Origin of the sequence: Streptacidiphilus sp. MAP12-16 (genome assembly GCF_041262165.1) — a bacterium.
Lineage (GTDB): Bacteria > Actinomycetota > Actinomycetes > Streptomycetales > Streptomycetaceae > Streptacidiphilus.
Map to the genome: position 1 here is coordinate 1 of NZ_JBGCBY010000041.1, position 57,325 is coordinate 57,325.

Below are 57,325 nucleotides of genomic sequence, written 5' to 3' on the forward strand. Positions count from 1 at the left end.
ACGTCGCCCAAGCCCGCCGCCTCGGCCACCGCATGGAACACAAGATCAACGACATCTACTCCCACGTCGCCGACAGCATCGAGCAGACCCTCCTCGCCCACCTCGAAGCCCGCTGGACCCGGGCGCTCACCAACGCCAACAGCGCCAACTGCACAGGCACCCGCCGCGACGGACCCGCTGACGACGAGGGCACCAACTCGGCACTCGAAACCGCCTGATCTACTCCCACCACCGCTCGGGGCCGCATTCCTGGCAAGGCCCCGAGCGGTGGCCATCGGCTCGGCCGCCTCCACCGGCCCACCCACGAACCCGCGATAACCTGCACGCACCGTGCTTGCCCGCCATAAACTCAGGCCCCGCGCAATGACGCACGGTCAGCTACGGGGGTCCGGAATGAGCCAAAGCATGTTGCGCGTCGGCGGCCGACTCACGCCCCTGGGGCGCGCGGTCCACTGGGTCACGCAGTACTTCGACGCCACAGCCAACCAAACCGGCAAGAACCCGTACGCCTATCCAGCCTACGACGACCTGCACACCGGCAGCTCCCCAGATCAGCTCACCGACGGCGACCTCCTCGCTCCCACGCTACTGAACGCCGCCCCGTCCATCACCGCGTTCTACACACTGCAGGCACTGCGCCCGACCCTGGAGGCCGCGCTGGCTGCCATCCCACCCGACCTCACCCTCCAGGACGCTGTCCGGACCGGACGCCACCACGAGCTGGTGGGCGAACTCTTCCGCTGCCTGGACGAGCAGAAGACCCCCGGCGTCCAGCTCACCACCCTGACCAAGGTCCTCCACCGCAAGCGCCCGCTCCTGATCCCTCTGCACGACCGGCACGTACGCGCTTGCTACGTGAACGACGGCCCCACCTACCCGATGCGACGGACTGCCGGACGCACCTGGGCCCACTACACCGCAACCCTCGCCGCCAGCATCGCCGACGACCTCGACCGCCAGGCGGAACAGTGGGCCGTCCTGAGATCCTGCGTCCCCGATATCGGCCTCCTGCGCATCCTGGACGTCGTTGCCTGGAATACCGCCCGGCAAGAGCTTGCATGAACACGCGGAGGCTCAGAGCCCACCCGTGGCGCTGGGGCAGCGTCCTGCTCGTCACCGCGTTGTTCCTCGCGGTCGGGGCCTTCATCGCGGTGCGCATCGTGAACACTGTCCTGGGTCCGAGTCGTGAACTCGACCCGTTCCACGTCGCCGGGTATCAGAGAATCGCGGTCCGGGACGGCTCCTATCCAGGGACCAAGACCGCTATAGGTACCTACCTGGGTCCAGGTGTCCAAGGAAACCCAAGCTCGCTCGTCTCGGGCCCAGGGCTCGAGTTCACCCACTTTGGAACGCCGGTCGGCGTCAACCCCCTGCCCACGGACGCGTTTCTGACTGTCGCCATGGGCAAGGTGAGTGGGACCAACTGCGGGCTCCTCGTCGACGAGTTCCGCAGGACTTCCGGCGCCGACCCCGGCTGGGGGCTCTCGGCCGAGCAGGCCAGGAAATTGCGTTCAGGCAGTCTTGAGATCATCCAGCTCGACGTGGTCTGCGGCAGCGGGTGATCAACGGTCTCCCGGCTCGTGACCGGGACGGCCGCGGCGAAGCCGCTCGCGACGCCGGTCTGGTCGCGATGGGTGGACGCGTGCGGCTGATGACGGATCGGTCGCGGGTGCGCGGGAGAGCGAGCGCGGTGGGTCGGACTTGCACCTGGCTCGGTCGGTTCGTGGCCTACGACCCCCGCGAGAAGCTCTGGGACCCGCCGATGCGGCTGCTGTTCCAGCACCGCGTCGGCGGGTTGCGGCCTTGACCGCCTATGTCAGCCGCATCCTGGACCCCTGCGGCGTTTCACCCGGGACACTGCGGTGCACCCGCCTGGCCGACCTGTTGAATACACTCGACCCCAAACTCGTGGCCGCAGCCCTCGGCATGGGCCCCGAAGGCGCCATGATCTACCTTGCCGACCATGTCGAGGCTGGACGCCTCCCCGACCAGCGTGAACGGAGACACTGAGGTGCGACACCTGGCACCCGGGTTCGCCCTTGGAGCACTGCACCGCGGCAAGCAGATCGAGCAGTTCCTCGGCGAAGTCGACCGCGACGGCCGCCGGGGTCTTCGCTGGATCGCTATCAGTCCAGACCGCACGGGTGTCACGATCTATCTGAGCGAAGTCGAAGACGCAGGCACCGACACCTTCTACGACGTCTCCGAGTTTCCGCCCCTGGATCCCGATGACGGGACCTGGGGCAAGGAGATCGCCACCGTATTGACTCCGGAGGAGGCTCTCATCCGGGCCTGCAGCGAGCCCGGCGTGAATCCCGACCGCTGGGTCAACGAGGGCGTCATTTGCGACGAGTACCGCGATTTCCGGATCGCCAGTAGGAACGAGCACCCGGCGACCCCATGAGGTCCAGATTTCACCCCAGCAGCGGCGTGCCCACCAGCCTTCGTCTAGTTCGAGACTGAAGGTCCGGACCGCACCGGGATCCGGGTTATCAACTCTTGGTGGGCGGCGCGCGTCAGCTACAGCATGGCGGTCACGTTCATTGCCGCACTCACTGGGAGCATCGTCCGCGTCAACCCACTGATCACGATGGTGCTGGAGGTCGTGTTTGTCGCCTCCGCCGTGCTCCTGATTGCCGTGATCAACCGTGTCACCGCAGCGCAGGCTAGGCAATTGGCAGTCTGAGCCGCACCCAGGGCCAGTAGACCCCGCAGGCACACAATCGCCTCGGTCTGAGCCCCAGCTCTCGGAGGCGCCTCGTACCGGCCTGGTGCGGGGCGCCTCCCGGGCAGCGGCTACTTGTACCAGTACAGGACGCCCCCGTGGTGGGAGCAGGTCCCGGAGAAGGTCTTGGAGTACGAGTAGGTGCCGTCCTTGCACTTCGCCATGGCGCCCTTGGGGTGGGGCGAAGAGGCCTTGCAGATCCCCACGGTGTGGTGGGCGCAGTGCGCGGTCGCGGCGGTGGCCGGCGTGGCGGTGGCCACGGCGGGGGCGACGAACGCCGCGGTGAGAGTGAGGGCCGCGGCTGCGGCCCTGAGGCTGATGGTGTTCAGCATGTGTGTCCCTGAGGGTGTGGCGGGGTGGGTTGATCTTGGGTCGCCAGCGTGGCAGAGGCAGGTGACTGTGTGTCGGAACGTTGCCATGCCGTTACGCAGAGTCCGGGAGTGCGCTCCTTTCCGACACGCGCCCCCGGACCGCCGTGCATCTTCTGGGCGTTGCGGTCGGCGAGGGCCAACATGCCGCCCCGGACTCACTCACCCGTGGCACTTGAGCTTGACCAGAATGGCGTCTGCCGCGAGCGCGTCGAGGTAGCCGGCCGCGTCGCTGGCATAGCGTTGGCCGTCTGCCAGGTGAGAGCACGCCTGCGGGCTGTCGCAGGCACCGTGAACGGGATAGCCGTCTTCGATCCACCAACCGTCGAGCGTGAGCAGATCACGCCCCGCCGCCGAGCGGACGGTGGAAGAGTCGAGCAGCCCTCGAGGCCCACCGGCACACATCCCCGGCACGCTCGGAAGGAGCTCACCGTCATCGCGGGGCCAGTCATGGACCAGCCGCGGATCGTTCTCGTGCCCGCAGAGGACCGAGAAGCCACCACCGTCGCTGCCGCCACGGATCGTCCACGAGTCCCAGATCTCGCGCCACTCGAACCCGGACCACATCTCGAACGGTGCCATCGCTTCCGCAAGCGCTACCCCGAGATCTGCCCGGACTGCTGCCAGCAGACATACCGTGACTCTGATCCCCGCCATCCCCTTCCTGTCCTCGCGTCGAACTGCCAAGCGCACAACGTAGCGGGCTGCTTCCCCGACACCGCAGGAGCCTGCGGATCCTCGGGCCGCAGTGTGTACCAGAATCCATCGCTCCGTCAGCCACGTGCCACCATCGAGCCCGGAGACCGTCACAGTAGTCCGGCGGATCTTCCGTGAGCTGTCCGGCGCGGTCGCCGAAGCCGTGACCGCGTGCGACTTCGAGGACGCGCTCTTCGACCTCGGAGGCCACATGCGCCAACGTGCCTGAGTGCAGTTGCTGCACGGCTGCCCCGTCCCTCTGGTTCGCGGCGCGCATACCGGCGCAGGATCGGTACCGATTGGCCGAAGCGACGTCCCCCGTGACTCGTCCGAGTGACCCCATGCCACAGCGGTACCAACACCCGATCCACGCCACTACGGTGGCGTCGACACGCTGATCGACGTGAGGAACCCCAGGTGGCCTACCTTCCCCGCTGCACCGGCCTGACGACCACCGTGCTGCTCCTGGCCGCGCTGACCAGCTGCACCACGCACACGACGGCGTCGAGTGACGCGGCCAAGGCAAGTCCCAGGACCAGCTCAAGCACGTCGGTCGACCAAGCACCGCTCGCACCACTGGCCTACGGTCCGGGACCGCAGTCCACGTACACCGTCCAGGCACAGCCCGCCGCCGGGTCGTGCCACTACGGCAACGACCACGGCCAGCCGCTACCGGACACCAAATGCACCCCCGGAGCCCTGTCGCCCGCGGTGACGCAGGCGACGGTGGGCACCACGATCTGCCGCTCCGGCGGCTACACCGGCACCATCCGGCCGCCGGTGGGGATCACCAACAAGGAGAAGGCCGCTAACGCCCAGTCCTACGGGTACACCGGTGCCCTGCACGACGCCGAGTACGACCACCTGATCAGCCTGCAGCTGGGCGGCGACCCGAACGACCCACGGAACCTGTGGGTAGAACCCCCCTCGCCCGGCCACCAGGCAGGGGCTGGACCGAACAACCCCAAAGACGCAGTCGAGACCCGGCTGCACACCGCGATCTGCAAGAACCAGGTCACCCTGACCGCCGCCCAGCAAGCCATCGCCACCGACTGGGAAACAGCCGAGCAACGCCTCGGGCTGAAACCCGACCCCTCGGACACCTCCGGACCAGCCGATTGACCGCGCTGGTGTTGGCGAGTCTGATCCACCGAGTACGGCAATGTCGCAGCACCCAGACGCGGTAGGTGAATAACGTCATCTGGCGGCGGCTTTCCGTGCGGTTCCCAAGTCGCGCCGATAGCTGGTCGTCCAGCCTGTTGGCTGCAGAACCTGGGGTTCTACTTCAACCCTCGGTAGTCGACGCCGCGCCGGCGTAGGCGTACACCCATCCAGCTGAGGTGTCCGTGGCGGGAGCCGCCGCGTAGACCGACCAGGCCGAGTCGCAGGGACCTGCGAGCAGGCCGGGGAGACGACCCGCGTGCACGGACGCGTGCGGATGGTGTTCCGTCTGGCCCGAGGTGGACGATGCGGGTTCGGCCCTCGAAGGGGCCTCCGACCACCTTGATGCCGACGGTGTTGTTGGCGACTTCACCAGCGAGCCAGCGTTTGATGGTCTTCATGTGCTCGGAATCCTCAACCCCCATGTCAGAACGCGCTGAGTGCGCGGCGGGCGACAGCTAGGCGGATGCCATGCTCGGTCCTCTGATTGCCGATCGTCCCGATGAGGCCCCGCCGGGTCTGACCTCGCTGCGCATGATTCGGGAGGCGCAGTGAGAGGCCAAAGCGGCGAAGCCGGAAGGAAATTGGCGTCGCTGACCTGGCCTCAGACGGTGGCGTCTCGCCGAGTGGGACCTGGCGCACGACACAGCGTCTGCTGGCTGAGTATCATCTCGACGGCACGCTACGGCCTGTAGTCGAAGGTGCTCCAGTTCACTCCGAGCAGTGTCTCCCCGTGCTGGCAGCCGAGGGCGCCGAAGCCGTAGGAGGCTGAGTACTCTTCGGGGATGGTTCCCTTGGGGAAGGAGAGCGAGACCTCGAGCGTCTTGGTCCCGTAGGCGGGGATGGTCCCGATGTTCGTGTCACCGGACTTCCACATCCAGGCACCGAATTGGCCGTTGCGCTGCCAGCTCAGGTGCATCAGATGCCATGCGCCCTTGTCCATGCGCCACCACACGGTGGGAGCTGAGCCGTGTCGAGTTCCGACCCACGGTTGGAGCCCGAAGTTGACGACCGTGTTGTTCAGAGTCGCGCCTGCCGGTTGCGGATGCGCATGTAGGCGTCCAGCTTCTGGCCGGGATGCCGTGCCATCAGGGGAACGCTGGGCCCCAGGTAGGTCGTGGCGAGGGTGTTGCCGTTGCAGTTGAAGATCGGGGTGCTGGCGGGCATCCGTGTCGCCGCCACGGCATCAGCGGCGCTTGGCAGCAGTCCGAGGAGCCCGGTTGCGACTACGAGTCCTGCGGAGCGGCGGATGGACGTTCTCAAAGGTCCCCCTGGGGTTGTTGATCGCTGGGCGTGCATCCTAGCCCCACTCGGACCCAGGCCGATCAGACCGATCAGAACGCCCTCGGCGGCGAGGGCCACAGCCCCGCACGGCGTCCACGAGCGCATGGCGCTGTGGGTCTGCTGGTAGCAAATGTTCGCGCAATGACTGCTCGATGGCCGGTGGCGATGGACGGCAATGACCGTCTCGCCCTTCGCCGCGCGCAGCCGTGCGAGCTGCGCAGCCAGTTCCTCAGGCCAGTGCTGGTGTTCGAGGGACTGCTCCGGTCCAGGAGAGCGAGCCCGCCGATCGGGGTTGGCGCGGCGGCTGGTCCGGCCGGTTTGACCGGTTGCTCGGTCATGGCAACCGCGCGCCAGCCGACGAGCGCCCCTTGCGGACCTGGGTACCGTTCTGGATGTGACCTCAACCTCCTCCGCAATCAGCCCTGCTCACATAGGCATGTGGCGACCCTCTCCTGCGGCGCGCATCCTGGGAGCAGCCTTCAGCCTCTTCTTTGCCGCGGTAGCCGTAGTGGCGATCGCCGGGGCGATAGCCCATGCGGATATCTCCATGATCTGGGACGCTCTCCTCTTCAGTGCCATCGCTGCCGCCGTCGGCTGCTATGTGGGGCGGGCGGCGATCAGGGTCACGCCTGATGCCGTGATCATCTCTAACCCGTTCCGCACGCGGACCATCGCCTTTTCCTCCATCGCCGCTGTCTCGCCCGGCTACTACGGCGTGACGATCACCACCCGAGACGGGGCGGCGTACACAGCGATGGCCATCCAAAAGACCAACCTGTCACGCTGGCAGGGACGGCGCACCCGGGCCGACGAGGTGACAGACGCTGTTTGCAGCGCGGCCGGACTCCGAGCACCCAGCGGGCACCGGAGCCAGGCCGACCACTGACCGCATTGCGACGGCAACGTCAGCGACTCTCATGGTCAATCGCGGGTCTCACCGTCAACCACCACCAGTCGCCGAACTGAGGCGGGCTGTCTGTCTGCTGTGGAGGCACCGCCAAGGCGGCCGACGGTCGCGTACCGGGTCCACTTGGATGGCTCGCAGGTGCTGGCACGACGGCATCTGTGGCGGCGTCTCCAGATCCGCCGCTGCAGAGGTTTCGCCTTCCAGCGCCTACCATCTGCGTGTGGACGTCATTCGGATCAGGTGCACGCGCCGCGCTGCTGGACCTCAGAGCGCACGGGGCAGGGCTGTGGACCGCTCCTGTAATGATGACGATCCTCGGTGCCGACTCTGGTTGGAAGGTGCTGTCCCGCCGCGTGTGTAGTGGGCGGGACAGCACCTGGTGGGGGCCGTCTGCTGCCGGGTGTGGCAGAAGACGGCGTATGGGTTTGTGTTGCTAGTTGAAGTTGGCCGGGTTGATGGTTGTGGTGTCGCCGGCGGCTTCTGCGTCGGTTAGGGGTAGTGCGGTGTTGTAGATGTGGACGTCGCTGATCTGGCCGGGGAATTGGCCGGTGCTGCCTGGGTCGCCGGTGGTGGTGTTGTCCTTGTCGGTTCCTCCGATGAGGAGGGGGCCGCCGGTGGCGGTCCAGGGGGTGGGGTCGGTGCCGGTGCCGGCGAGTTGTCCGTTGACGTACAGGCTCATGGTGTTGGTGGTGGCGTCGAAGGTTGCGACCAGGTGGGTCCAGGTGCCTCCGGGGGCGGGCACGTTGTATCCGGCGTTGTAGTAGGTGGTTGGGGTGGCGGCGTCGTTGCTGGGGGCGACGAGGGTCCAGCCGTGGAGGGCGACGGAGTATTGGAGGTAGAAGGCGCACCGGGTGCTGGTGGCGTCGCGTTGGCACAGGGCGGTGTGGTACTTGGTGGTGTCGTAGCCGGAGTTCAGTTTGACCCAGGCGGAGACGGTGTAGCTGCCGGTGGTGACGGCGGGCGTGGGGGTGGCGGCGTAGCCGGTGGTGCCGTCCAGGTTGAGGACGGTGCCGCGGGTGGCGTCGGTGGACCAGGAGGCGCCGGTGCTGGTGAGTGTGGCGGGCAGGGTGCCGGTGGAGTCTTTTGCGGTGGTGCCGGCCGCGTCGGTGAGGGTCCACCAGTTGGTTGCGGTGTTGCTGATGGCGCCCAGGTTGACGGGGTTGGTGCCGATGGCGGGGGTGGTGCCGATGGCGCTGTCGTAGACGTGGACATCGGAGATGGAGCCGTTGAAGCCGCTGGTGGGGTTGTCAGTGGTGCTGCCGTCGGCGGACAGTGCGGTCATCGCCCCGATGTTCAGGACGTGGTTGGCGTCGTACTGGGGGGTGAGGTTGTTGTTGGTGCCTGCTTTGCGGCCGTTGACGTACAGCGTCATCGTGCCGGTGGGTGCGTCATAGACACCGACCAGGTGGGTCCAGGTGCTGAGGGCGGCTGTGTTGGTGTCGGGTGCGTGGATGGTGTTGGCGCTGGTGTCCGAGCTGGTGTCGCTGTCGGTGGTGGTGAAGTCCCAGGCGTTGAGGGAGCCGTTGTAGCCGAGTTGGAAGGCTTGGTGGTTGTTGGTGCCTTGGCCGACGGCCCACTGGTCGTGGCCGCCGTTGGTGGTGGTGAGGTTGACCCAGGCGGAGACGGTGTAGCTCTTGGTGGTGTCTAGGGCGGGTCCGCTGGTGGCGGCGTAGCCGGTGGTGGTGGCGTCGGTGCCGGTGTTGGTGAACGTCAGGATGTTGTTGCTGGTGTTCTTCGAGGCCTGCGCGGTGTCGGCTTGGGCGAGGGCCGGGTCGGGTTTGCCCCAGACGGCGGTGTTGCTGAGGGTGAGGTTGAGCTGGTTGGTGTCGCTGCCGCTGGTGCCCAGGCTGCCGGAGTCGGCAGGTGCGCCGCCTCCTTCGGTCAGGGCCCACCAGTGGGTGGGCAGGGTGGTGGGGTCCTGCAGGCTCAGGGAGCCGGGGGCGGTGCGCCCGCCGGGGTATTCGACCAGTCGGCCGTGGGTGTCGACGGCGTACAGGTCGGGGATGCCGTCGGGGCCGCCGGAGGGGCTGTTGATGTCTCCGGGGGAGGCGATGCTCGGGTAGGCAGAGGTGGGCACTGCTGCGATCGGTGTCTGGGTGGCCGCGGGCAGTGGGGCGGTGTTGCCGGCGTTCCAGTTCTGGGCGTTGCCTGCGTTGCAGTCGTAGAGCTGCAGTTGGGTGCCGTTGGTGATGGAGGAGGCGGGGTCGTCCAGGCAGCGTCCGGAGACGGGGTTGATCAGGGAGCCGTTGGGGCCGGGCGTCCACTGCTGGTTGGCGCCGCCGTTGCAGGTGTACAGGTCGATGGGGGTGTAGTTGGCCTTGCCGGCGTAGTAGGCGTCCAGGCACATGCCCATGGCGCGCACGGTGCCGTCGGTGCCCAGGACCCAGTTCTGCGCGTTGGTTCCGTTGCAGGTGTGGATCTGGACCTTGTTGCCGGGTGTGGTCAGGCTCAGGTTGTCGTCCACGCACAGGTGGGTGCTGCCGTTGCTGAGTGCGGAGGTCAGCGGGTTTGTGCCGGTGGGCGCGTGGAGCAGGGTGGGGAGTTGGGTGCTGGCGTCCAGGGTGATCGGGTAGGTGTAGACGGTGCCGTAGGTGTCGCGGACCCACAGGGTGGGGGTGCCGCTGACGGTGCCGGGAGTGATGAGGGTGTCGGGGGACCAGTCGCCGTCACCGAGCAGCACCGGGTTGCTCAGGACGCCGCCGGAGGCGCCGGTGTAGAGCCACAGTTGGCCGTTCTCCACGGTGATCAGGTCGGCGATTCCCGGGGTGTGCACGGCGCCGGGTGCGGCGATCTGGGTGACGTTGTTCCAGTCCGTGCTGTCGTAGTTCGGGCTTCCCGCGCCGGTACCGCAGCGGGCGGTCGGGGGTGCGTAAGCTCCGGTCAGGCATCCGGGCTTGGTGACGTGGACGTTGCGTTGGGTGGTGAAGCCGGGGGTGGCCCCGGTGGGGCTGGGGTCGCCGGGGGAGGTGCCGTCGAGGTTGTTCTTGACCAGGTACATCTGGTGCGGCAGGGCTTTGATGTTGAGGGCGAACAGGTCGTCGATCTGCTGGCCGAACTGGTTGCCCTTGTGGGCGATCAGGTAGTCGTTCCAGCTGCCGGTGCCGCCTGCGGGGGTGTCGGTGTGTGCGGCCAGGAGTACGGGCCCGGTGTAGTCCTTGGTGGCGTAGCTGCCCAGGGGTTTGGTGCTCTGGGCGGGGTCGGTGTTGCCGGGGATCAGGGTGAGGTCGCCGGTGGAGGTGGTGGCGACCAGGTCGGGGATGTGGTCGCCGGTCACGTCGCCGGGGGTGACCTGGGTGGTGGGGTTCCAGGGGGCGGTGTAGGTGTAGCTGGCGGGGGCCTGGGAGGCGTTGCCGGCCTTGTCGACGGCTACGACGTACAGGGTGTGCACGCCCCAGCCAGTGACGGGGACCTTGGTCAGGGTGGCGCTCGCGGTGGGATCGCCGTTGGCGTCGGTGCCGGTAGTGCTGACCGCGACGGTGGTGCCGTTGTTGGCATCGGGCGGGCTGTCCAGGCGCCAGCGGAAGTGGTCGATGCCGCTGGCCTGGCAGGGGTCCAGGGTGCAGGTGTTGTTGGGGAGCGGGTCGGTGGCGTTCACGCTGAACGTGGTGTTCACGCCGGTGCCCGCGTACACGATGGGGTTGGCGACGCCGGTGCCCACCGGGGGGAAGGAGGGGTTGGTGGTGACCACCGGAGAGGTGGGCGGGGTGGCGTCGACGGTGAAGTGGCAGTTGGAGTAGGAGTTGCCGTAGAGGACGCCGTCGTAGCCCTGGACGCTGAAGCCGTAGCGGTGCCCGTCCTGGATCTGGAACCCGATGGGTTCGGCGACGGGTGTCCCGGACGCCTGGGGGTTCGCGTAGTCCCATTTGACCGTGGCCGGGTTGCCGGAGGTGTCCTTGGTCATGTCGTCCCAGATGTGGAACTCGGCCGTGACGTTGGTGCCCGACACCTGGGAGGAGACGGTGGTGTTCAGCTTGATGTTGCTGCTGGACCCGTTCATTGAGGTGGCCCCGAGCCAGCCGCTGGCCGCGTCGTTGCACGCCGCGCCGTTACTGGTGGCCAGCGGGCCGGGAGTGACGGTGGGGTAGGTGACCGACGGCGGGATGTCGAAGTAGGTGGTCAGCGTGATCGAGCTCGAGAAGCGCAGGTAGTTGACGCTGTTGGACTCGTCACCGAACAGGCCCACGGTCCAGGACCCGATGCCGGCTGCGGCGATCTTCTGGGCCTGGGTGGTGACAGTGAATACGGCGTCGTGGTTGCTGCAGAGACTGTTCGGGGGGTTGGCGGCGCTGGGGATGGTGGTGCTCGCCGCGGCGTATCCGGCGCTGTCGCCGGGCTGGTTGTTCCAGTCGGTGGTGGGGCCGATCGACCCGGTTGTGTGCAGGGTGATCGGCTGGTTCTGGTTGCAGTTCCAGCTGTCCGCGTAGGTGGCCGGGGCGGTGACGGTGGCCTTGGAGATGACCATGCTGGAGTTGAGGTTGCTGGTGTTCAGTGCATAGAAGGAGCGTTCCTTGCCGCTGCCGCAGGCGCCGCCGTTTCCCTGGTAGCCCACGCCTTCGCCGTGGAGCTGGGGCTTGTTGTATTGGGGGGAGCTGGAGCAGTTGTTGTAGGTGCTGGAGTAGACCTCGTCGTAGGCGTTGGACGGACTGGACGCGGGGTTGACGTACGGGTCGAGATACAAGGGGTAGGTGGTGCTGGGGGAGGTGAGCACCGCGGCGTCCGGTGTCAGGGTGATGCCGCTGGCGGTGGTGGTCATTGCGATCGGGTCCACCTGGGCGCCGGTTCCTGGCCCGTCGGGCGAGGACGCCGTGGCCCCTGTGCCGGCATCAGGAGTGCTGCTGGCCGAGGGAGTCGCGCTCGCAGTGGCGAGGGCTGCCGCGCGCATCTGCGCGGACTGCGCGGACGGGCTCGCCGACGCACCGGCCGACACGGATGCGGATGCGGATGTCGATGCCGAGGGGCTGGGGGCGGGGGAGCTGGTGGCGGTGCTGCTGGAGTCCCACATCACCGGGGTCGGGCTGGTGTAGGCGAGGGTTCCGTCGGCGCGCGTGGCGGCCATGCCGCCCGAAGCGGTGGCCGCCAGGGTCAGGCCGCTGGTGGACGCGGCCAGGGTGAGCTGCTTCAATTGCGGGTTGGCTGCCGCGGTGGCGTCGTGGATGATCAGGACATCGCTGAAGCCGCCCTGGTCTGTGACGGATACGGACAAGTCCACGCCGGGCAGGACAGACTGGTACACGGCGGTGTCGCCGCTGACCGTCGGTGTGGGCAGGGTGAACGGCATGGTCAGCGCCATGCTGTGTCCGGCCGGGTCGGTCAAGGTGGCCAGCGGGCCGCCCCCGCCCCCGGACAGCTTGATTGCGCTCGCGCTGGCCTTGGGCGCCAGCGTCCCGTTGCTGTTCGCCGTGAGTGTCGCGTCCAGTGCGCTCCATACGCCGTTCTGCTGCACCCGCACCGGAAGCGGATTGAGCTGGGAGGTGAGAGTGCCGTCCGGCTGCGCGGTGATGAGCTGTGTCGCGGTGGTGAGGGAGTCCACGGTGACGGGCTTGCCGGTGGAGACGGCCTGCAGCAGCGCGGTCTGCTCCGCGTTGGTGCTGGTGATTGCGGGCGGTGTGGGTGCGGTGACCGGGGCGGGCGCGGGAGGCGCTGTGTCGGCGAGCGCTGGGGTGGCGGTGCCGCCCAGCAGCAGGGCGCCGAGCGCGGGTATCAACGTCCAGCGCGACAGCGGCTGTTGCCGCCGGGCACGAGGACTGGACAAATGAGGCACAGGATTCCCTTTGCTTGACGCGAAGACTGAGCGATGTGACGTCCGACACATCCGGCGATGATTCGGGTGTGACGCACGGTTACGCGGTGTCCGGTTTGCCATCCCGTGATGCCGTTCGCCCCCGCACAAAAAGGACACAACTGACGCACAATCAGGAAAAGTCCAGGTCACAGCGCCGGGACAGGGTATGGCGCTGACACGACCTCATCAATAGCCTCCCGTTGGATCACACGCCTGTGCGATCGCGATTGTCGCGTTCCGTTAGGGGCGTGTGTTCCACAAAGGGGCCTGAAGTGACTGGTCGGCGGCGCTGGTTCGCGAGCGTGCAGCATCGGGTGTGGGGTCGTGCGCTCACTTGCGCGACGGCGGCCACGGCTGTTGTGGCGCTGGGCGTGCCGATGGCGGTAGCCCAAGGGGTGGGCCCGTACCACTTCACGGGCACGGTCTGGAACCCGAAGGCCCTGCCGGCAACCCCGGCCGTTGGCGGCCACGCGCTGGCCACGCCTAAGCCGCCATCGCACCCGAAGGGCTACAAGGCCCTGGGCCACTACCAGATAGCCGCGCCCGCATGGCCCGCGGCCGGGACCACCACCGTCGCCCTCACCCGCACCGTCACCACAGGCACAGCAGCGGGGCCCCCCACGGCCTCAGCCTCCGCCTCCGCGCGTGCTGGCCTGCAGCCACGTGCGGCCGCAGGGACCCGCGGCAGCGGTTCCCCTTCTACGTCCGGGGCGGCGGGCGCCTCATCCGCCGCGTCTCCTTCGGCCGCGGCCGCGGCCACGGGGTCGCAGGTTGTGCCTGCGGCAGGTCCGGTCAAGGCCGGGGGACTGCCGGTCTGGGTGGCCCCGGCCGCGTCCCCTGGGCGCGGTGCCCGCGTCACGGGTTCTGCCGGCGTGGCCGCCGCGTCGGGTCCGGCTCAAGTGAAGGTCCAGGTCGCTTCGCATGCGCAGACCGTGGCGGCGGGCGGTGACGGGCTGCTGGTCGGCCTGACCCGCGCTGACGGACAGGGCACGACAGGATCAGTACAGGTCGTGTTGGACTACGCAGCGCTCGCCAAGGCCTTCGGCGGCGGCTTCGGATCCCGACTGGTGCTGTTCCAGGTCCCGGCTTGCGCGTTGACGACCCCTCAACTTGCCGCGTGCCGCACACGCACCCCGATCCAGTTCTCCAACCGTGCGGGCGCGGACCAGCTCACCGCGACCGTGACCCTCGCACCAGCGGCGACTTCCTCCGGGGGAGCGCGGTCGCGGACCGCGGGTGCGGCGATGCCGTCGATGGCGATGGCGCCCGCGACGGCGGTGATGGCGACCTCGGGCACTTCGGGCTCGCAGGGCAACTACGCGGCGACCTCGCTCAATCCGTCCGGGACCTGGCAGACCTCCGGCACCGGCGCCTACACCTATGCCTATCCGATTGACCTGCCCGCCGCGGTGGGCGGCAACGCCCCATCGGTGGCGCTGTCCTACGACTCGCAGTCGGTGGACGGGGAGACCTCGGCCCGCAACTCCCAGTCCTCGTGGCTGGGCGACGGCTGGTCATACGCACCGGGCTTCGTCGAGCAGTCCTACCGCTCCTGCGGCTCGCTGCTGGATTCCAGCGGCAACCGGATCCTGAAGGGGTCGGGGGACCAGTGCTGGGCGGGCGACAATGCCACGGTCTCCTTCGGCTCGCACTCCGGGGTCCTGGTGCCCACCGCCACCGATACGACGGTGCCAGGTGAGGTCAAGGCGTGGAAGTTGCAGGGCGATGACGGCACCGTGGTCCAGGAGCTGTCGGGTGCGGCCAACGGCCTGCAGGACGGCATCTACTACCGGATCTTGACCACCGACGGCTCGGCGGCCTACTTCGGCTCGGACCACGCGCCCGCCGGTGTCGGCAACTTGGCGCTGGCCCAGTCCGGGACACCGTCGGACGCCTCGACGAACTCGGCGTGGGGTGTGCCGGTGCTGCACCCCGTGGCCGGTGACCCGTGCTACGACTCCTCCAAGGGCACGGCCTCGCAGTGCGCCAAGCCGCAGGGCTGGCGCTGGAACCTGGATTTCACCGTCTCCCCGACCGGCTTCGTCCAGCGTTACGACTACGCCACCGAGACCAACTACTACGACCTCGGCGGCGGCCAGGTCGCGGCGAGCAACGGCTCGGGCACGCTGACCGCGTACACCCGCGGCGGCACCCTGACCCAGATCTCCTACGGCTACCAGCTGGCCGACGAGCTGGCCGGGCGCACCCCGGCGGCGCAGGTGGTCTTCGCCTCCAAGCAGCGCTGCCAGACGAGTTCCACCTTCACGGACTGCTCGGTCGGGAACCTGAACCAGAACACCGCCCCCAACTGGCCCGACGTCCCCTACGACCTGAACTGCCCCTCCACCGACAGCACCACCCTGCCGCCGGGCTCCACCACGGTCCCCCCGAACGTGTGCATCACCGCCTCGCCCTCCTTCTGGACCACCACCCGCCTGGACTCGATCACCACCAACGTGCACGTCATCGACCCGGTCACCAAGGCCGACAAGGGCCTGCTGCCGGTGGACTCCTACCAGCTCGGGCAGGTGTTCTCCGACGCGGGCGGCACCACCGACCCGGTGACAGGCACCACGGTGGACCCCAAGGACGCCGGCTCGCTGCAGGCGGTGATGTGGCTGCAGTCGATCCAGCACACCGGCTCCGACACCTACGGCAACGGCAACAGCCCGCTCACCCTGAACCAGGTCTCCTTCACCGGCACCGAGATCGACAACCGGGTCAACGACGTCTCCCCGTCCGCACCACCCCTCTACCACCCCAGGATCTCCTCGATCCAGACGGAGACCGGCGAGTCGATCTCCGTGAACTACAACCTCAACCCCTGCCATGGATTGAGCCTGTCCTTCGCCGCCGCGGACTCCAACACCCACTCCTGCTTCCCGGTGTACTGGGCACCCCCCGGCGCCTCGCTACCGATCCAGGACTGGTTCAACAAGACCACCGTGCACTCCGTCGTGGTGGCCGACCTGACCAACGCCCACCAGTACACCCCCAACGGCAAGATCGCCGCCGGCTCGGAGACCCAAGTCTCCACCTACGCCTACGGCACCCCGGCCTGGCACCGCGACGACTCAGCCCTGACCGACGACCAGTACCGCACCTGGGACCAGTTCCGCGGCTACAGCACCGTCACCGTGCAGACCGGCGCCGCCCCCGAGCCGGTCACCCAGCAGACCACCACCTACCTGCAGGGCATGGACGGCGACTACAAGGCCGACGGCACCAAGCGCGCCATCACGATCAGCGACAGCGTCGGCGACCAGGTCACCGACTCTAACTGGCTGGCCGGCACCGCCCTGGAGACCGACTCCTACACTGCCGCCGGCAGCGGCACGATCAACGCCAAGTCCGTCTCCGGCCCCTTCCAGGTCACCACCACCGCCGATACCGCGCAAAGCCCCTGGACCGACTGGACCCAAGCCGACAACCCCGGCCAAACCCAGCCCACCCTGTCGACCCTGCCGGACCTGGTCGCCCACCGCACCCAGAACCTCACCACCCGCAGCTACGCGCTCCTGGCCGGCGGCACGACCTGGCGCCAGACCAAGACCGTCACCAGCTACGACACCCAAGGCCGGGTGACCACCGTCGACGCACTCGGCGACGTCAGCGACCCGACCCAGGAGAAGTGCACCACCACCAGCTACGCCGCACCCTCGGGCTTGAACCCGATGATGCTGTCCTACCCGGACCAGGTCACCACCGTGCACGGCGGCTGCGCCGCGCCGACCTCGTCCACGCTGCTTTCGGACAAGCAGGTCTACTACGACGGCGACGGCACGCTGACCAACCTGGGCACCTTCGGGCAGCTCGACCAAGGCAGCGCCTTCACTCCGGCAGCAGGTCAGGTCTCGGCGACCCGGATCGCCACCTCCTACAGCGGCAGCACCGAGAACTGGCAGACCACCGCTGCCATGACTTACGACGGCGGTGGCAGGGTCACCAAGACCCTGGACACCAACGGCCTGGCCACGACCACCGCCTTCAGCCCCGCGTGGAACACCGGGGGCGGGAACACCAACCCGACCGGCATGGCCTCCACCAACCCCCAGGGCTGGACCACCTCCTCGACCCTGGACGCCCTGCGGAGCGTTGCCACCGAGAACGTGGACGCCAACGGCCGCGTCACCGACATCACCTACGACGCACTCGGTCGGCGCACCGCGGTGTGGCTGCCCGGGCGTTCCAACTCCGGTGGCCAGAGCGCGGACGAGACGTTCGCCTACTCCATCAACCCCGGTGCGGTACCCGCCCCCGGCGGCACCATCACCTCCCCTGGCGCCCCCAGCGCGGTGACCACCAACACCCTGCGCGACGACGGCACCTACGCCACCTCCATCAGCATCTACGACGGGATGCTGCAGCCGCGCCAGACCCAGTCCACCGCGGTCGGCGACCAGAACTCCGGGCGCCTGATCGCAGACACCTTCTACGACTCCCACGGCTGGCCGCTTTCCACCTACGCCACCTACTCGGAGCCCAACAATCCGCCGTCCACCACCCTGTGGGCGGCCAACGAGACCGACATCCCCTCTGAGCAGGTCACCCAGTACGACGGCCAAGGCCGCAGCACGGCCTCGCAGCTGTACCACCAGGCCATCGAGCAGTGGCAGTCCACCACCACCTACCCCGGCGCGGACGAAACCGACGCCACCTCCCCGGCCGGCGGCACCACCACCGCCAGCTTCACCAACGCCCTGGGCCAGACCACCGCCACCACGGTCAAGAACACAGCCAGCCTGGTCAAGCTCACCGGTGGTCAGATCATCCCCTCGGGCACGTCGCTGACCTCCGGCAGCGTGCGCCTGGCGATGCAGGCCGACGGCAACCTCGTGCTGTCCAGTCTGGCTACGAGCAAGCCCGTGTGGTCAACCAGTACCTCGGGCAACGCGGGCGCCTGGGCCCAGTACGGCACGGACGGCAACCTCGCCGTCTACACCACCGCCGGCACCCGGCTGTGGACCAGCGGCCTCGCAGCCGCCACCGGCTCGGTGCTGCAACTGCAGAACGACGCCAACCTGGTCATCTACAACAGCAGCGGCGCAGTGGCCTGGGCCAGCAACACCTGGCACACCGCCAGTGAGGCCGATGCCACCACCCGCTACACCTACACCCCGGCCGGCCAGGTCTCCACCATCAAGGACACCGCCGGGAACCAGTGGTCCTACCAGTACAACCTGCTCGGACAGAAGACCTCCCAGAGCGATCCCAACACCGGCACCACCACCTTTGACCAGTACGACAACCTGGGCAACCTGCAGCAGACCACCGATCCGCGCGGCCAGAAACTGTCCTACTCCTACGACTGGGACAACCGGGTCACCGCCACCTACGCCGCCGCCTGGTCCGCCACGCCGGACCCGACAACTGAGCTGTCCTCGGCGGTGTTCGACACCCTCGCCAAGGGCTACCCCACCTCGTCCACCAGCTACGTCGGCGGCGCCACCGGGAAGGCCTACACGCAGGCGGTCACCGGCTACAACACCGCCTACCAGCCCACCGGCACCACGCTGGCCGTCCCCACCACCGACGGGTTCACCCAGCCGGCGCTGCCCACCGGGCTGACCGCGCCCACCGGGCAGACCCTCTTCGCCACTACCCCCACCTACACGCCCACCATCGGGCTGCTGTACACCACCACCTACCAGAACGACGGCGGCCTGCCCGGCGAGCAGATCACCTACGGATACAACCAGCAGGGCGGCCTCAACGGCTTCGGCGGCCTGATCACCCCGACCAACCTGCCCTCCTACGTCGACAACACCGTCCACGACCCGTTCGGCCGCGTCCTGCAGACCAACTACGGGCCCAGCGGCAAGGAACTGGCCACCTACGACCAGTACGACGCCACCACCGGGCGCGTCTCCCAGACCTCCAGCATGCTGCAGCCCTCCACCACCGCACTGGACGTCACCAACTACCGCTACAACCAGGTCGGCGAGATCACCGCGATCGACGACCTGCAGAACAACACCACCCACGACACCCAGTGCTTCACCTACGACTCCTTCCAACGCCTGACCCAGGCCTGGAGTGACACCGCCGGCATCACCACCCCCACCGTCACCCCGGTCGGCGGCGTCGGCGGCTGCAACACCAGCACCCCGACCACCACCGCCACCGCCCCGATCACCACCACCACCGTCGGCGGACCCGCCGCCTACTGGCAGACCTACAACTACGACCTGCTCGGCGACCGCACCAGCATGGTCAAGCACGACACCAGCGGCAACGCCCTCAACAACACCACCCAGTCCACCGCCTACACCGGCACCGACGGCACCACCGCATCCACCCTGCCCAACCAGGCCGGGGCGAGCACCGTCAGCAACCCGACCACCGGCACCGCGACCCTGACTCCCAGCTACACCGAGAGCAACGGGAAGAACGCCGGGAACACCACCAGCCGCGCCGCCACCAGCACCGGCCCCCTGAGTACCAACTTCACCCTCGCGGGCGGCGGCAAGCTCTGCGTCGACGACGCAACCAGCTCCACCACCCCCGGCAACAAGGTCCAGGTCTACACCTGCAACGGATCCGGCGCGCAGAACTGGAACATCGCCAGCGACGGCACCATCCGCACCCTGGGCGTGTGCCTGGACACCGCGGGCGGCGCCACCACCGCAGGAACCGCCGTGGTCATCAACACCTGCAACACGGCCACCGCGACCCAGAAGTGGAAGGCCACCTCCAGCGGAACCCTGGTCAACACCGGCAACACCACCCTGTGTCTCACCGACCCCGCCGCCAACGCCACCAAGGGCACCCAGCTCACCATTGCCACCTGCGGCACCACCGGAGGCACCTGGACCACCCCGGCCACCGGCAACGGCGCCACCACCCCAGGCCAGGCCCAGACCCTGACCTACGACGCCAGAGGCCGCACCGCCACAGTCACCAGCCCCACCAGCAGCAACAGTCAGACCAGCCGCTACACCTACGACGCCAGCGGCAACCTGCTCGAGCAAGCCAGCAGCACCAACGGCACCGACACCACCCGCATCCTGTACCTCTTCGGCGGCGCAGAGCAGATCACCCTCAACGTCGCCAGCAGATCCAGCACCGCCCTACGCAACTACACCGGCCCCGACGGCACCACCATCACCCGCACCAGCAGCGGCACGGTCACCTACCAAATCGCCAACGCCCAAGGCACCGCCGAAACCGCCGTCAACGCCAGCACCCTGGCCGTCACCCACCGCTACTACGACCCCTACGGCAACCCCCGCGGCGCATCCCCCTCCACCTGGATCAGCGCAGACGAAAACCACGGCTTCCTCGGCCAACCCCAAGACACCACCAGCGGCCTGAACCTCCTCGGCGCCCGCAACTACGACCCCGTCCAAGGACGCTTCCTCACCCCCGACCCCCTCTTCCAAGCCGGCGACCCCAACCAGATGGGCGGCTACACCTACGCCGCAGACAACCCGGCCTCAGGCAGCGACCCCAACGGTCTGCAGTACAACGGCGGCGACGGCGGCGGCACCGTAACCACACCCGTCCAAGACCCCACCCCCACACCCGTCTACCACCCCGACAACACGGTGTTGATCGGAGTCGGCGACGTAGCCTCGCAGACGCTCGACAGCCTGACAGGGAACGGCAAGGACCACACCTGGTACATCGCGTGGAACAGCTGGTCGTCAAATCACTTGGGCTCTACCGATCCCGGCATTCAGGCAGGTACAGACCTCGGGATTGGGATTCTCGCCATCGTATTCAGTGACGGAGAGTCAGCCGGGGTGGCTGCCGATAAGGGCTTGTCAATCGCCGGCAGGGCAATCCGTGCAGCCAAGCGACTCCTGACCGGTGATGGGGAAGTAGTCGCCGCCGACAGCAGCGCGGCAACCAAGGCGGCAGACTCTGCAGCGAACGCGGCAAAGACACCCCCGGCGTCCGACGCAGCATCGCCCACTGACGCCAATACCGCCGTATCCAAGCCTTCAAGCCCGGGCAGCGGAGCAAACATTCCCAGTAATGACATTGACGGGACTCCGATAAAGACGAAGTCGCCGGGGCAGGTATTCCGAGGGGACACTCGGGCCCCGGGCGATATCGCAAAGGCCGGCGGCTTCGAGCCCAAGGCTGGACGTCACAGCTTGCGTGACTATGTTGGGACGAAGGGTAAGAGTGCGGGCGTTGTGAGTACTTCGTCGAAGATCTCGTCGGCTGCGGCGTACACGATGCCGAGGGGATGGATTTACGATATACGGAATCCTGGCGTGGGCATCGATATAAATCCCACATTGAGTTCGGGAAGTTGGTTTAAGGATCGTATCCTTGGCCTTGGCGCCCCATATCCCGAAGAAGCTGAGGTGGCTTACCCGGAAACGATCAGTTGGTCCAAGGTCTACAGGTACAAGTACTATGAGGGCATGGTGTCAGCAGGCGATTGGACTCTCAATCCGGATTTCGGAGGGTAGGCAACGTGGATCAAGTCGTAGTCACCGTGCTTGAGGCTGCGGATAGGCGGCAAGATTGGATCCTTACCTTTCTTGAAGATAAGGATCTCATCACGATCTCAGCTGAGCGCCCGAGTGGTCTCACTTACTCCGGTACTGGGGACGACTACTTCACCGCGCTTCAGGATTTGCGTCTCTCTCTTGATGCAGAAGGTCTCAGATTGCTCTGCGCCGGTGCACGGGTCGACGCATATCCGTCGCCTATGATGTTCGACATGTTTCGAGGATTGACTGTATATATTCACCGCATGAATCGTCAGGCGAGTCGCAAGGCGCAACTATTTTCCCCGGCGAAGGCGTCGAAAATAGCGACCGTGGGGGCCCAGAATGCGTTTCATGATAGATGGCTAGCGGGGAGGAAGATAATTTCAATTTCGGGCTTGATTCGAGGCTGCGTGCGCGAGGGCTGGTATCGCTGGAAGTTGCGTTGAGCGGATCTGTGCCTGTATCCGCGGCGCTCGCCGCCGCGCAAAAGGCAGCTAGCCCTTCAGTTGTAGATCCACTGCGCCGCAGTAGTTCGACGATCCGTCAGTTCGGGTAGGTGGCTGGTATGCGGGCACCGTATCTGGATGTGCCGCCCGGGGTGACGGATGAGGAGCGGGCGGCGGAGCTGTCGGATCGGCTGGAGGAGTTCCTGCTGGACGTCGGCACGTTCTTCCCACGGGCGGATTTACGACATCGCGCGCAGGGGTGCCTGCGCGGGCTGCTGGCACCCCTGTCGAGGAAGAACGGCTGGCAGTTGGCCGAGTACGCAGGCGACGCAGGACCGTGGAACCAGCAGCACCTGCTGGCGCGGGCGGTGTGGGACCAGGACGCGCTGCGTGACTTCACCCGCCGCTACGCGGTGGCGGGTCTGGACGACGGCGGGCGCGGCCCCGGCCCGGGCGGCAGCGGGGTGCTGGTGGTGGACGAGACCGGCGTGGGCAAGAAGGGCCGGGCCTCTGCCGGGGCGGCGCGGCAGTTCTGCGGCGCGCTGGGCGGAGTCTTCCCGTGCCAGGTCGCCGTGGTGGCCGCCTGGGCCACCAGCGCCGGACAGGCACTGGTGGACCGCGCCCTGTACCTGCCCCGGGAGTGGATCCAGGACCGGGAACGCTGCCGCGCCGCGGGCGTGCCCGACGAGATCGGTTTCGCGACCAAGCCGCGACTGGCCGAGCAGATGATCGACCGGATCCTGCCCGACCTGCCCATGGGCCGGGTGTGGGCGGCAGCCGACGAGGTCTACGGACGCGACGGTGCATTCCGCGCCTTCCTGGAGGAGCGCCGCATCCCCTACGCGGTCGTCGTCCCGGCCCGCCAGAGCGTGCTCCCGCGCCCCGGCTGGCGGCACGTCGGCCGCCTGGTCGAGCGCTACGCGGCCGAGGAGGACTGGCTCGAACTGCCCGACGACGAGCCGGACGTGGGCCCGGCGGCGCTGTGGCAGTGGTGGGTGCGCCGCATCCCCGACCCGGACGACGAGGCCGGCGCCGGGTCCTGGGCCCGCTGGGTCATCGCACGCCGTCGCCCCGCAGACCCGGCCGAGCGTGACTACTTCCTCGCCTGGGGTCCGGAGCAGACCGAGGTCGAGGACCTGGTGCGTGTCCCCTCGGCCCGCTGGAGCGTGGAAGAGGCGATCAAGCTCGCCAAGTCCGCCTGCGGCATGGCCGACTACGAAGTGCGCTCCTGGCGCGGCTGGCACCGGCACGTCACCCTGGCCCAGCTCGCCGCCGCGTTCCTTGCAGTCCAGGCGGCCGAGGCTGCCCGCGACGGCCAGGCCCCGGGACCGGGAACGCCGTCGGCGCCGTCGGCCCAGAGAGGGGGCCCTCGCCCACCCCACCAGCACCGCGGGCACCGACCCGATCCCAGTGACCGCCTATGAGGCCGCTCGGATCCTCTTCATCCTCGCGCCCCAGCCCGGTCCGGCCGAGCGCATCCGCCGCGGTCTCTGCGGGTGCCGATTAATCATCCGGCCTGGTCACGCGGCATGTTGGTACTCGTGAAGTGTTCCGCCGAGTCGGTCTCGTCGGTGGACTTCCAGGTGTCTGGTCTGGGGTGGCACGGCGATCGGATCGGGCAGAGTGCGGAGCGGGGCGGCCTGGCCCAGGCTCCGATGGGGCCGGTGCCGGTTGTAGAAGGTCTCGAACTCGCGGAGTGCGTGCAGGAGATGGGCCTGGTTCCAGATCAGGGTTCGGTCCAGGAGTTCGTGCCGACAGGTCTGGATCCAGCGTTCCATGATCGAGTTCATGCGCGGGATCCGGATGCCGGTGGTCACGACGGTCAATCCGGTGTCGGTCATCAGGGCGTCGAAGGCCGCTGTGAACTTCGAGTCGCGGTCGCGGATCAGGTATCGGGCCTTGGTGCCCGCGTCGTCGAGGTCCATGAGGAGGTTGCGTCCGAGCTGGACGATCCACTGGGCGGTCGGGTGCTCGGTGGCGCCCAGGATCCGGACGCGGCGCGACGAGTGCTCGATGGCGGCGAAGACGTACAGGCGTGCCCCGGTCAGGGTGCGGACCTCGAAGAGGTCGCAGGCGAGGAGGGCATCGGCTTGGCCGCGCAGGAACTCGGCCCAGGTCGTGCTGGCGCGCTCGGGGGCGGGTGGGATGCCGTGTTCCTTGAGGATTTCCCAGACGGTGGAGGCGGCGACCTTGATCCCGAGCGCGGCGAGTTCGCCGTGGATGCGGCGGTATCCCCAGGTGGGGTTCTCCCTGGCCAGGCGCAGGAGCAGGTTCCGGATCGAGTGGACAGTTGGTGGACGGCCGCGCCGCTTCGGCACGCAGGCTGCAGCATGGTGGCGCCGGAGCAGGTTGCGGTGCCAGCGCAGGATCGTATCCGGGCGCACCAGCAGCAGGAGCCGGCGGAGCTGGTCCATCGGGAGATGGTGAAGCAGTGGGTCTCGGCCGGGAGCCGGTTCGGGCTGGTGCGCGGCCGCCGGGACTTCTCCTTCAGCCCGTCCAGGCCGTCGGCCTCGTGCTTGGCCTTCCACGTGTAGACCGTCTGGCGGGACACCCCGTAGCGCACGGCCACCTCGCTGACCGGCGAGCCGTCGAGCACCTCAAGAGCCGCCCGGTACCGCTGCTCGACCAGCCAAGCCGGGCGCTGCCCAGCAGCGTCGTCCCCCTCAGTCACAGCGACCAATGATCAAGGGCCCACGCGGCATCGTCAAGGATGTACCGAGACAACTGTCAATGAACTGCCGAGACTCTCATGTCGCCTATGTCTTGAGGCCACACATGACACGCTCGGCAGTCAGGCCGCCCCCATGTGCGTACCGCATACCACCGGCATACCGCAGGGATCACCCAACGTCACGAACCGTCACTGAAACGAAAAGGTCAGTAACTGGATCGCTGTCGCACTGCTGGCCGCAGGCTCGCCTGAACAGGCCGTAAGACCGTGCCAGGGAGGTAGGTACGGAAGCTGGAAACCCACCTCCGCAGCTGCCAGTGCGGCACCAGCGGCTGCAGCTGGCATCCCGAGCATCGGGAGTGCCGTGGGGCGATCGTTCTGGTGTAGCAGTCTGCGGGGTCGAGGCTGTCGGGATTGTCGGACGCGTCGCCGTAGCAGTTGTCCCGCTTGATCCCGTGGGCTGTCAGGACTGCCACGACCTCGTCCAGGTGCTGCCCGGTGAAGTTGGGCATGCGGTAGCTGACGGGCCGAGGGTCCGGACTCGGGGAAGGCGAGTGCACAGGCAGCGCGACAGCGCGCCCGCGGGTTCCTACGGGTCAGGCCGCCTGGCTGTAGTAGTCGAATACCCGCTCGCGCTCCTGCTCCCACGTCCAGCCCTCACCCCGATTGAACGGGTACTCGCCCGCGAGGTCGAAGAACCTCTGTGACGGCTTGCCGTAGCGGACGGGGGCGTTGACAACAATCGCGGACAGCATCGGAGCTCCCTTCGCCGCTTCCTGCCGGCACAGGTCCCCGAGCAGCAGACTGAGTGTGCTGCCACGCCAGTGCACCGGGTGACCGAGATCCTGCAGGAGCAGCGCGACCTGCTTGTAGGTGTAGAGCTCGTTCCCGGTCTGCGCCCGCACGGTCAGCACGGTGGTCAGCGCTGCGAGCGCCTCGCGGTACTCGGGGGTGCCAGGTTGCAGGGCCATGTGGAAGCTCCAGATGTCGGGAGGTGAGGGCGCGCCCAAACATAGCCATCCATGTCGCTGTGACGCCACGGCGTTTGACGACCGGTCCGCCCATGTCCCCGGGGACGCCTCCGCCACCGTGGGGGGCACTCCCGGGTCACCGCGCTCCGGAGGGGGCAGTCGCTCCCGCCACTCCGGTCAGTGTGCGAGTAGAGAGTCCACGCCCCCTGCACTCCGAGCCGGTTGAGGGCCCAGTCAAGCCAGGTCGGCTCCTCGTGGCAGATCCGCCCGATGAGCCGCGTCTGCTCGGGGACCAGGAAGCGACCCGGAATGACGACGGTTTGACGCACGCGGTCAACCGGGAGCCTCCGCTGGAACGCGGCCGCAGAGTCTGCCTCGCACTCGGCATCGTTCAGCTGAGGCGGCAAGTTGACTGAGCTCTGTGACCAGACGATCCCAGCAATGTGCGGGTAGTCCGCGGTCAGGTCCACGAGACCACTCAGCTTCGTCTCGAGGGGCAGGCGGGACTAGGCCGTGTCCGGTGAATCGTCGTCCAGGTCGCCGGGCAGCGTCTCAGTACCAGAACGCCTTGAGGACGGCCTGACCTACGTCAGCAGCTGCTTGGTAGAAGGCGACGAGATCTTCGTGGTGACTCAGGAAGATCTCTCGAACGAACGTCGGGTCTCCTCCCCAGTTCGCAGAGATCGCGGCGCCGGACGCTTGCCAGAGCGAGCCGAAGGAAGCAACGTTCAAGAACCCGGCCGCTTCTCCGACCTGCTCGGTCGGCAGGATCAGGAACGGGGGACCGTCCTCGCGCGGGACCAGTTCACCGCCGAAGATCGGCAGTCCGCTCGGGTTCCCGGCGTCCGCGGGGCCGTCCGGAGTGCCGGTGTAGAGCTGGTTGACCTCCGCGAAGTCCTTCTCGATCGAGTCCGCGATCCCCGCAGCGCACTCCTCCTGGTGGTTGCCCCAGGCCTCCAGCATGAAGGCCTCGATCCACGCACTGTCCGGGTGGATTTCCGCCGATGGGGCAGCCCGAAGGTGCATATGGAAGCTCACTGGGTCCGCCTTCGAGAGTCATTGGTCTGTTCCGACGCCCGGCAACCTATCGAAGAGCCTGACACACGGGCTGCGGTTCCTGTCCCGTCTCTGCTCGTCACAGCCAGAGTCGGACGGCCGCGGCTGTCACAGTGCCGTGAAATACGTAGGTGCGCTTGTTGTAACGCGTCGCCACGGGACGGAAGCCCTTCAGCCTGTTGATCATCCGCTCGACCTCGTTGTGGCGCTTGTACGTGGAGCGGTCGAAGACGGGTGGGCGGCCGCCTGCTGAACCCCGGGCCAACCGGTGGCGGATCTGGTCGTTCTTCTGCGGGATGCTGTGCGGGATCTGACGTCTGCGCAGGTAGAAGCGTATGCGCTTGCAGCTGTAGGCCTTATCTGCGCTCAGTGCGTCCGGGCGTGTGCGTGGGTGCCCGCCGCCCTGGCGCGGGACACGGACCTCGGCCATGACCTGCTCGAACATGCTGCCGTCGTGGGCCTGACCGGAGGTGATGAGCAGGCCGAGCGGTCGGCGGCCGCCTTCGCCGGCCAGATGAATCTTGCTCGTCAGGCCGCCCCGGGACCGTCCGAGCCCTTCGTCGGCGCGGTGGCGGGCAGGGACTGCCCCTTTTTTGAGCCGTTGGTCGGGGCGGTCTTCCGTGCTCCTGCGGCGTGCTGGTGGGCCCGGCACGTGGTGGAGTCGACGCTGACCTGGCTCCAGTCCAGACGGCCCTCTGCATCGGCCTGCGCCTGGACGGCTTTCAGGATGCGGTCCCAGGTCCCGTCCGCGGACCAGCGCCGATGGCGCTCATAGACGGTCTTCCACTTCCCGTAGCGAACGGGTAGATCCCGCCACGGGACGCCAGTGCGCTCGCGGAAGTAGATGCCGTTGAGCACACGCCGGTGGTCGCTCCACTGCCCGCCCAGCCCGCCGTGCGCGGGCAGATGCGGCCGTAGTCGAGCCCACTCCTCGTTCGTCAGATCGCCACGTCCCACGCCCGCCAAACGATCAACGAAGCCGGTCCGGTTCCAAGATCGAATGACGATTCACCGGACACGGCCTAGAAGACTGATGAAGATCTTGTTGAGGGGCTGTCCGGCTGTTGGCCGGGTGGCCCCTTCGCCTATGCGGTGGCTGGGGTGAGTTGCCAGGTGGTGCCAGTGTGGGTGAGTCCGAGGTTGATCAGTCGGCGCAGGTTGAGGGCGGCGGCTCGGGTGTGGAGCCAGGTGTCGTTCTTGAGGGTGCCGCGGTAGTGCAGGCGGCGGTTGCCGTGTTGGACGATCCAGGCGACGGCGCGCTCCACCGGTGGGCGCCAGCGGCGGTACTCGGCCTGCCAGGCGGGGTCGGTGGCGGCTTGGTGGCGGGCGGCGGCCTGCTGGTCGTGGAGCGGGCGGATGGTCAGGATGCGTCCGGCCTTGGCCTTGGTGCAGCGTTCGCGCAAGGGGCATCCGCTGCACAGGTTCCCGAAGGTCGCCTTGCGTTGCTGGTGCTGTCCGCGCAGTGGGGCGAGTTCGACGGTGTGGCCCTGGGGACAGGTCACCGTGTCGTCGGTGGTGTCGATGGCGAAGTCGTCCAGGGTGAAGCCGCCGGGGACCGCGGCCCGCAGGGGTGCCGGCTTCACGAAGAGCCGGTGACCTGCCTCTTCCAGGGCCTGGCGGGCCCGGCTGCTGGAGTAGGCGGTGTCGCCCAACACGTCCACGGGGCCCTCTTCCTGGCTCAGTAAGTCCAGGGCGACGGTGGCTTCGTGGTGCTCGGGCCCGGCGCCGGGCCGCAGGGCCACGGCGGTGAACAGTCCGGTCTCGGGTTCGAAGGCGAGGTGGGCCTTGAAGCCGTCCTGCTGGTGGCTGCGGGTCTTGTGGACGTGCCGGGCTTCGGGGTCGACGGTGGAGACCGTGCGGTCGGGTGCGGTGCCCTGGGTGATGCGCCAGCGTCCGTCGCGCCCGTCGGAGTCCTCGGCGGGCTCGACGTCCTGGCCCGCGACCAGGGCCAGCAGGCCCACCGCGTTCGCGCCCTTCTCCGCGAGTTCCTGCTCGGGCAGGTGGCCCAGCAGCCGCAGCGCGTCGCCCACCAGGGCGTCCACCAGCTCAGCGCGGGCCTGGGCATCGTTCCAGGCGATGCGGGGCTTGCCCGGGTCGGTGTAGTCGTGCGCGGTGCACTGCCCGGCAGCGACCTGTCCGGCCCCGGGAACCTCGCGCAGGACGGTGCGGATGGCGGCGATGATCTGGGTGACGGTGTCCTGGGTGGCCACCGCGTCGTCCAGGACGGTGGAGTCCAACGCCCTGCGGTGCTTGCCCTTGAGGACGCCGGTGGCGTGCACCACCTCGCGCACGGCCTCGAAGACGCGGTTCGGGCGGGTGGAACGGGCCAGGCGTCGGCGGAAGTAGGCCAGCAGCGAGGAGTCGAACGCGGTGTCGTGCAGGCCCAGCCCGCACGCGGCCTTCCACCGCAGGTCGCACCGCAGTTCCTGGACCGTCTCGAAGTCCGAGAGGCCGTGCAGGGCCTGCAGGGTGACCGCTGCCGCCAGGATCTGCGGCGGCATGCTGGGGCGTCCGTTCGCCGAGGGGTACATGTCCGTGAACATCGCCGCCGGGAACAACACGCCACGGTACTCGGCCAGGAACGCGAACACACTCCCCGCCGGAATCAGATCCCGGCAGGTCTCCCACACGTCCGGCCCGACGGTCTCCCCGCCCCACTCACCCATCGCCACGAAAACGAGTCTGACCCCACCACTCACGCGGCAAGGCCAGAACCCAACATCTTCATCAGTCTTCTAGAGCGAGCCGCCCGTAGTGTCACCAAGGTCGGCTTTGCGACGCAGCACGTAGCCCTGGAAGTCCTGCTTGATCGTCATGACATCCCCGACCTCGATCCGAACGGGATGGCAGTACCGGGCATCGCAGTTCCGGGGGGACGAGCCGTCGATGAGCGAGACCCCGCCAAGCACGAGGCCGGCCACGTCGTCGATGTCCGTGCACAGCACCGGATGGAAGAAGCAATCCTCGTATATGTCACCAACCCGGATTCCGGCAGGGTTGCGGGGGTCGACCTCTGAATCCATGCGCCCAATGTGCCAGAACCTCTCAACGCCGCACCCCATCCCCGCACCAGATGCGCACCAGATCCAGCGGTAAGTCACGGAAAATCACGGCCGTCGGGGCGGCTTGCCTCGCACCCACTGAGTAGCATCCTCGCAGGTAGCAGGGGCGCGGCGCTGCCACGTGCTGTGATTCCCAAGCTCATATCCCACGGCGCACACCGAGCCTTAGCATCCGGGCATGCAATCCGACAGTCGCCCTGCTCCCTATGCCCTCCTGATCACCGGCACCGTTGGTACGGGCAAGACCTCGGCGGCCTACGCCGCGGGAACCCTGCTCGCACACGCGGGAATCCCCAACGCCGTCATCGATCTGGATTGGCTGCGCAGGAGTTGGCCCGCGCCTCCGAACGACCGCTTCAACTTCGGCTTGCTGCTGCGGAACCTGCGCTGTGTTGCCAGCAACTACCTCGATCCGGGCGTAACCCGCCTCATTCTCGCGGGAGTTGTCGAGAGTCAGGACGATCGGAAGCACTGTCACGAGGCAGTCGGCACCGACATGTCGGTGTGTCGCCTCCGCGTGGATCTGCCAGTCGTTCGCCAGCGTCTCGCCCTCCGCCCTGAGGGCGAGCCCGAAGCACTCCGTTGGCACATGGACAGGTCGGGCGAACTGGACCGCATCCTCGACCAGGGCCAGGTTGAGGACTTCGCCATCGATGCGACCGACCTCTCTGTGGCCGAGGTCGCCGAAGCCACGATTGAGGCTGTCGGGTGGCGGTGACGGCCGGGATCCTCCACGGACGCCGATCCAGTGCCCAGAGCCAGGGGCCAGCGTGATCCTGCCTGGCAGCGCCGGGCCATCGTCGGGCCGCGCGAGGAGAATCAAGGGCGCGCAACGATGACAACACCTGACCGCTCCTCCGCAGCTCAGGGGAGTGATCGAGGATTAGGTCGCAGGCCAGAGAGCCAGGGCGCTATTTCCTGCGCAACAAGCCCTCTGGGCAGGACACCCGACCTAAAGCGCTCCACCGGCCCGTACGCAGCCGCGCATGAACCAGGGGGCATTATCCTGACTCGCGTCCCGACAACAGGCGCCAGGGGGTGCCTGAGGCGATGCCAAACCGGCGGGGGAAGAGACAGCTCACGGGGCGGCTGCACGCATGGCACATGATCGGTGCCCTGATGATTCCCGCCGGCCCCAGTGCCCGCTGCGTGCCCGGTCGGAGGGGAAGTCGCGGGGACTGGCGGGGACCGGCAGCGTGGCGAGCGCTCCACCGCAGGTCAGCGGATCGCCAGGTCAGCCGTGATCCGGTAGCGGACTCTTCCAAACTTGGGCTCCGGTGCGGCCGCCACTGGCGCGGTACGCTCGCCCGCAGCTGACCAAGGGGGACGTGGTGATGGATCAACAGGAGCTGCCGCAAAGGCTCAGAAACCGGACGCTCCCGGTAGGCCGCACGATTGGCATCACTGCTGCGTTCGGATCGATCGCTCTCGTGTGCGCCCTCGGCGTGTACTGCGCTGTCAATGGCATCAACCCCGATCCCACAGATCCTGAGCACTACAGCAGCGTGACCTTCATGAATGACACCCAGATCCCCGTCAGACTCTTTGAATGCACGGACAATCGTGGTCACGACTGCCACGACATGACCGGCGGGGTGCTGGCATCCGGGGAGCGGTCCGCCCAACAGGTCTGGTGGGGGCCAGGACTGAGCTCATGGCAGGTTCGCAGCGCCGAGGGCCGACCGATCGGCTGGGTGATGGTGGCTACCACGCAACGCGAGTCGGGAGCCGTCTACAACCTCGGCGACGCCACGACTGGCGTGGGGAGAGCCACAACGCCCCGAGTGAGCCCCAGCCCCGCGCCAGTGCCGTAGTCGGCTTTCCCGACTCCGATGATTCGGTAGGGCGCGCCAGATGCGTGCCAGATCGGCCAGTACGCGACGGTCAGTCAGGGGAAGCGACGGCGCGAAGGACCCGCATCGAGCGAGGCGATGAACGCGCAGGCCGGACCGGTTGATCACCGACCTTGCTCCTAAAGCCGTTGTTGCACCCCTATGTTCAAACGTGGCGAGCTTCACCGTTCCAGGCGCGGGGCGATAGGCTAGGACTCCAATCGACCTCAAGATAGATACCGTGGAAGTCCGAGTCAAGGCTCGCGAGCATCCTTTCAGCGGCCACCTTGGCGTCGCCGTCGCTGGCACCCGATGGCACGTCAAGCCGCCCACAGTGGAATCCGTTGGCGTGGATGGTGTGCCTCCAGCCATCCGGGGTCGCAAGGATCGTGATCCCTGTCGGCACGCTGCCCCACGAAGGTGCTTTCCCCCTTCTGCTCATGCCGCCATCCAACCCGACGGGCGCGGAGCACCAGTCCACGGGGCACCATATTCGGGCCGTGGTGGGGTCGTCATACGACAGCCGACTCCAGATCAAGCCGCGTGTCGTCAGCCTCGCGCTCACCTTGAAGCAGGGCCAGCACTCCCAGCCCGTCAGGCTTGAGATCTGTTCGGACCCGGCTCCCGTCGGAAGCCCGCGGGCACGCGGATCGGGGACACGAGAGGTATCCCCTCTGTCCCCTTGTCCCCGCACTGACACTGAGCTGGGAAATCGGCCGGGGACAGCGGGGACAGCCAGCCCGGAAAGCCCGCGGTTGATCCTCTCCCAGAGTGGCAACTGCTACCGCGCGGGCGAGTTCTGTCCCGAGGCCGACGCTGGGCTGTCCACCGTCGACGCACACGGCAACGTCATCACATGCGGGATCGTGTCCGTGTCCGTGCCGGAAACTACGTCCACGCAGGTCAGGCGGCATGTCGGTACTCGTGAAGAATGCCGCCGAGTCGGTCATGTCGGCATATGTTCAGGTGCTGCGTGGAGTGAGCGGTGGGTGCGGTGCTCGTTGTAGAACTCCTCGTACTGGTGCAGGGCGTGGCGTAGGTGGTTCTCGTTCCAGATCAGGGTGCGGTCGAGGAGTTCACGGCGCAGGGTGTGCACCCAACGCTCCATGATCGAGTTCATGCGTGGGATGCGTATGCCGGTGAGGACGGTCTCGATGTCGGCGTCGGCGAGGACCTGGTCGAACATGGCGGGGAACTTCGCGTCCCGGTCCCGTATGAGGTGTTTGACGCGGGCTCCGGCGTCCTCGAGGTCCATGGTGAGGTTCTTCGCGGCTTGGGTGACCCAGGCCGCGGTCGGGTGGGCGGTGGTGCCCAGGATGCGGATGCGCCGGGTGGTGTGTTCCATGACGGCGAGGATGTACTGGCGCTGGCCGGTCAGGGTGACGGTCTCGATGAAGTCGCAGGCCAGGAGAGCGTCGGCTTGGGAGCGCAGGGAGTCGGCCCAGGTGGTGGCGGCTCGATCCGGAGCGGGGTCGAAGCCTTCGGTCTTGAGGATCTCCCAGACGGTGGAGGCGGCGATCTTGATGCCGAGGGTAGCGAGTTCGCCGTGGATGCGCCGGTAGCCCCAGGAGGGGTTCTCACGGACCAGTCGCAGGACCAGCGAGCGGATGGAGTGCACGGTGCGTGGCCGGCCGGGGCGCTTGGGCCGGGAGGTGTTCGCGCGCCGCTGTCTCATGAGGTCGCGGTGCCAGCGCAGCACGGTGTCCGGTCGGACGATCAGTCGTAGCCGGCGCAGGACTTCGCGGGGAACAGGGTGGAGGAGTGCGGCGAGGAAGGCCCGGTCCTCGGGTGCGAGCTTCGCCTTGTTGGGTCCGAGTTGCCTTTGCAGGACAGCGACTTGGTGGCGCAGCGCCAGGATCTCGGCGTCCTTGTCCCGGTCGCTCATCGGTAGCATGCGAAGGGCGGCGAAGGCGTTGGTCACGGTCAAGTAGGCAAGTCGCAGCAGCACAATCGATCACCATGCCGTGTGTCCGAAGATGCTGGTTGACCTGCATGGATGTGGTTCTCGGCGCGGGTGGGTTGCCGAAGTCGTGGGCGGGGTTCTGGCCTGGGTGGATACCGCGCTCGCCGCGTGCGTAGAGGTGGCTGAACGCGACCGCCTGGTCAATGCGACCCCCTCGATGGGCTCCTCGCCGTACGGGGCGTCCTGCGGACCGATGCGATAGCTGGTGCGGACGACGTCGTGGCACGGTTCGTCGGTGTCCACCTCGGCGAAACACCAGGCTGCGCTATTCCGCTCCCAGGTCCCGCTGGTGAGCCAGTACGCCTGCAGTTCCAGGAGCCCGGGTTCCGGGCAGTGCCAGCGGAAGCAGGTCACCTCCAACCCGCTACTGGCGCTGGCCCACACACTCCAGCCGCTGCCGTCGGGCAGGAACGCAGTCTCGCTCGACTCCATCGCACCCACGTCGAACGGCGTGCTGTCCCAGTGCCCGACCAACTCCGCGTCGCGCACAAGCCCGTCGGATGGTGGTGGGGCGGTGGTGTTCACTGCGGGAGCCGCTTGCGCCAGTCCAGCGCGGTGACGTTCAGCAGTTCGGCCCGGGTGTCGTCCACGGTCAGGCCGTGGGCACGCAGCGCCTGCGCCACCTCTACCGCACTGCTGTCGGCACCGACCGGCCAACCTTGCCGTGTGCCATAGGCACGACGGCGCAGCACCGAATCGACCCGCTGCGCCGCCTGCGTCCACCATCCGGCGGCCGATGTCTGTCGCCCGGTGTCCCATACGCCACCGGTTTCGTTGGGTGCGGCTCTTCTGGAGTGAAGGGTTGAGTTGCGGGAGCGGTGCTTGGGGCTGTGCTCGGGGCAGTTCGTCTCTACCGTGAAGGTGTAGGAGGGTGTCTGATGGGTTCGCTTTTCGAGGAGTTGGAAGCTCGCGAGGCCGCCGCCCGGGTTCAGGTGGATGAGCTGGAAGCCGAGCTCGCCGAGGTGTCCGCGCGGCTCAGCGCGGCTCGCGCGGGGCTCGACAGATTACGGATCACGCGGGAGACGGTCGCCGAAGTGCTCGCCGAGATGACGTCTCCGATGCCCGCGGTGGCGGTCGAGAGGGGACAGTCGCCTGCGACTGAGCGGGCGGCGTCGGCGTATGCGGGGGTCGAGCGGCAGGTCGTCGGGGTGCTGGCGGTGCCGAACTGGCAGCCCGGGTTGGGGGTGGACGTCCTGCCGTCGGACTACCGGGACATCGTGGAGGTGGTGGCCGACGCGCCGGGGGCGGTCCGCGCCAAGCAGATCGCGCCCAGGATCGGGCTGCCGGTGTCGGCCGGGAAAATCGAGGGCACCCGCTCGAAGCTGAAGCGACTGGTGGAGCGGGGCTGGCTGGACGAGGACACCCCCGGATTGTTCACCTTGGCCCGCCGTCGGACCGATGGTTCGCCCAACTCACTTCAGCAGTAGGACAGTAGGGCTCTTCCGCCTACATTCGAAGGTGCGACCCAATCGGATGCAGGACGAGAAGAGCCCCGGAGATGACACGTTACGACCCTGATGCCACCGCTGACCCGTTTGCCCGCTCGGTCAGTGCCTTCGAGACGCTGACGGACACCCTGTCAGGCGGCCAGGCCGGTACCTGGACCCACGCCGAACTGGAGGAACACCTGGACGCGGCCGGGCGGGACCTGTTGCGGCAGCTGCTGCAGGACCACCTGGACCTGCGCGCCCATCGCGAGGAGGACCAGGTCCGTGCCGGAGCCCGACCCGTCGTGCTCGGTCCTGAGGGAGGGCCCAGGCCCTGGCGCGAACCAGGCCATGCACGCTGGCTCGCCACCGTGTTCGGGCTGGTCCGTGTCACCCGCGTTGCGCACCGCGGTCCCGGCGCCTGCAACGTCCACCTCGCCGACGCCGCCCTGTCCCTACCTGCCGGCCGGCATTCGATGGGCCTGCGCAGGCTCGCGGCCACCGAAGCAGTGCGCGGCTCGTTCGACCAGGCCCAGGACGCGGTGACGCGCCGCTGCGGGAAAGTACTGGGCAAACGGCGCCTGGAGGAACTCGTTGTCGCCGCGGCCGTGGACGTCGATGCGTTCTACCGCGCGAGGATTCCGCTCCCGTGCAGCCAGGACATGCCGCTGGTCCTGCAGGTCGACGGCAAGGGCGTGGTCATGCGGCCCGAGGCCCTGCGCGAGGCCACCCGCCGGGCCGCCGAGAAGGCCGCGACCGGTCATCGCGGCCGGCTCTCGCCGGGCGAGAAGCCAAACCGCAAGCGGATGGCGACGGTGGCCTGCGTCTTCGACACCCGCCCCGCACCCAGACGCCCGCACGACGTGATCCACCCACCCGGCGGCCGCAGTGAGGAACGCCCCGCCCGCCCGGGCCCGAGAGCCGAGAACAAGTGGTGCACCGCCTCCCTGGTCCGCCCACCCGAGCAGGTCATCGCCGACGCCTTCGACCAAGCCAAAGCCCGCGACCCGAAGCACCTGCGACCGTGGGTCGTCCTGGTGGACGGCGCCCGCCACCAGCTCGACCTGATCACCGCCGAGACCCTGCGACGCGGCGTCACCGTGCACGTGCTGCTGGACTTCGTCCACGTCGCCGAATACGTCTGGACCGCGTCCCACGCCTTCCACAAGCCCGGCACCACCGAGGCCGAGACCTGGGCCGCCGAACACCTGACCCGCGATCCTGGCAGGCCACGCCACGCGCACCGCCGATGAGATGACAGCCCAAGCCGACCGGGAACACCTGACGGCTGCCCGGCGCGAGGCCGTCGCCGCCTGCCACCGCTACCTGACCGGCCACCTCGACCAGCTCCACTACGACACCGCCCTCGACCAGGGCTGGCCCATCGCCACCGGCGCGATCGAAGGCGCCTGCCGCCACCTGATAGCCGACCGCCTCGACATCACCGGCGCCCGCTGGGGCCTACCCGGAGCCGAAGCAGTCCTCCGACTCCGCGCCCTGATGGCCAATGGAGACCTCGACCCCTACTGGCACTACCACGCCGCCTACGAGCACGAACGGCTCTACCCCAGCCCCGATCAGCGCACATACACCCTCACCGCTTGACCGCGAACTGCACCCGAAGGAAAACTGCACCCACTGTCGGCAGCAGTGATCCGTAGGATGCGTTCATGTCGAGACCGTGGACGATTGGCAGAGTGACGGACGAAGTCGTCGAACTCCTGGGTGTGAAGCCCGACCGAGTCGAGCGCGGCAACCTGACGTTTGATCAAGGCCCACTGCAGTCCAGTCTCTGGATCTGGAAAGACGTCCACGCCAAGGCGGCCTTCGGCTGGGGCCTCGTTACCTTCGACGCCGCTCTATACGACCGAATGAAGACCTTCGGCGGAGCCGCTGTCCGGATCGAGCACCCTCCACCATCGGGAGCAGCAGCGATGACGAACATCCCGCAGTCTGCCTGCTACACCTGGTCAGCGACCGGCGGCCTGTCCGCCGAGGCAGTCGCGTCCATCAACGAGCACGCTCTTGACTGCCTCCGCTTCGTTCGCGATCAACACGACTTGGGCCAGCTACTGCTGGCACGGACCCACGTCCGCCGCGGCAGTGTCTGGTCCTTCGCCCCCGACACCAACGAGCCCGCCCGACTCGCGCAAGCACTCCTCCTCGCACGCCACACAGGCGATCAAGCACTCGAGGAAGCTGCCGTCGCCAAGCTCCGCGAGCGCGGCGAGGAACCGACAAGCCGACGCCCTGGCTCTCGCTTCAAGGACGCAGTTGCCGACTGGGCCAAGCGATACTCCAAGGCAACGGGTGTTGACCTCGACGTGACCTGAGGCCACCGGAAATCAGGTCGAACCGGATCGACAGGAGGAGAATCCCGGAGATTCACCACTCAGCACTTCACTCCAGGGGAACTGCACCCGGTTTCGTTGGTGCCCGGGGGTTAGTGCTCAGGTCGGGATTCGGAAGCGCAGCTGACGCAGTGTCCAGGTGTCGAGCAGGTCCTCGGCTGAGGCCAGCAGGGCCTTGACCGAGGCTGATTGCTCTGCTGTTGGGTGCCCGCTGCCGGGGGAGCTGAGGGTGGTCCAGGTGCGCAGATCGGCGCGGGCTGTCCGCGCCAGGGCCGGGTTCGGGTCGGCGAGTAGTTGCAGGTCCGTCTCCAGGCGGGTCCAGGTGTCGGCGGCCCGGAGAAGTACGGCGGCCTGAATGCGTAGATTCGGCCGTTGCCCGGGTGACAACCAGGCCCGCAGCCGCACCGGCGGGATGCGATGGGCGTGCGGGACCAGTGCCGCGGTTGCCGCGCGGCCGACCGAAGGGGAGGGGTCCTGCTCCAGCAGTGTCAACAGTTCCTCGCTGTCCATCGGTGCCAGGGCGGAGAGCGCGCTTACGGCGGCGGCGCGGGCCTTTGCCTGGGAACTGTCCAACTGGAGACGCAACCACGGGACGTCGCTGGCGTCCCCGCACTCGACTAGCCCGCTCACCGCGCCTGCGCCCGCCACGAAGCCGGGCCGGGCGATCAGGCCACGGCACAGGGCAGCGGGGTCCTGGTCGTGGCTGCGCACGACCCAGCGGGCGGTCTCGCGGACCAGGGTCGAGCGGTCCAGCAGGAAGGCGGCGGCCAGGTCGGGGCGCTGGGTACGGCGCAGCACCGTGACTGCTGCCGCGCGGACCTGGGGGGCGCGGGCGGTCAACAGCCGGTCGATCACCAACTGCGCGGAGGCGGCGACCGGCTGGTCGACTGCGGGAACGGTCTGCAGCAGGACGTGTTCGGCGGCGCGGCGTGCGACGTTGACGTCCGCGTCGCGCAGCGCGAGCCCGACGAGCTCCTCGGCTGGCAGGGCATGGAGTCGTAGCGCCTCGGCCAGTGCCCGGCGCCGGGTGCGGTGGTCCGGCAGCGCGAACAGGTGCCGCCACACGGCCGGATCAGCTTCCGGCAGCCGCTCGTTGACCAGGAGTGCCGCCCCTGCGCCGCGTGTACGAGTCTCGCAGGCCCAGGCCACAGCGCATGCCTGAGCCAGGTCCGCCGGACTGGCCGCAGCGAGCGTCTGCGCGAGCCGCTGCTCGGCACGGAGGCGCACCGGCTCGGCCCAGTCGGAGCAGCGCACCACGAGCAACGGCAGCAGCACCGGATGCCCGATCGGTGCGCTGTCCGCTAGGAGAGCCGACTCGCGTCGTCGCCCGTCGGCAGCGCAGACAGACACCGCCCACTGCCAGGGGGTCGGCAGAAGGCCGCGGAGCGTGTCGTTGGTCTCGGCGGACCGCACCGTCCACCACCCGTTCCAGCGGACACCCTGGTCGAAGTCGCCCCACCACATCGGGGAGACAGCGCGAAGCCCGTTCCCGGACTCCAACGCTGTCAGGGCGCTGGCGAGCACCTCGGCGGAACCAGCGGCACCGGCCGCGAAATCACGCAGCGCCCGCAGTACCTCCGCGCCCAGAGCAGCCGCACTGGATCCCGCCCCGCCCATGACCGTCCCCATTCCTCGTTCCATCGGCCCCAGGCCCGTGACCAGCCACGCTAGCTGGCCGTTGCGTCCGGCGGCCATCGAGATTGCCGTCGCGGATGCGGACACAGGACCTGCCGTCCGCGTGATCTCGGGCTTGCCGCCTCGAAAAGCAGGCTTGGCCGGGGGCTTGCTCGTGCAAGCGCCCGCCTCAATGAGACGCCGTGGTGCTGCGCGGAGGTCGAACGAATGGTCTGTCGCGCCTGCTGAGTCGCGAGGTCGGTGCGGCGGCTCGGAGCACGACGTCCAGGAGTGCGTCGGGGTCGGCGGTGTAGCGGCCGCTGGCCCAGGCGGCGTTGGCCTCGATCACCGCCCATTGGTTGTCGGCGATCGTGCCGATGTCGATCACGATCGCGCTCGGCAGGGTGTGGGCGCAGGCGGCCAGGAGGTTGGCCGCGAACGCGGACCCCTCGCGGCTTACCGGGCCCAGGCTCAGTCGGCCGTGTTGGGCGTAGCGGCTTGCGGTGCGTACGTGGCCGTCGAGCACGAACAGGCGGAACTCGCTGGTGAAGGTGACGACGTCGCTGACCAGTACCAGGGTCGTCGGGTCCACGGCGTCCGGGCCCGGCAGTCGGGAGCCGTCGGCGTAGACGCGCGCCGTAATGCCTTTGTCGTTCGGGGACTTCACGAAGACCGGACGCCGCAGTGCATACGCCTCACCGAGCGGCATCGCCCGCACCTCGCGCCGCGTGAACTGTGCGGGGAGCGTGGCCAGCCAGTCGGCCGGGGCCTCCAGCAGTGCGATGCCGAGATTCTCGGCGACCGTGTCGGCGAAGCCCGGACCGGCATGCAGGTGCTGCGCCTGCAGTCCTGTGGGGACGGTGAAGGTGGGCAGTTGCACGGTCCGGATGCCGCGCGCCTGGGCGGTGTCGCGCAGCGAGGTGGCTGAGTCGGTGAGCCGGGGAGGCAGGACGAGAGTCGCCGCGGGACTGCTCTCCGGGTGGCCGTGCTGCTCGTGCCTGCTGGTGTTCATGGTGTTGCGAGTTCTCGTGCGAGGTCGGTGAGGTCGGCCGCGTGCCGGATGCGGGGGCCGAAGCCGGGGAGCGGGGTGTGGACGCGGTCGGTCCAGCGTCTGGGGATGCCCGTCAGGCCGTGGACGGCGCCGGCCACGCCGCCGGTGACGGCCGCAACGGTGTCGGTGTCCCCGCCAAGGTCGACGACGGCCCGCAGTGCCTCCTCGAAGGTGGAGGTGGTGCGCAGTGCCCATAGGGCGGTTCCGAGGGTGGGCCAGACCGCGCCGTTGGACTCGGTCGCCCGCAGGGGATGCCAGTCGGGGGCGAGGACGGTCTGCCAGCGTGCGCGGTGCGGTTCCTCGACCAGCGCGAGGGCGGCGAGCAGGTCGGTGTGGACGTTCTGGCCGTTGAGGGCGGCGATCACGAGTTCCTGGTAGATGGCGCAGCCCCAGCCGGTGGCGGGGTCGGCGTGCGTGAGCGCGGAGATGCGGCGCGCGGCCTCGGTGCGGACGGCCTGGTCGTGGCGCGCGTAGTACAGGGCGGCCGGGACGGCGCGCATGAGGGAGCCGTTGCCGGCGGCGTGCATGTTGTGGTTGAAGTAGTCGTTGGCAGCGCGGTCCCAGGGAAGACGTCCGGTCAGGACGGTCTCGGTGAGGATCCCCTTGTCCTTGGGATCGGCGGCAGCCCAGCGCTGGAAGCGGTCGAACATGTCGGGCAGGTCCAGGGCGCCGCAGGCGAGCAGCGACTCGGCGACCAGCAACCCCATCTGGGTGTCGTCGGTCGCTTCGCCAGGATCCCAGCCACCGCCCCCGCACAGTTCGTTGCCGTCCACCCCGCCTGGCCTCGGGAAGCGGCTGGAGAACATCCCGCTCAGCCCGAATTCGAACGGCGCGCCCAGCGCGTCGCCCACCGCCCAACCGACGACGGCGCCTTCGAGCCGTCCTGCTCGGTCCTGCGGGCGCATCGCGGTCACTGTTCCCATGTCGGTTCTTCGAGGAGGTCGGGTTCGGTGACCCAGCCGGCGTTCAGGACGAGTCGTGAGGTGCGGTGGACGGCGAGGAATCCGAAGGGGCGGTCGAAGCGGGCAGTGATCTCGCGGGCCTGGTACGGGTAGCGCGGCATGCCGCCGCCGATCCCGGAGATGGCGGTGACGGCCGATGAGCGAAAGCCCCGTGCGGTGAACGTGGCGGTCATGGTCTGGGCGGCGGACTGGATCGCGAGCGGGGTGCGGCTGATGCCGGGGAAGTGTCCCTGGGACGAGTCTGTCGCGGTGCGAAGGCCGAACAGATCGGGGGAGTCGAGGAGGTCGTGGTGCGCGGCGAGGGTGAAGGGCACTGTCTGGACATGGAGGCGGGGTTCGCCGTCCATGCTGGGTACCCGCTCCACGCTCAGTCCGGGGCCGGGGGCGCCGTAGGGGAGTTGGTTGCCCGGGGTGACGGTTCGCGGGTGGTCGAGCGTGTGCACGCCTGCGGTCAGTACCTGGCTCGGTGTTGCCGGCTCCGCTCCGAGGAACAGGTGGATGTCGACCCCGTGGGAGCCGAGGACCCGCAGCACGGTGAGGGGACCGGCCGGTGTCTGGGCCACCCCCACGCGATCCAGCAGGCGGGTGGCCCTGGACAGTCCGGCCAGGGGCAGCCCTTGCCATGGCCCCGCCTCCGCTTCCATCCCGCCGGAGGCGAAGGGCCGGATCCAGTCGGTGCGGACGATCAGGGCGCTGGCCAGGACCAGCAGAGTGACCTTGTCCAAGGTGACCGGCATGGAGTCGATCTGCCCGCTTGTGCACTCCTTGGCCCAGGCATCGAGCCGTTCCTGGTCCTGCACGGGGTCACCGGTCAGCTGCTCGTGGACGTGGGCGGGCAGTGTGTCCAGCCAGGCCGGCTCAACCGGAAGGGTTTCGCGAGTCCAGAGCCCGAGGGCTGCCTTCACGCCCCGCATCGCGCTCGTCGTGGCCAGCAGGTGCCGGGCCTGCGCCCCCGCGCCCTCTGCCGGGGCGTTGAGGGCCTGCGCCAGTTCGGTCCGGGCGGCCCCGCCGGCGCTGCCGGCCAGGAGGGCCAGCAGCGGCCACACTCCCGCAGCGGCGAACACTGTACCCCGATCCGGCAGGACCGAAGCCCAGCTGGCGGTCAGCGCATTGACCGAACGCACCGTAGCCGTGTTGGTCATGCCAGTCCTCTCCTCGAACCTGGGTCCCCGTGAGACTAGAGCCCGCCTCGGGGCTGGGCGAACGAATAGTTCACCGCTGGTCGAACCTCTGGCGTGACTGTGGTGTCGCTGCGACCTTCCCGAGACCGGGAACCAGGACTGGTCCCTTGCCACACCCGGGCCAGGACGCTGCTGGTAGCGTCCCCGCATGAACCGCCCCTCCCGTGCCCTGCAACTGCTGCGCGAGCACCCCGAACTGGCTCAACTCGCCGCGTACCCGTTCAACTTCGACCTGATGCGGGCCGAACACGTTGAGGCGGTGCGCCTGGCCTCGGGCGCGCCGATCGAGCCGATCGCCGGGGACGACACCGGCGGCACGTACTTCGTCTGCGCCGACGGAGCGGTCCTGTACGCGGGCTCCGAAGGCGAGGCAGGCCTGATCGGCGACAGCGTCGAGGAAGCCCTGGAGGTACTGATCGGCCTGCCCGGCTGGCACGACTACACCCACCTCCGCCCGGATATGGACGACACCGCCCTCATCGAGGCGATCACCCAGACCGAGAGCGAACTCGGCGAGTACTACGGTCCCGAACTCCACGGCGACCGCACGGCCCTGCTGGTCGCCCTAGGACTATCGCAACCCCCGGGACAGGAGCTGATCCGCCGCCTGCACGGCGCGCTGCTGCGAACCGAACCCGACCACCTGCTGCTCAACGCCGACGAGGACTGCGCCTACAGGCTTCTCGACACTCTGCCGCGCCCCTCCCTTCGTCAACTCGTCCTGGAACACGCGGCTCCCGGAGGCGAAACGCCGACGGACGGTGGCGACCTTCACTGGGCCGGCCTGGCCCGACGCCAGGGGCGCACCGAACTGGCGCGCTGCGCGCTGCTTCGCATGCTGGACTGCGGGCCACGTGACGCCGCCCTCCTCGGTGGCCTCGCCGAGGAGCTGACGCTCCTGGGGGACATCCGCCAGGCCGCACGCGCCCAACACCTGTACGCATCCCTCCAGGACGACCCGGAGAAGCGGCGTACCGCGCATGACGTGCTGGCCGCCCTTCGCCAGCGCTCGGAGAGGTAGCCGGCTCTTCACGGGAATTGGAGGCTTGGGCGCCGGCAATCTTCTCCACCGGTGTAGTCCCCGGTTTCAGGATTCCGTGCGGTCGGTCCGGTGCCAGATGTCGTGCCAGGTTTGCTGGTCTGCCTCGATCCGGCGGAGGTTGACGGGGTCGTAGTGTGCACTCAGGGCGATGCCGCAGGTGCTGCAGAGCTGATAGCGGCGGGTGCCGTCCTTCCACGTAGTGGAGTTGGCGCCGTGGCCCAGGGGGCAGGTGCCCGCAGTGACGGCAGTCCTGACATCGAGGGCGTGGCGTATGGCGTCGGGGAGCGCGAGGTCGGGGTGGCGGCGGGGGTCGGGGCAGTAGAAGCCGAGGTTGTTCCAGCCGCGTGTCCAGGCTCGCCATGCGTCCCGGGGGTGAGGTTGACGTTGCCCGGCTGCCTTCTCGGTGCGGCGGCGCTCGGCGTACAGGGCTTCGGCGGGCAGCCAGAGTGCACGGGCGGCGTGTAGTTCGTCCACTGCGCGTACCAGGGCCTGGGGGTCGCGGTCCAGGTGCCCGGGGATACGGGCGCTGATCACCAGGTGGTGGTAGGTCGCCTGAAAGCCGTACGGGGAGAACATCTGCAAGCAGGTCCGCAGGGCGGACAAGCGCCGGTACGGGAGAAGCGTCTGGTCGTGGACGCGTGCCCGCAGGGTGTGGAAGCTGCTCACCATGCAGGGCCGTCCGGGGTCGGGGCGTCGACCCAGGCGGGGAGGGCTTCGCGGCGTGTGAGCCAGCTGGTGGGTACGCCGGTGATGCCGGTGCGGGCGGCGACGATTCCACCGGTGATCGCGCAGGTGGTGTCGACGTCTCCGAGGCCCTCGGCCGTGGTCCACAGGGCGTCGGTGAGGCTGTCGAGGTGGTGTGCGGCGGACCAGAGCGCGAAGGGGACGGTGTCGTCCGCGCGGATGCGGCGACCGTTGCCGAGCAGGTCGGCGGCCTGCCACGGTGCGATGTCGCCGGGCAGTTCGGCGGCGTGGTGGAGTCCGTCCTGCACCCGGCTGGGTGGGGTGAGGTCGGCGGTCCGCCGAATGAACTCGCCTGCGTCGGTGTGCGGTGTGGTCCGGCCGGCGGCGGCCAGGGCGGCGGCGATGGTGACCGCGATGCCGCCTGCCACGCCTTCTGGATGCTGGTGGGTGACCTGGGCGGCGATGGTGGCCTGGGTGGCGGCGCGGTCGAGGTCCTGGTGGAACCAGGCGCCGAGCGGTGCGGTGCGCATGGCGGCGCCGTTGCCCAGGCTGCCCTGCCCTTCGAACAGGTCCCGGGCGGCTGTGGGCCAGGACGCGGGTGCGTCCGCGAGTATGGGGAGTAGTTGGTGCATGCCGTAGCCGTAGCCCCGGGCCGGATCAGCCATATAGGTGTGTGCGAAGACCAAGGCGAGGTGGTCGGGGCGGATCTCGCCGTCGTCGTACAGGGCGCGGAGCAGGCCCAGCGCCATGGCGGTGTCGTCGGTCCAGTGCCACTTCGGTTCCGGTGGCGTCCGCCGGTCCTTGATCTGCGCGATTGCCTGGTCGGGAGTGCGCATCAGGGGGAACCAGCGCTCGCCGAAGGCGTCGCCCAGGGCGAGTCCGTGGATACTGTCGCGGGCAGCGGCGCGGCGAGGGCTCATGCCTCGTCATGCTGCCAGCCTTCGCCGTGAGGTGGCGAACGGATATGCGGCGTTGCTCCCGATCGCGGTGATCAAGCATCGCGTTGCTTTGTGCAGGTCAAGAAATGCTCGGGCACCGGGTAGGCGCAACAGTGGTGTCGCTCTGATGAGAGGGACCGATTTCACCCGAATTAGTTGATCCGCCGGGCACTTTGGTCGTTTGCGGCGGAGTCCTTCGGCTTCACTGCTCGCGACGGGGCGGCAGGTTTGTTCGAATCCTGCGTCGTGGGCTGCGATGATCGCGTCTCCATAGGAGGGGCTGTCATGACGATGGATGAGCGAACTGATCCGATCCAGATCATCGCCAGAGTGGGCACCAGCTGGGCTGCAGATGAGCCGGAGCGGGCGATCCAGGTATGGATGCATCTGGCTGGCAAGGCTGGCTGGGAGGTTAGCCGCGTCGAAGACGCGCCGGTGGATGTTGGCGCAGGTGAGTGCGGGATCGTCGATGTCGAGGGGCTGCCATATCTGGTGCGCCAGAGCCGCAGAGTCCGGCGCACTCTTTTCGACGACAGTGGTGGAAAGCTGACGAAGCGATCGATCTTCGGCTTCGCGGCGTGGGTCGAGCCGGTCCTGTCGCCGGACAACGTGATCCCCTGAGCGCCGTGGCGGTCGATGACGCCCGGCGCGGGTACTGAAAGAGGCAGCACGACGAGCAAGAGCGGTTGGGTGCAGGTCCTGTGGAGTGAAGGGCTGAGTTGCGACTCGTTGGAAGTCTGCGGCACTGAGCGCGAGTGTTGGCCAGCCCCACGCTCAGCGCTGTAGCGACCGAACTTGGTCGCGCTCGCGCCGTCGACCGCGAGAGGATTTTGCGAGCAGGGGGAGAACACCAGGGAGCCCGAGTGAGCGGTCAGACGGCGAAGATCGCAACACGCTGCTTCGCGTGCGGCGCCATGGCGGTCCGGCAGGTGAACCAGTTCATCCTCCACGATGCCTTGTGGTCGGATTCCGAGTTCTCCTGCGCGGCCTGTGGCACCTATATATGCGAGGACTCAGGCCCCGGGACGGCGCCCGACGATGTGCGAGAGGCCCTGCTCGCCGCCCACGGACCAGCCCGGCTGCGACTCACCGGCCCGATGCCAAGCCTAGTCCCGGCCCTGAAGGTCTTCAGGGAAGTCTCAGCAGTCTCCTTGTCGCGGGCCCGCGAACTGGTCAGCGAACTGAGCGGCGACGGTCTGGAAGGAACGCTGTCGGAGATGGAAATCCTGATGGCCCGACTCCGCACCCGTGGGATCCCCGTCGACATTGATCAATAGCCGCTGCTGGGGGCTGCGACGCCACCTGTGGATCACTGACCAACCACGCCGCTCATACTGGCCAACTGATCTGCTCGGTCACAGCAGTTCGTGATCAGGCGCTGAGGTAGATCCGGTCCTCCGGGACGTCCAGGCTGAGTAGGATCTCGCGCTGGGCGGTGAGGTCCTGCTTGTCCAGACTGCATCTCGCGTAGCCGACGCGTTCACTCAAGCTCGGAGCGTACGGTAAGCCCCCGCTCAGCGTACAGATCACCGACGCCGTCAGCGCAGGTCGATCACCCCGACCGAGCAAGATCACAATGTTCGGTCGGGTTCCTCTTACGTAAGCCGACAGACGGTCCCGCGGGTGCGTGCCCGGCGGGTGTCAGGCTCCAGGCAGGTTGATGAAGTATCCGTTGGCGGAGTCCCCGCGCATGGAGCCCGCCAACTCGGAGACGCGCCTTGCCTGGGCGGCAGAGAGGCGCCGCGCCTCCCACAGCAGAGCCGCGGCGTCGACCGCCTCCGGGGCCGGGGACGGCGGCACCTCGCTCAGGTAGACGCCCGTCAGCGCAGCCAGTTCCTGGGCGTCGATCCCCAGCAAGGCTGCGAAGTCCGTCACCAAGCGGGGCGTCAACTCCTGGCGACCAGAGCTGATCACCCCGTAGGTGGACGCCGACAGGTAGGTGGGCGTCACGACTGCCAGGGTTTTCCCCATGCCCGTCCAGCTCAGATTGCGGTACTGGAGCATGCGGATGACCCAACCGCCCGGATCCGCAAGGGGTGCGAGCCGCCTCGGGGCGAAGACAGAAAGCCGTTCTTCCTGCGGCAGTGAGCGGATGAGCAGCAGGAGTTCACGTCGTGCCGCTACTGGGAGGTGCACCGCGTCCATCACGATGTACGGTGCCCACTGCTCGGCCGCGGCGTCCAACGGCGCCATGTCGTCCGGGACCGCCAGTCCCGCGAGGATGAACAGATCGACGGTGTGGAATCCCACGGCAGGTGAGATCCGTCGGAGCAGCCCCTCGCTGGGGGCTTCCCCCGCGAGCACTGCTCGGATCTCGTCTACCGTCAACCCGGCGCAATCGGCCAGCTCCTCCACGCTGAACTCTCTGTGGTCCAGCAACCGCGCCAGCATCACGCCGAATCCGGGGTGCTCCGTCATGCCCGCAGCCTAGTCAGTAGCGCAGGCACAGCGTCGCCTTCGTCCGTTTCGGCCCGACCCAGGCAGCGCAGTCGCCAGGGCGATCATGCGGTTCATGGCGGCCATCGGAATCGTCGGGTTCCGGGCGGCGTCTTCGGCGGTGTGTTCATCGAGGAGCAAGGGGATCAGGGCTTCCGGTGGCAGGGCCGGGTTTCGCCAGGCCGTGCTGCGGACAGCGTGGTCGGGATCGCTGACCAGCCTGAGGGCGGATTGGGGCGACAGGCGTGGGTCGCCGGCGGCGGCGCGTCGCACCTGGGCGTCGGGATCGCGGCTGAACTGTTCGACCAGGGCGGCATCCGACGCGTGATCGTCGAGCGCGAGCAGGCGCATACGGGGTTCCGGGTCCAGGGCGAAGCGGTGCAGGTTGTGACGGGGGATGTTGGGGTGGTTGCGGGGGCGCCCCGGGAACGAAAAGCTGCCGTGCCACCAGCTCCACACGTCCAGGAGCACCTCCGCTGGGGCGTCATCGCAGGACTCGGTGAGGAAGAGGCGCACGATGCGGTCCTCATCGTGGGCAAGGAGGTCCGCCACATCCGGGGGTAGGTGCTGGGCGCGGGCGACGCTGCGGCGGATTTGCAGGTTCGGCGACACCGCGAGCTGACGCATGGCTTCGGCGTCGTCGTGGAGGGCGGCAATCCACCACACCGCGTACGTGTGGTGATCGGCGGTCACGTCCGGAACGGTGGCTGCCATCGCCGCGATCTCGGCCGGACCCGTAGGCGGTCGGGATGCGGAGTCGGGCGCTCGCTCGACACCGACCCGTGCCCCAGAGGCCCGGTGTGCTGCCTGTTCTGCTGCCAGCTCCGCCAGGGCGTTGCGGAGCGCCGTTCCCGAAGTGGCGCCGAGCAGTCGGCTCCACTGCTCGGGCGAGAGACTCCCCGATTCTGCCGCTGTGACACGGACTGCCCTCACGGGGTGGACCACCGCCGCGTCCAGGACACCGGACGGGAGGTCAGCGCGGTACAGGATCGAAGAGACTGACAAGGACCTCCGTTGGTGCACCCCGGTTGCTGCCCAAACCGCGCAACCACGCGGCCGCTATGCGCTCGCAAGGGTGATAGCCCTCGGACAGCACGGCCCAGGCACCCAGGTCGACATCGCTCTCACTCATCTGCTGAGTGAACAGGTACGGAGCCGAAAGGATCAAGGCGCCATCGCGTCCGAGGTTCGCGTGGAGTGGCCGGTCGGCCGAGGATACGCCCACTCTGCTGGTCGGCCTGCTCGACGAGGACCCCCAGGTCCAGGCCCATGCCCTGGGGCCAGTTGCAGATGTCCGTCCTGCACCAGGGCTCGCTGTACAGCAGCACCGCACCGGTCGCACTCTACGTGGCCGGGTCCTGGACCATCCGCGCAGCTCTGCCGCGCACGAGAGCGAGTACCCGTGGGACGACCGGGTCCGCCCCTTTCGCGCCGCGCTGCTGGAGTGGTTGGGGAGATCGCCGAGTCGGTCGGACACCACGACGAGACCGAGGGAGAGCCACGAGTACGACGACCCGGTCGACATCGCCGCCTGCCCCGCGATCTACCAGGCAGTGACCACCTACTTGGCCGACCCCGATCCTGTCACGCGCGAGGCTGCGCTCGGCGTCGCCGGCCACCTTCTCAACGCTCCGCAGCTGCGCAGCCGGATACCGGACGCCGCCGCACGACTGCGCACCGTCCTGACGACCAACGTCGATCGGCGTGAGCGTGCCGCAGGCGTGATGACCCTCGCTGCCTGCTCACCGACCTGGATCGGGCGATCCGGGCCTGCGCTGCTCTCGCCCCCCTCCCCGCGGACGACCCGCGCCCCGCCGCGATCCTTCTGGAGGCGCTGTCGGAGCCGCACCTTGCCGAACACTGGTTCGGCACTGAACTCCTTCCGCAACTCGACGCATGGTTCCGGTTCACCCTCCTGCAAGCCCTCCACGCGCGCACCACGACCCTGGACGAGATCCTCGACGCGGCGCCCTGACCCTGATGCCCATGGCCAACGACTACACCGTCGAACCCGGCTGGGGACCTCTCCTCCTGCGCGCTTTCCCCGATGGCAACGCCACCGAGGCAGTCCTCACGGACGCGCAGCGACAACTCCTCACCGCCATCGCGGACAAGGACGACTGCTGGGGCAACATCGAAACCAGATCACATGGCTGCGCAAAGCCGGACTGCCGACCGAGCGCGACACCTTCCGCGCCCTTCTGAGCCACGCCGACCAGGCCCCTGACAACTGACAGTGTCCAGAACTCGCAGCGCCACTACCCTCGTTGGTCACTGACTCATGCCCGCGGCTCGACTGCTGGATGGGACGCACTGGAAAACGGGGTGCGCGGTCCTCGGTTGGATGGTGGACTCGTGGTCATGCCGCTGTCTGAATCGCCTGCTCCGCCGCAGCCCTACCGTTGGGACCTACTGCGCCCAGACCGGCTGGGCACACTGCTGGACGGGGTGCCCGAGCCGAACCTGTGGTTCCTTGAAGAACTGACGGACTGTGCGGCCAAGGTCGTCGCGCGCAGCGGGGATGCGGACCTGCGGTTCGTGGGCCGCTCCGCCGACAGCGTCTTCGACCTGCTGGGCGGCGCGTTGGACGGGAGCTCGTGGCAGGGGCGGTTGGAGCGGCTGCCGCTGTCCTGCGCACGCGACCCAGCCAGCCTGTCCCCGCGCGAGCTGCGCCGCCTGCGGGAGCACCTGGCCGCCGCCGGACTTGATCCCCGGGCGCTGGCGCGGCGGCGCCGTCCGCTGGCGCTGGTCGACCTGGTGTGGATGGGCCGCACGTTCACCACCCTGCACACGGTGCTCCGTGACTGGGTGGAGGAGGTCCGCGAGCCGTGGCCGGTGGTCCGCCTCAAGCTTCGCTATCTGGGCATCACCTCGCGCAAGCCCACCAGTCCGAACACCTACCGCTGGCACCGACACGCGCCCTGGACACTGGACCTGCCCGCCGCAGGGATCCACAGCGTCTCGCTGGACGCCGGCGTGTGGCACCTACTCGGCAACGTGCAGCACAAGACCGCCGCCAGCTACCCGCCCGCCAACTGGCACCTGGACGAGGACCGCCGACGGCAGGAACAGCAGCCGGACGGCGAGCGGCGCTCGTCGGTGGCCCCGCAGCACGGGGCCGACAACCGGGCCGCGCTCGCCGAGGCACGGGCCCTGGTTACCGCCGGACGCAGCAGCGTGGTGCGCGGCGCGCTGGTGCGCACGATGAGGGCCGAACCGGCCTTCCGGGAACGCTGGCTGCGGTCGCTGGCCAGGGAACTGCGCGGCCTGCCGCCCGCGCCGTCGCGCACCTGCTCGTAGGTGGCGCCGGTACGGTGCTACTGGTGTGGATCATGATGCGCGGATACTCGACGGCAGGGGAGTGGGGATGACGCAGCGGCCGGTGTCGTTGGTGTCGGCGTTTCCGGCCGCGTTGGGGGTGGAGGCGGCTGAGTTGGTGGCACTGCTGCCGCCCGCGCGGATTCCGGTCCACGAGGCGTTCGCGGTGGTGGTCGGTGGTGAGGTGCTGGTGATTCCGGGCCGGATGTACGCCGACGAGCCGGAACCCGGTGTGGTGGCGCGGTTGTCGCCGGTGCAGCTGCTGCAGTTGGCATGCCTGTACACGCGGCACCACGACGGCTATGTCCGCCGGCGCCATCTGCGGCAGATCATCGGGCGCACCGAGCCGTGGGTGGTCCCGTTCGTCGTGCAGTTGCTCGGCGAGTACGTGCTGGAGATCCTCAACGACCTCGCACAGGGGCTGCGGGACCTCGGCGTGCAGGGCAGTGAGCTGCGACGTGCGTTCAGGCGGTTCGTCGTGGAGAACCCGGAGTTCTTCGCGCGCACCGAGCGACGGGTCGTGAGCTACTACTCCTGCTACCACCGGTGGCACTACACCGACTTCTCCTCCTACCCGCCGTCCGCACTGCTCGACGCGCTGCGGACAGCGGCAGGGGAGCAGGCAGGTACATGCTGGCCTCGGCACAGGCCGCGCGTTCGGCGCCGGCAAGGCCGCTGCGCCTGACAGAAATCCGATGGCGCCGACGAGCCGCGCGGCGCTACCGTCCGGGCATGGAGACAGCGAGGGGCGCGGGGCCCATGGGCTTCAGGTAGTTCCGCCAGGAGACACCTGGCCGTGCCGCCGAAGGAACATTCCGCGTCGCGCACCGTTCACCACATCCCCAACACCCATGCACACGACAGCACCAGGGTCATCCTCTCGCCCAGTGCCCCGTGGCAGACCGTCGTGCTCGTCGACCTGCGCTACAGCGCCGCGTGCCTTGCACAGGCCGCGCGGGAAGGCCGCCGACCCCGGCCGCAGCGACGGCGCTACTCGGTGCTGGTCTATTCCTACGCCCGCTACGCCGCGCGCAGTCGCTCGGTGTCCCGCGAGGCGGCACAGGACGAGCGCCGCGCACGCCAGGCCCTGCGGACACGCCTGGACACCGTGCACCGCCAACTCGCCGTCCGTGGCTATGGCGAAGAATTCGCCCGGGCTGCGGTTGACCTGGACGTGGTTCCCGCCCGGCACCGGCACAACGTAGTCTGGCAGCCCTGACCTGCCCCCACCCGGGGGCGTTCGGTACCGATGGCTCCGTTGATCCGGACCGCGGGGGATCGGGGAGGGCCGAAACTGTCGGTGACTCCTCGTACGGTGCGGAATATGAGCATGATCGGTGAGTACCTGCGCGTCACATCCGCCCAGCTTGAGCAGGCGGTCAGAGATCCGGAGTGGGCGCTGGAGCTGGCTGAGGCAGCCCAAGACGCCGAAGAAGAGGCCGAGCTGTCGCCAGGGCACGGGCGTCATCTCTCCACGCACCAGACCTGGAACCTGCTTGCACTTCTGCTGCAGCGCGTCGGGTTCCCGGTGGACGTGGTGTTCGGCGAGGTGGCGTTCACGCAGGAAGACTGGGGCTACGGCCCACCGAAATATCTGACGGCCGCACGTGTGGAGCAGGCCGCCGAAATGCTCGCCCGTACCAGGTACGACGACCTGCTCCAGGGCCTCGATCACGTCGACCTCACCGACGCGGTCTACCCGGGGCGCTGGGACTCGCGCGAGTCATTGGAGTGGGCCCGTGATTCGTACGGTGAGATGGTCGAGTTCTTCGCTGCCGCCGCTCACGCCGGCGAAGCGATGCTGTTGTGGCTGGACTGAGCACCGCCGCGGCGATGCGATACGGCCGACGGGCGCGCAGCGGCACTGCCAGTCGTCCCGACTACCGTTACCGTCTCGCACCGTAGATGACAGCTGAACTATCCGCAGTCTTCCGATCAGTACGACGTGTCGATGCGGCGATCGCAGTGGTCCACAAGGGCTCGCTGGGCGTGGAATTCAGCGCGGGTGAGCTCCAGGAGCCGTCCCATCCAGTTGCGTCCGCGCACCAGGCCAGCCATGACGGCCAGCCTGTACCGCTCGAAATCCCCCAACCAGCTGGTGCATTGGGGCATCGCCCACCAGGTCTCGGCCAACGTCCTCACCGACGCCCTGGTGTTCATGGCCATCACGATGCTGGTCACCCGCACCCGAACCCTCGGCCTCTGGGCCCGCGCAGCGGCCCTGCCCGCGGCAGCGGCAGCCGAGAGCGGCACTGGCGCCGACGGCAGCACCCGCGGCGTCAGCACCTGCCCCTGAGACCTGAAGAACAGGCGGACGGCCCCCGATCGCTCGGGGGCCGTCCGCCTGTTCTGCCCACTACGTGCGGGTGCCGATAAATGGGTTGCGCCCTGCTGGCCAGCCGCTATGGTGATGCCGTTCCAGCAGCACCGGGCCTGCCAATACGGCCCGGTTGTGACGAGTGAGGAGGTGCGTACCCGTGGTTGCCGTGATCACACGGCGCGCTCAGGCCTGCGCGCCGTACGCCGCTTCGCCCCTTCCTCGTCACCTGCCTGCCGGATGAGCTGACTGCGCGCTCCGGTGGGCCACCCCACAGGAGTTCCCCACACCATGCGTGACCGCTTTTCCGACACAGAGTCCTTTTCCCGTGTCCGTCCCAAGGGCAGCAAGCGCAACCGCCTCGGCGAGGCCGCCGAGTACAACGACTACTTCCCGACTGCCCTCGACGGCCCGCCCGAGGGCGACCGCTGGAGCAGTTGGGACCAGTCCACCCCGACCGAGAAGGGCCCCCTCCCCCGCCCCGACTGGGTGGTGACCGAGCTGGGGGCCGTCGACACCGAGCTGGGCATCGTCAAGACCGGCAAGGAGGGCGACGTCTTTCTGCTGGAGCGCCGCGTACCCGGCACCGAGCGGCGCAGCCTGCTGGCCGCCAAGCGGTACCGCGACGGGCAGCACCGGATGTTCCACCGCGATTCCGGGTATCTGGAGGGCCGCTCCCACAAGGAGTCCCGGGTCAGCCGGGCCATGGCCAGCCGCAGCGAGTTCGGCAAGCAGGCCATCGCCGGGCAGTGGGCGGCGGCCGAGTTCGCGGCTCTTTCCCAGCTCTGGTCCGCCGGGGTGGCCGTGCCCTATCCGGTGCAGATCATTGGCACCGAGATCCTGATGGAGTTCATTGGCGAGTCCTCCGGTACGGCCGCGCCCCGGCTGGCGCAGTTGCGCGCCGAGGAGACCGACCTGGAGGACCTGTGGGAGCAACTGAGCCATAATCTCTCGCTGTTCGCCCGGGCCGGCTACGCCCATGGCGACCTCTCCGCCTACAATCTTCTGGTCCAAGAAGGACGGCTGGTGGTCATCGACGTCCCGCAGATCGTTGACGTGATCGCCAACCCGCGCGGCCGCTCTTTCCTGGAGCGCGACGTCCGCAACGTCGGCGCCTGGTTCGTCTCCCGCGGCCTGGCCGTGCACCGGGTGGACGAGTTGGCTCTGGCCCTGGCCTTCGACGCCCGACTGGACTGAGGCACGCTCACGGGCGGGGCAGCCGCGGCAGTCGGATGCCCAGCCCGCGTCGCAGGGCGGACCTGGCGGCGAGGCAGCCGATCGCGAATCAGGGGGCTGTTCGCGCGGAGCTCCGTACGGAGGACGTGTCGGACCACCGATGGTCGCGGCCTTGGGGGAGCTGCCGTCTGGCCGAAAAGGCCTGGGAGCAGCAGGTGCTGAACAGCGGTCGAGAGGCCTTGGACGGATCTGAGCTTATTGGGTGCGGCGCGGAGGTATATGCCGAAGCGAGGTCAAGAGCAGGCTTGTCTGGGGGTCAGGGGGTCGCAGGTTCAAATCCTGTCGTCCCGACCAGCATCACTGCAGGTCGGAGGCCGTTTTCGCCGGAAGGCGGGGGCGGCCCTTTCGGCGTGTCGCGGGCTGGTGGTCGCAGGATGGTCGCGTCGTCGCAGACTGGATGGCTCGGCGCGGTTCGGTCAATCCCTTGGAAATGCTGGGCAGTTGACCTTCATCATCGTTGATGGTCTGTCGGGGGGATGTCGGCGCCCTCCATGATCGGGTGACGCCTGGAACGGCCGGTTGACCGGCCCGCCGACCGTAGTGCGGCTTTGAGTGAACTTTGTCAGTATTTTTGGGCCGGAATCGCGGTCGCCGGGTCCGAGCGGTGAGCATTCTGATGCGACCACCTGGCGACCACCTGGGCCGACATCGGGGCGTTGAGCTGGGCCGACCCCTTTAGGATGCGCAAGGTGCCTCCTCACTCCTTCGGCTGACTTCCCGTGCTGCGTTGACTTTCGACCTGTGGCCGGGGCGGGCTCGGATAAAGCACACGGATGCGTGATGCCTTGCTGTGGAAGGCCCGCAGCCCGGTAGCGCTCAGTAATCTGCCGCCATGTCCTCGACTCATTCCGATCCGCGCATTCGGCTGGGCCAGATCCTGGATCCCACAATTCCGCTGGGGCCGTTCGAGGACATGGTCCTCACCTTCCACGAGTCGCCGTCCGGCACGGGCAAGTCCCACGGGGACCCGCAGTGCCGCATGCTCCGACCAGGTCGTGTCATCACCTTCCGAGAGAGGCAACTCAAGCTCGCCGTCGGCAACTTGTGCGGGCACTGCGCGTGGCCCGTGCCGGACGGCCACCCGGTCGTCGATTTCGTCGGCGCGGTGACGGCGGTCGCGGGCCTGCGGACCTGGACCGGCAGGGCCTGCGGACTGGGCCCCGGGGGAGCGGAGGGCAGCGCCGGGCAGGCTGCAGTGAACATCGACGTGTCCTTGGACGGGCAGTCGGGGGCGCCGGTTGGCTCCGCGCAGCTGCGGGACCTGCGGGAGCAGTGCTGTCGGCACTGGCGTCGCATGCACACGTGCATGCTCGCCAGCTATGCCGCCACGACCGCCTACCCCTGCCTAGGCGTGTGGGCGCGGCCCCTCCAGGTGGCGCTCGCCGAGGTCATCGAGTGCCGACGGCAGGAACTGGCTGCCCTCTTGCCGGTGGCGGACCTGGTGCAGGCGGCCTGCGCTGCAGCGCTCCCGGAAGCGGTACCGGTGTCCGGGCCGGGGTTCGCGGGCCTGGGCAGCGAGGCGCCGCAAGTGCTCCAGCGGGCGTGGTGCCAGTGGCAGGGCGCGGTCGGTTCCAGCTGGGGTGCGCTGGAGGAGAGCCGGTCAGCGGCCGCCACCGTGGTGTACGAGGCTTTCGGCCGACGCCGCAAAGGTCGCGCGGAAGCGCTACAAGCGCTCGACCTGTTGATCGCCGACTGGAGCACGCAGGCGCGTGCTCAGGCCGCCCAGTACGAGAGCGCCCCTGGTCGGCTGGTCACCGTCCAGATCCCGCCGATCACTCGCGACACGCTGACCGGCGCCGAACAGGACCCGCTCACCCGCTGGGACGCCGGCATCGTCGCCACCCAGCAAGTCTCGGCGTTGTGGCCGCAGGGAAGCATCGAACTTTTGCTTCCAGAGCCCGTGGCCGGGCGCCTGTTCGGAAACGCGGAGCCCGTCGGGCCAAAGGAGGAAGGCCCTCTACCGCTGGAACCGCTGTCGCAGGGCGAGGAGCACCTGGGGGCGTCGGCTCGGGTCAAGGCCCGGTCCGACTGGGGAGCTGCTGCCGGACCGGGCCGTCGGCGAGATGGGGGCGGGCCTCTACGCGGCGTTACCCAGGTCCGTCGGTTGTGTGTCGGGGGTGTCTTCGATATCGGCGAGGTCCAGGGCTCCGGACAGGGCATTGACGGCGTCGTCGGCGGCGTGCTTGAGGAGGTGGCCGTAGATGTTGATGGTGGTGGACAGGGTGGAGTGCCGCAGGGCCTTGGACACCACGGCAAGGGACACACCCTCGCTGATCATGATGGTGGCTGCGGTGTGGCGAACGTCGTGCAGCCCGATCCTGGGCACCCCGGCCTCGGCCGAGCGCCGGCGCAGTTGGTCCAGGACCCACTGGGGCCGTAGCGGCGCCCCGTCGACCATCGCGAACACCAGGCCTTCCAGCGGTGCGCCCGGCGGCAGCAGGAAACGCTGGTAGTCGGCCTGCCGGCGCAACGCGGCCACGACCCTGGGGGACAGGCTCACCCAGTTGCGGCTCGCCTTGGTCTTCGGCGGCCCCAGGTGCAGCTGATTGTTGTTGACCGTCGCCAGGGTCCAGCGTACGAACAGCTTGCGCTCCATCAGGTGCACGTCCGCCCAGTGCAGCCCGAGCGCCTCACCGCGCCGAAGGCCTGTCCCCAGCAGTAGCTCGAAGAAGTCCCGCAGCTGGTCGGCGTAGCAGTCGGCGTTGTGCCGCAGGAAAGCAGCGGCCTGGCGCGGAGTCCAGCAGGTCCGCTCGGGGGAGGCGGGGCGCGCCATGACCGCGTACAGAGCCGGGTTGTAGACCAGGCGACGGCTGCGCACAGCCGCTCCGAGTGCGCTGCGCAGGGTGGCGGCGGCCCGGTAGACCGCCACGCGCCCGCGTCCCTTGAGTAGTTGACTGGCGACCCATTCCTCGATGTGCCGGCTGCGCAGGTCGCTCAGCCGCATCGCGCCGAACACGGGCAGCAGATCCCTGTGGACGGCGTCGTGGTAGTTGGCCGCGGTGGACGCTTTGAGGGTCCGTTCCTTCAGCGCGAGCCACTCGAGCAGGAAGGCGCCCACCGTGACCTTGGGATCCTCGAAGACCCCTGTACGTTCGGCGCTCAGCACCTGCTCCAGCACGTACAGGGCATCCTCGTAGGTGCGGTATCCACCGCGGCGGCGGGTCTTGCGCCGCCCGTCGACCGAGGGCAGGTCGACGGCGTAGGCCCAGCTGCCATGCTCCTCATCGGTCCTCAACTGCGGGCAGGTCGAGCCGATCTGGCGCCCGTCGGTGCTGCGGCAGCCGCATCGGCGGTAGATACGGCCACGGCTGGGACTGGTGGTCATCGTGTTTCCCCTCGGTCAGGTGATCCTGGAGGGACAAGTGCCCACCCGTCACCTGGGCAAGGGGCTTCG

Annotated in this window: 46 protein-coding genes and 3 pseudogenes; 25 read left to right on the forward strand and 24 right to left on the reverse strand. The window is 68.4% G+C overall.

All coding sequences use genetic code 11. The features are described from left to right. From ABIA33_RS35055 to ABIA33_RS35075, 5 genes are all read left to right on the forward strand, one after another. On the forward strand, nt 1-218 hold a 218-nt coding region (locus ABIA33_RS35055; protein ID WP_370087668.1), incomplete at its 5' end, for a hypothetical protein. 187 nt (nt 219-405) lie between these two features. Continuing rightward, nucleotides 406-1,062 carry a DUF6308 family protein gene (locus ABIA33_RS35060; RefSeq protein WP_370087670.1) on the forward strand — a complete coding sequence of 219 codons (657 nt, stop codon included), beginning with the start codon at nt 406-408 and terminating at the stop codon, nt 1,060-1,062. Next, nucleotides 1,059-1,562, forward strand: a complete 504-nt coding sequence (locus ABIA33_RS35065; RefSeq protein WP_370087672.1) for a hypothetical protein — start codon at nt 1,059-1,061, stop codon at nt 1,560-1,562. The genes ABIA33_RS35060 and ABIA33_RS35065 overlap by 4 nt, the downstream gene beginning before the upstream one ends. Nucleotides 1,563-1,963: 401 nt before the next feature. Beyond that, on the forward strand, nt 1,964-2,404 hold the full coding sequence (locus ABIA33_RS35070; RefSeq protein ID WP_370087674.1) for a hypothetical protein: 441 nt from the start codon (nt 1,964-1,966) through the stop codon (nt 2,402-2,404). 123 nt (nt 2,405-2,527) lie between these two features. After that, nucleotides 2,528-2,686 carry a hypothetical protein gene (locus ABIA33_RS35075; RefSeq protein WP_370087676.1) on the forward strand — a complete coding sequence of 53 codons (159 nt, stop codon included), beginning with the start codon at nt 2,528-2,530 and terminating at the stop codon, nt 2,684-2,686. 110 nt (nt 2,687-2,796) lie between these two features. On the opposite strand, the gene ABIA33_RS35080 is transcribed toward ABIA33_RS35075, so the two are convergent. Together ABIA33_RS35080 and ABIA33_RS35085 are read right to left on the reverse strand one after the other, a co-directional pair. Next, entirely contained in the window at nt 2,797-3,057 is a 261-nt protein-coding gene (locus tag ABIA33_RS35080; protein WP_370087678.1) for a DUF3761 domain-containing protein, read from the reverse strand. Nucleotides 3,058-3,255: 198 nt separating this feature from the next. Continuing rightward, entirely contained in the window at nt 3,256-3,675 is a 420-nt protein-coding gene (locus ABIA33_RS35085) for a hypothetical protein (RefSeq protein ID WP_370087680.1), read from the reverse strand. A gap of 199 nt (nt 3,676-3,874) precedes the next feature. Here ABIA33_RS35085 and ABIA33_RS35090 point away from each other — a divergent pair, with 199 nt between their 5' ends. Further along, nucleotides 3,875-4,018 (forward strand): hypothetical protein, encoded by a 144-nt coding sequence (locus tag ABIA33_RS35090; RefSeq protein WP_370087682.1) that lies wholly within the window; start codon nt 3,875-3,877, stop codon nt 4,016-4,018. A gap of 188 nt (nt 4,019-4,206) precedes the next feature. Continuing rightward, nucleotides 4,207-4,911 carry a hypothetical protein gene (locus ABIA33_RS35095; protein ID WP_370087684.1) on the forward strand — a complete coding sequence of 235 codons (705 nt, stop codon included), beginning with the start codon at nt 4,207-4,209 and terminating at the stop codon, nt 4,909-4,911. A 721-nt stretch (nt 4,912-5,632) separates the two neighbouring features. On the opposite strand, the gene ABIA33_RS35100 is transcribed toward ABIA33_RS35095, so the two are convergent. Together ABIA33_RS35100 and ABIA33_RS35105 are read right to left on the reverse strand one after the other, a co-directional pair. Then, complete coding sequence (locus tag ABIA33_RS35100; protein ID WP_370087686.1) at nt 5,633-5,893, reverse strand: hypothetical protein; 261 nt, start codon at nt 5,891-5,893, stop codon at nt 5,633-5,635. A 77-nt stretch (nt 5,894-5,970) separates the two neighbouring features. Then, nucleotides 5,971-6,117 carry a hypothetical protein gene (locus ABIA33_RS35105; RefSeq protein ID WP_370087688.1) on the reverse strand — a complete coding sequence of 49 codons (147 nt, stop codon included), beginning with the start codon at nt 6,115-6,117 and terminating at the stop codon, nt 5,971-5,973. Nucleotides 6,118-6,628: 511 nt separating this feature from the next. Between ABIA33_RS35105 and ABIA33_RS35110 the strand changes: the two genes are divergently transcribed. Continuing rightward, nucleotides 6,629-7,120, forward strand: coding sequence for a PH domain-containing protein (locus ABIA33_RS35110; RefSeq protein WP_370087690.1), 492 nt, complete (start codon nt 6,629-6,631; stop codon nt 7,118-7,120). A gap of 454 nt (nt 7,121-7,574) precedes the next feature. Here the strand turns inward: ABIA33_RS35110 and ABIA33_RS35115 are convergent, their stop codons facing one another. Continuing rightward, nucleotides 7,575-12,893 carry a LamG-like jellyroll fold domain-containing protein gene (locus tag ABIA33_RS35115; RefSeq protein ID WP_370087692.1) on the reverse strand — a complete coding sequence of 1,773 codons (5,319 nt, stop codon included), beginning with the start codon at nt 12,891-12,893 and terminating at the stop codon, nt 7,575-7,577. A 407-nt stretch (nt 12,894-13,300) separates the two neighbouring features. Between ABIA33_RS35115 and ABIA33_RS35120 the strand changes: the two genes are divergently transcribed. From ABIA33_RS35120 to ABIA33_RS35130, 3 genes are all read left to right on the forward strand, one after another. Beyond that, entirely contained in the window at nt 13,301-21,349 is an 8,049-nt protein-coding gene (locus ABIA33_RS35120) for a ricin-type beta-trefoil lectin domain protein (RefSeq protein WP_370087694.1), read from the forward strand. A 5-nt stretch (nt 21,350-21,354) separates the two neighbouring features. After that, nucleotides 21,355-21,819 (forward strand): hypothetical protein, encoded by a 465-nt coding sequence (locus tag ABIA33_RS35125; RefSeq protein ID WP_370087696.1) that lies wholly within the window; start codon nt 21,355-21,357, stop codon nt 21,817-21,819. Nucleotides 21,820-21,938: 119 nt separating this feature from the next. Then, nucleotides 21,939-23,243 carry an IS701 family transposase gene (locus tag ABIA33_RS35130; RefSeq protein WP_370087698.1) on the forward strand — a complete coding sequence of 435 codons (1,305 nt, stop codon included), beginning with the start codon at nt 21,939-21,941 and terminating at the stop codon, nt 23,241-23,243. A 96-nt stretch (nt 23,244-23,339) separates the two neighbouring features. On the opposite strand, the gene ABIA33_RS35135 is transcribed toward ABIA33_RS35130, so the two are convergent. The 7 genes and pseudogenes from ABIA33_RS35135 to ABIA33_RS35165 form a co-directional block, all read right to left on the reverse strand. Beyond that, a complete protein-coding gene (locus ABIA33_RS35135) occupies nt 23,340-24,233 on the reverse strand; it encodes an integrase core domain-containing protein (RefSeq protein ID WP_370087700.1) in 894 nt (297 codons plus the stop codon). A gap of 83 nt (nt 24,234-24,316) precedes the next feature. After that, nucleotides 24,317-24,490: pseudogene (locus tag ABIA33_RS35140) on the reverse strand (helix-turn-helix domain-containing protein); the annotation flags it as partial. Between the two features lie 596 nt (nt 24,491-25,086). Continuing rightward, nucleotides 25,087-25,461, reverse strand: coding sequence for a hypothetical protein (locus ABIA33_RS35145; protein WP_370087702.1), 375 nt, complete (start codon nt 25,459-25,461; stop codon nt 25,087-25,089). A 552-nt stretch (nt 25,462-26,013) separates the two neighbouring features. Further along, nucleotides 26,014-26,487 carry a DUF1877 family protein gene (locus tag ABIA33_RS35150; protein WP_370087779.1) on the reverse strand — a complete coding sequence of 158 codons (474 nt, stop codon included), beginning with the start codon at nt 26,485-26,487 and terminating at the stop codon, nt 26,014-26,016. Between the two features lie 109 nt (nt 26,488-26,596). After that, nucleotides 26,597-27,474, reverse strand: a protein-coding gene (locus ABIA33_RS35155; protein WP_370087704.1) for an IS5 family transposase whose coding sequence is annotated in 2 segments (ribosomal slippage) — nt 26,597-27,130 and nt 27,133-27,474 — 876 coding nt in all. Because the reading frame shifts where the segments join, the coding sequence is not laid out codon by codon here. A 128-nt stretch (nt 27,475-27,602) separates the two neighbouring features. Next, nucleotides 27,603-29,183 carry an IS1182 family transposase gene (locus ABIA33_RS35160; protein ID WP_370087781.1) on the reverse strand — a complete coding sequence of 527 codons (1,581 nt, stop codon included), beginning with the start codon at nt 29,181-29,183 and terminating at the stop codon, nt 27,603-27,605. A gap of 69 nt (nt 29,184-29,252) precedes the next feature. Beyond that, nucleotides 29,253-29,540 carry a hypothetical protein gene (locus ABIA33_RS35165; RefSeq protein ID WP_370087706.1) on the reverse strand — a complete coding sequence of 96 codons (288 nt, stop codon included), beginning with the start codon at nt 29,538-29,540 and terminating at the stop codon, nt 29,253-29,255. Between the two features lie 217 nt (nt 29,541-29,757). Here ABIA33_RS35165 and ABIA33_RS35170 point away from each other — a divergent pair, with 217 nt between their 5' ends. Continuing rightward, complete coding sequence (locus ABIA33_RS35170; RefSeq protein ID WP_370087708.1) at nt 29,758-30,297, forward strand: hypothetical protein; 540 nt, start codon at nt 29,758-29,760, stop codon at nt 30,295-30,297. Between the two features lie 2,017 nt (nt 30,298-32,314). Here the strand turns inward: ABIA33_RS35170 and ABIA33_RS35175 are convergent. Beyond that, nucleotides 32,315-33,359: pseudogene (locus tag ABIA33_RS35175) on the reverse strand (integrase core domain-containing protein). 6 nt (nt 33,360-33,365) lie between these two features. Beyond that, nucleotides 33,366-33,899 (reverse strand): hypothetical protein, encoded by a 534-nt coding sequence (locus tag ABIA33_RS35180; RefSeq protein WP_370087710.1) that lies wholly within the window; start codon nt 33,897-33,899, stop codon nt 33,366-33,368. Between the two features lie 353 nt (nt 33,900-34,252). Between ABIA33_RS35180 and ABIA33_RS35185 the strand changes: the two genes are divergently transcribed. The 3 genes and pseudogenes from ABIA33_RS35185 to ABIA33_RS35195 all read left to right on the forward strand — a co-directional run bounded on the left by ABIA33_RS35185 (nt 34,253) and on the right by ABIA33_RS35195 (nt 37,134). Then, nucleotides 34,253-34,801, forward strand: a complete 549-nt coding sequence (locus ABIA33_RS35185; RefSeq protein ID WP_370087712.1) for a hypothetical protein — start codon at nt 34,253-34,255, stop codon at nt 34,799-34,801. 71 nt (nt 34,802-34,872) lie between these two features. Continuing rightward, nucleotides 34,873-36,406, forward strand: a pseudogene (locus ABIA33_RS35190) (ISKra4 family transposase). A 65-nt stretch (nt 36,407-36,471) separates the two neighbouring features. Then, entirely contained in the window at nt 36,472-37,134 is a 663-nt protein-coding gene (locus ABIA33_RS35195; protein ID WP_370087714.1) for a hypothetical protein, read from the forward strand. A 117-nt stretch (nt 37,135-37,251) separates the two neighbouring features. Here the strand turns inward: ABIA33_RS35195 and ABIA33_RS35200 are convergent, their stop codons facing one another. The 4 genes from ABIA33_RS35200 to ABIA33_RS35215 form a co-directional block, all read right to left on the reverse strand. Then, nucleotides 37,252-38,781 (reverse strand): hypothetical protein, encoded by a 1,530-nt coding sequence (locus ABIA33_RS35200; RefSeq protein ID WP_370087716.1) that lies wholly within the window; start codon nt 38,779-38,781, stop codon nt 37,252-37,254. A 175-nt stretch (nt 38,782-38,956) separates the two neighbouring features. After that, entirely contained in the window at nt 38,957-39,778 is an 822-nt protein-coding gene (locus tag ABIA33_RS35205; RefSeq protein WP_370087718.1) for an ATP-grasp domain-containing protein, read from the reverse strand. Next, complete coding sequence (locus ABIA33_RS35210) at nt 39,775-40,740, reverse strand: ADP-ribosylglycohydrolase family protein (protein ID WP_370087720.1); 966 nt, start codon at nt 40,738-40,740, stop codon at nt 39,775-39,777. Before ABIA33_RS35210 ends, ABIA33_RS35205 begins: the two co-directional genes overlap by 4 nt. After that, nucleotides 40,728-41,921, reverse strand: a complete 1,194-nt coding sequence (locus ABIA33_RS35215; protein ID WP_370087722.1) for a serpin family protein — start codon at nt 41,919-41,921, stop codon at nt 40,728-40,730. Before ABIA33_RS35215 ends, ABIA33_RS35210 begins: the two co-directional genes overlap by 13 nt. A 187-nt stretch (nt 41,922-42,108) precedes the next feature. Between ABIA33_RS35215 and ABIA33_RS35220 the strand changes: the two genes are divergently transcribed. Continuing rightward, nucleotides 42,109-42,981 carry a hypothetical protein gene (locus tag ABIA33_RS35220; protein ID WP_370087724.1) on the forward strand — a complete coding sequence of 291 codons (873 nt, stop codon included), beginning with the start codon at nt 42,109-42,111 and terminating at the stop codon, nt 42,979-42,981. A gap of 66 nt (nt 42,982-43,047) precedes the next feature. Here ABIA33_RS35220 and ABIA33_RS35225 read toward each other — a convergent pair whose 3' ends face one another. Both ABIA33_RS35225 and ABIA33_RS35230 read right to left on the reverse strand, forming a co-directional pair. Further along, the gene (locus ABIA33_RS35225) at nt 43,048-43,671 is read right to left on the reverse strand and encodes a hypothetical protein (RefSeq protein ID WP_370087726.1); all 624 of its coding nucleotides are present in this window, start codon (nt 43,669-43,671) and stop codon (nt 43,048-43,050) included. Continuing rightward, entirely contained in the window at nt 43,665-44,606 is a 942-nt protein-coding gene (locus tag ABIA33_RS35230; protein WP_370087728.1) for an ADP-ribosylglycohydrolase family protein, read from the reverse strand. Before ABIA33_RS35230 ends, ABIA33_RS35225 begins: the two co-directional genes overlap by 7 nt. Before the next feature lie 303 nt (nt 44,607-44,909). On the opposite strand from ABIA33_RS35230, the gene ABIA33_RS35235 reads away from it, so the two are divergent. Together ABIA33_RS35235 and ABIA33_RS35240 are read left to right on the forward strand one after the other, a co-directional pair. Then, nucleotides 44,910-45,245, forward strand: coding sequence for a hypothetical protein (locus tag ABIA33_RS35235; RefSeq protein WP_370087730.1), 336 nt, complete (start codon nt 44,910-44,912; stop codon nt 45,243-45,245). A 242-nt stretch (nt 45,246-45,487) separates the two neighbouring features. After that, the gene (locus tag ABIA33_RS35240; RefSeq protein ID WP_370087732.1) at nt 45,488-45,901 is read left to right on the forward strand and encodes a hypothetical protein; all 414 of its coding nucleotides are present in this window, start codon (nt 45,488-45,490) and stop codon (nt 45,899-45,901) included. 364 nt (nt 45,902-46,265) lie between these two features. On the opposite strand, the gene ABIA33_RS35245 is transcribed toward ABIA33_RS35240, so the two are convergent. Further along, nucleotides 46,266-47,042 (reverse strand): hypothetical protein, encoded by a 777-nt coding sequence (locus tag ABIA33_RS35245; protein WP_370087734.1) that lies wholly within the window; start codon nt 47,040-47,042, stop codon nt 46,266-46,268. Between the two features lie 9 nt (nt 47,043-47,051). Then, the gene (locus ABIA33_RS35250) at nt 47,052-47,753 is read right to left on the reverse strand and encodes a hypothetical protein (protein WP_370087736.1); all 702 of its coding nucleotides are present in this window, start codon (nt 47,751-47,753) and stop codon (nt 47,052-47,054) included. Nucleotides 47,754-49,046: 1,293 nt separating this feature from the next. Between ABIA33_RS35250 and ABIA33_RS35255 the strand changes: the two genes are divergently transcribed. From ABIA33_RS35255 to ABIA33_RS35275, 5 genes are all read left to right on the forward strand, one after another. After that, nucleotides 49,047-49,265: a hypothetical protein gene (locus ABIA33_RS35255; protein WP_370087738.1), complete on the forward strand. Its 219-nt coding sequence runs from the start codon at nt 49,047-49,049 to the stop codon at nt 49,263-49,265. Between the two features lie 156 nt (nt 49,266-49,421). Next, nucleotides 49,422-50,360, forward strand: a complete 939-nt coding sequence (locus ABIA33_RS35260) for a hypothetical protein (RefSeq protein ID WP_370087740.1) — start codon at nt 49,422-49,424, stop codon at nt 50,358-50,360. 67 nt (nt 50,361-50,427) lie between these two features. Beyond that, nucleotides 50,428-51,063 carry a hypothetical protein gene (locus tag ABIA33_RS35265; RefSeq protein WP_370087742.1) on the forward strand — a complete coding sequence of 212 codons (636 nt, stop codon included), beginning with the start codon at nt 50,428-50,430 and terminating at the stop codon, nt 51,061-51,063. A gap of 111 nt (nt 51,064-51,174) precedes the next feature. Next, the gene (locus ABIA33_RS35270; protein WP_370087744.1) at nt 51,175-51,597 is read left to right on the forward strand and encodes a hypothetical protein; all 423 of its coding nucleotides are present in this window, start codon (nt 51,175-51,177) and stop codon (nt 51,595-51,597) included. Nucleotides 51,598-51,708: 111 nt separating this feature from the next. After that, on the forward strand, nt 51,709-52,197 hold the full coding sequence (locus ABIA33_RS35275) for a DUF1877 family protein (protein ID WP_370087746.1): 489 nt from the start codon (nt 51,709-51,711) through the stop codon (nt 52,195-52,197). 116 nt (nt 52,198-52,313) lie between these two features. Here the strand turns inward: ABIA33_RS35275 and ABIA33_RS35280 are convergent, their stop codons facing one another. Beyond that, nucleotides 52,314-52,436: a hypothetical protein gene (locus tag ABIA33_RS35280; RefSeq protein WP_370087748.1), complete on the reverse strand. Its 123-nt coding sequence runs from the start codon at nt 52,434-52,436 to the stop codon at nt 52,314-52,316. Between ABIA33_RS35280 and ABIA33_RS35285 the strand changes: the two genes are divergently transcribed. Continuing rightward, the gene (locus ABIA33_RS35285; protein ID WP_370087750.1) at nt 52,435-52,674 is read left to right on the forward strand and encodes a hypothetical protein; all 240 of its coding nucleotides are present in this window, start codon (nt 52,435-52,437) and stop codon (nt 52,672-52,674) included. The two genes, ABIA33_RS35280 and ABIA33_RS35285, sit on opposite strands and share 2 nt — an antisense overlap. Nucleotides 52,675-52,986: 312 nt before the next feature. Continuing rightward, a complete protein-coding gene (locus ABIA33_RS35290) occupies nt 52,987-53,892 on the forward strand; it encodes a serine protein kinase RIO (protein ID WP_370087752.1) in 906 nt (301 codons plus the stop codon). Nucleotides 53,893-56,008: 2,116 nt separating this feature from the next. Here ABIA33_RS35290 and ABIA33_RS35295 read toward each other — a convergent pair. Further along, nucleotides 56,009-57,256, reverse strand: a complete 1,248-nt coding sequence (locus ABIA33_RS35295; RefSeq protein ID WP_370087754.1) for a tyrosine-type recombinase/integrase — start codon at nt 57,254-57,256, stop codon at nt 56,009-56,011. Nucleotides 57,257-57,325: the final 69 nt, after the last annotated feature.

What these genes read in the sequence shown, in the direction of transcription:
- ABIA33_RS35060 (WP_370087670.1), top strand. Translation starts at nt 406, where the DNA reads ATGTTGCGCGTCGGCGGCCGACTCACGCCCCTGGGGCGCGCGGTCCAC.
- ABIA33_RS35065 (WP_370087672.1), top strand. Translation starts at nt 1,059, where the DNA reads ATGAACACGCGGAGGCTCAGAGCCCACCCGTGGCGCTGGGGCAGCGTC.
- ABIA33_RS35070 (WP_370087674.1), top strand. Translation starts at nt 1,964, where the DNA reads ATGTCGAGGCTGGACGCCTCCCCGACCAGCGTGAACGGAGACACTGAG.
- ABIA33_RS35075 (WP_370087676.1), top strand. Translation starts at nt 2,528, where the DNA reads ATGGCGGTCACGTTCATTGCCGCACTCACTGGGAGCATCGTCCGCGTC.
- ABIA33_RS35080 (WP_370087678.1), bottom strand. Translation starts at nt 3,057, where the DNA reads ATGCTGAACACCATCAGCCTCAGGGCCGCAGCCGCGGCCCTCACTCTC.
- ABIA33_RS35085 (WP_370087680.1), bottom strand. Translation starts at nt 3,675, where the DNA reads ATGGCACCGTTCGAGATGTGGTCCGGGTTCGAGTGGCGCGAGATCTGG.
- ABIA33_RS35100 (WP_370087686.1), bottom strand. Translation starts at nt 5,893, where the DNA reads ATGGACAAGGGCGCATGGCATCTGATGCACCTGAGCTGGCAGCGCAAC.
- ABIA33_RS35105 (WP_370087688.1), bottom strand. Translation starts at nt 6,117, where the DNA reads ATGCCCGCCAGCACCCCGATCTTCAACTGCAACGGCAACACCCTCGCC.
- ABIA33_RS35120 (WP_370087694.1), top strand. Translation starts at nt 13,301, where the DNA reads ATGGCGGTAGCCCAAGGGGTGGGCCCGTACCACTTCACGGGCACGGTC.
- ABIA33_RS35130 (WP_370087698.1), top strand. Translation starts at nt 21,939, where the DNA reads ATGCGGGCACCGTATCTGGATGTGCCGCCCGGGGTGACGGATGAGGAG.
- ABIA33_RS35135 (WP_370087700.1), bottom strand. Translation starts at nt 24,233, where the DNA reads ATGGACCAGCTCCGCCGGCTCCTGCTGCTGGTGCGCCCGGATACGATC.
- ABIA33_RS35145 (WP_370087702.1), bottom strand. Translation starts at nt 25,461, where the DNA reads ATGGCCCTGCAACCTGGCACCCCCGAGTACCGCGAGGCGCTCGCAGCG.
- ABIA33_RS35150 (WP_370087779.1), bottom strand. Translation starts at nt 26,487, where the DNA reads ATGCACCTTCGGGCTGCCCCATCGGCGGAAATCCACCCGGACAGTGCG.
- ABIA33_RS35160 (WP_370087781.1), bottom strand. Translation starts at nt 29,183, where the DNA reads ATGGGTGAGTGGGGCGGGGAGACCGTCGGGCCGGACGTGTGGGAGACC.
- ABIA33_RS35165 (WP_370087706.1), bottom strand. Translation starts at nt 29,540, where the DNA reads ATGGATTCAGAGGTCGACCCCCGCAACCCTGCCGGAATCCGGGTTGGT.
- ABIA33_RS35170 (WP_370087708.1), top strand. Translation starts at nt 29,758, where the DNA reads ATGCAATCCGACAGTCGCCCTGCTCCCTATGCCCTCCTGATCACCGGC.
- ABIA33_RS35185 (WP_370087712.1), top strand. Translation starts at nt 34,253, where the DNA reads ATGGGTTCGCTTTTCGAGGAGTTGGAAGCTCGCGAGGCCGCCGCCCGG.
- ABIA33_RS35195 (WP_370087714.1), top strand. Translation starts at nt 36,472, where the DNA reads ATGTCGAGACCGTGGACGATTGGCAGAGTGACGGACGAAGTCGTCGAA.
- ABIA33_RS35200 (WP_370087716.1), bottom strand. Translation starts at nt 38,781, where the DNA reads ATGGGGACGGTCATGGGCGGGGCGGGATCCAGTGCGGCTGCTCTGGGC.
- ABIA33_RS35205 (WP_370087718.1), bottom strand. Translation starts at nt 39,778, where the DNA reads ATGAACACCAGCAGGCACGAGCAGCACGGCCACCCGGAGAGCAGTCCC.
- ABIA33_RS35210 (WP_370087720.1), bottom strand. Translation starts at nt 40,740, where the DNA reads ATGGGAACAGTGACCGCGATGCGCCCGCAGGACCGAGCAGGACGGCTC.
- ABIA33_RS35215 (WP_370087722.1), bottom strand. Translation starts at nt 41,921, where the DNA reads ATGACCAACACGGCTACGGTGCGTTCGGTCAATGCGCTGACCGCCAGC.
- ABIA33_RS35220 (WP_370087724.1), top strand. Translation starts at nt 42,109, where the DNA reads ATGAACCGCCCCTCCCGTGCCCTGCAACTGCTGCGCGAGCACCCCGAA.
- ABIA33_RS35225 (WP_370087726.1), bottom strand. Translation starts at nt 43,671, where the DNA reads ATGGTGAGCAGCTTCCACACCCTGCGGGCACGCGTCCACGACCAGACG.
- ABIA33_RS35230 (WP_370087728.1), bottom strand. Translation starts at nt 44,606, where the DNA reads ATGAGCCCTCGCCGCGCCGCTGCCCGCGACAGTATCCACGGACTCGCC.
- ABIA33_RS35235 (WP_370087730.1), top strand. Translation starts at nt 44,910, where the DNA reads ATGACGATGGATGAGCGAACTGATCCGATCCAGATCATCGCCAGAGTG.
- ABIA33_RS35245 (WP_370087734.1), bottom strand. Translation starts at nt 47,042, where the DNA reads ATGACGGAGCACCCCGGATTCGGCGTGATGCTGGCGCGGTTGCTGGAC.
- ABIA33_RS35255 (WP_370087738.1), top strand. Translation starts at nt 49,047, where the DNA reads ATGGCCAACGACTACACCGTCGAACCCGGCTGGGGACCTCTCCTCCTG.
- ABIA33_RS35260 (WP_370087740.1), top strand. Translation starts at nt 49,422, where the DNA reads ATGCCGCTGTCTGAATCGCCTGCTCCGCCGCAGCCCTACCGTTGGGAC.
- ABIA33_RS35265 (WP_370087742.1), top strand. Translation starts at nt 50,428, where the DNA reads ATGACGCAGCGGCCGGTGTCGTTGGTGTCGGCGTTTCCGGCCGCGTTG.
- ABIA33_RS35275 (WP_370087746.1), top strand. Translation starts at nt 51,709, where the DNA reads ATGATCGGTGAGTACCTGCGCGTCACATCCGCCCAGCTTGAGCAGGCG.
- ABIA33_RS35285 (WP_370087750.1), top strand. Translation starts at nt 52,435, where the DNA reads ATGACGGCCAGCCTGTACCGCTCGAAATCCCCCAACCAGCTGGTGCAT.
- ABIA33_RS35280 (WP_370087748.1), bottom strand. Translation starts at nt 52,436, where the DNA reads ATGGCTGGCCTGGTGCGCGGACGCAACTGGATGGGACGGCTCCTGGAG.
- ABIA33_RS35290 (WP_370087752.1), top strand. Translation starts at nt 52,987, where the DNA reads ATGCGTGACCGCTTTTCCGACACAGAGTCCTTTTCCCGTGTCCGTCCC.
- ABIA33_RS35295 (WP_370087754.1), bottom strand. Translation starts at nt 57,256, where the DNA reads ATGACCACCAGTCCCAGCCGTGGCCGTATCTACCGCCGATGCGGCTGC.